Origin of the sequence: Escherichia sp. WS568 (assembly GCF_046486085.1) — a bacterium.
Taxonomy (GTDB): domain Bacteria; phylum Pseudomonadota; class Gammaproteobacteria; order Enterobacterales; family Enterobacteriaceae; genus Escherichia; species Escherichia coli.
Window position 1 is genome coordinate 1 of the sequence record NZ_JBJQMC010000011.1, and the last position, 57306, is coordinate 57306.

A 57306-nucleotide genomic window follows, 5' to 3' on the forward strand; every position below is an offset into this window, starting at 1 on the left:
GAATTACGTGTTCACTCTTGAGACTTGGTATTCATTTTTCGTCTTGCGACGTTAAGAATCCGTATCTTCGAGTGCCCACACAGATTGTCTGATAAATTGTTAAAGAGCAGTGCCGCTTCGCTTTTTCTCAGCGGCGCGGGGTGTGCATAATACGCTTTCCCGCTACAGAGTCAAGCATTTATTTTTGCTTTCTCTGTTGAGATTCTCAGGAGAACCCCGCTGACCCGGCGGCGTGTTTGCCGTTGTTCTGTGTCAGTGGTGGCGCATTATAGGGAGTTATTCCGGCCTGACAAGAGGAAAATATAAAAACTTTATCGTTCGCTCATTTTTCAGGCAAAACATCTTAAATATAGTCTTTCCCGTCTAACTTATAGACAAAAACGAGCCCCGAAGGGCTCGTTTTATCATTTACTGGACGGCGACAATCCGGTCTTCATTAACTTCCAGGCGAATCACTTTACCCGGAACCAATTCACCAGACAGTATTTGCTGTGCCAGCGGGTTTTCGATCTGCTGCTGAATTGCACGTTTCAGAGGACGTGCACCATAGACCGGATCGTAACCGTTCTCGCTCAGCAGTTTCAGCGCCTCGTCAGAAATGTGGATTTCATAACCACGTTCTTCCAGACGTTTATACAGACGTTTCAACTGAATCTGCGCAATCGACGCAATGTGCTGTTCACCCAGCGGATGGAAGACCACCACTTCATCGATACGGTTAATGAATTCCGGACGGAAGTTATGGCTTACCACACCGAGCACCAGCTCTTTCATGTGCGCATAATCCAGTTCACCGAAGCGTTCCTGAATCAAATCGGAACCGAGGTTAGAGGTCATAATGACAACCGTATTACGGAAGTCGACCGTTCTCCCCTGCCCGTCAGTCAGACGCCCATCATCCAGTACCTGCAACAGAATGTTGAAGACATCCGGATGCGCTTTTTCCACTTCATCCAGCAGGATGACGGAATACGGACGACGACGCACCGCTTCGGTCAGGTAGCCACCTTCTTCATAACCGACATATCCCGGAGGCGCACCAACCAGACGAGACACCGAGTGTTTCTCCATAAACTCGGACATATCGATACGGACCATCGCCTCGTCGCTATCAAACATAAAGTTCGCCAGCGCCTTACAAAGCTCAGTTTTCCCCACACCCGTTGGGCCGAGGAACAGGAATGAACCAATCGGGCGATTTGGATCCGCCAGCCCCGCACGGCTACGACGAATAGCGTTAGATACCGCATCAACCGCTTCGTTCTGACCAATAACGCGATGGTGCAGTTCTTGCTCCATACGCAGCAGTTTTTCGCGCTCGCTTTCCATCATGCGAGAAACCGGAATCCCCGTCCAACGCGCCAGCACTTCAGCAATTTCGGCATCGGTCACTTTATTACGCAACAGACGCATAGTTTTGCCTTCGAGCTGCGTTGCGGCTTCCAGTTGCTTTTCCAGTTCCGGGATTTTGCCGTATTGCAGTTCAGACATCCGCGCCAGGTCACCCACACGGCGAGCCTGTTCAATAGCGATTTTCGCCTGTTCCAGTTCCGCTTTAATGGTCTGCGTACCAGAAAGCGATGCTTTCTCTGCTTTCCACTCTTCTTCTAACTCGGAGTACTGACGTTCTTTGTCGCTCAGTTCTTCATTGAGCATATCCAGACGTTTTTTACTGGCTTCATCAGACTCTTTCATTAACGCCTGTTGTTCCAGTTTGAGCTGGATGATACGGCGATCGAGTCGGTCGAGTTCTTCTGGTTTTGAGTCAATCTGCATACGAATGCTGGATGCTGCCTCATCGATCAGGTCGATGGCTTTATCTGGCAGCTGACGGTCAGCAATGTAGCGATGAGACAACGTCGCCGCTGCAACAATTGCCGGGTCAGTAATTTGCACATGGTGGTGCAGCTCGTAACGTTCTTTCAGGCCACGCAGAATCGCAATCGTATCTTCAACAGAAGGCTCGGCAACAAACACTTTCTGGAAACGACGTTCCAGCGCAGCATCTTTTTCGATGTACTGGCGATATTCGTCAAGCGTCGTGGCACCTACGCAGTGCAATTCACCACGCGCCAGCGCCGGTTTCAGCATGTTTCCGGCGTCCATTGCGCCATCGGCTTTACCCGCGCCGACCATGGTATGTAATTCGTCGATAAACAGGATGACGTTGCCTTCCTGTTTGGCAAGATCGTTAAGTACGCCTTTTAAACGTTCTTCAAACTCACCGCGATATTTCGCCCCAGCCACCAGCGCGCCCATATCCAGCGCCAGTACGCGGCGGCCTTTCAACCCTTCGGGCACTTCGCCGTTGATAATACGCTGCGCCAGACCTTCAACGATGGCAGTCTTACCGACGCCTGGTTCACCAATCAGTACCGGGTTATTTTTAGTACGACGTTGCAGCACCTGAATGGTACGGCGAATTTCTTCATCACGACCAATCACCGGATCGAGTTTACCCTGTTCGGCTCGTTCGGTAAGGTCGATGGTATATTTTTTCAAAGCCTGACGTTGGTCTTCAGCACCTTGATCGTTCACGCTTTCACCTCCACGCATTTGTTCAATCGCTTGAGTAATGTTGGCGGTGGTCGCCCCTGCTGCTTTCAGGATGTCGGCCAGCGTGCCGCGAGACTCAAGTGCCGCCAGAACGAACAGTTCTGACGAGATAAAGTTATCACCACGTTTTTGCGCCAGCTTGTCGCAAAGATTAAGAACGCGCACCAGATCCTGTGATGGCTGGACATCACCACCAGTACCTTCAACCTGCGGTAAACGATTTAATGCCTGATTGATATCTGTGCGCAACTGGCCAGCATTTATGCCAGCGGATGTTAATAAAGGACTAACCGAACCCCCTTCCTGATTCAGCAGGGCGCTCATTAAATGAAGTGGTTCGATGAATTGGTTGTCGTGCCCGAGTGCAAGTGATTGGGCATCGGCAAGAGCAAGCTGGAATTTATTAGTAAGACGATCCAGACGCATAACTCCTCCCATAACGGATCAAAGTTGCTACTGGAGATTAAATGAGGTCATCCCTCAATTATTCAAGGTTATTGACCAGATTAATGTGAAAAGAAAATCACGCGTACCGGATCGTCTTGATTCTTTAGGTTATATCAGCCAAATGAAACTTGCCATACGACCGGTGGTCTTGTCGCGACGATAAGAGAAGAAAGTCTCATTTTCCGTATATGTACAACGGTCGCCGCCGAAAATTTGTTCAACACCAACGCTCGCCAGACGCTGCCGGGCAAGCTGATAAATGTCCGCCAGATACTTATCACCATGCTGAATGAAAGCTGTACTCGCTTCGGCGTCTACTGCCATAAACGCCTCGCGAACCTCCGCCCCCACTTCAAACGCGCGTGGACCAATTGCCGGCCCTAACCAGGCGAGAATATTTTCTGGATTATCAGCAAAACAGGAAACTGTCTCTTCCAGCACGCCTGCGCACAGTCCACGCCAGCCAGCATGAGCGGCGGCGACTTCCGTTCCCGCTCGATTGCAAAACAGCACAGGGAGGCAGTCGGCAGTCATCACTGCGCAAACCGTGCCGGGCGTATTGCTATAAGAGGCATCTGCTCGTTTTGAGGCATAAGGTTCGCCAGTAAGCTTAAGCACATCTTTGCCGTGTACCTGCTCAAGCCAGACCGGTTTAGAAGGCAAATTGCCCGCAGCAAAAAGTCGCTTGCGATTCTCCTCAACGTGATCCGGGTTATCGCCACAATGGGCACCGAGGTTGAGCGAGTCATACGGGGGCAAGCTCACGCCGCCGATACGAGTAGAGCTACAGGCCGCAACACCTTTTGGCAGCGGCCACTGCGGGACAATCAGCTTACTCATAACCAGTCCACTTCATCTTTATGCTCTTCGAAATCGGCGCGCATCACCTCAATCAGCTCCACCATATCTTGTGGAATAGGCGCATGCCATTCCATTTCGATACCGGAGATCGGGTGATAAAGACGCAGCATGGTTGCATGAAGCGCCTGGCGGTCAAATTTACGCAGCGTGGAGATAAACGCTTCCGAAGCACCTTTTGGCGGACGCGGACGGCCACCATAAACCGGATCGCCCACCAGCGGATGAGTGATATGGGCCATATGCACGCGGATCTGGTGCGTACGTCCAGTTTCCAGACGCAACCGCAGACGCGTGTGCACACGGAAGTGTTCCATGATGCGATAGTGAGTCACCGCTGGTTTGCCCATCGGATGCACCGCCATATGGGTACGTTTGGTCGGGTGGCGGCTGATTGGTTCATCTACTGTACCGCCAGCGGTCATATGACCAATTGCCACCGCTTCATACTCACGAGTAATTTCACGCCTTTGCAAAGATTCGACTAAACGCGTCTGAGCCGGAACGGTTTTTGCCACAACCATCAGGCCAGTGGTGTCTTTATCCAGACGATGGACGATGCCTGCACGCGGTACATCGGCAATGGGCGGATAATAATGAAGCAATGCATTCAGTACCGTGCCATCCGGGTTACCCGCGCCAGGATGTACCACCAGGTCGCGCGGTTTATTAATGACGATGATATCGTCATCTTCATAGACGATATCCAGCGGGATATCCTGCGGTTCAAAACGCGCTTCTTCTTCAATCTCAGCGTTGATGGCAACCTGCTCGCCACCCAATACTTTTTCTTTCGGCTTATCACAAACTTTGCCGTTAACCAGCACGCGCTGGTCGAGGATCCATTCTTTTATCCGCGAACGTGAATAATCCGGGAACATTTCGGCCAAAGCCTGATCTAAGCGTTGACCGAGTTGGTTTTCGGACACCGTTGCAGTGAGCTGTACTCGTTGTGCCATATATACTGCTTCTTCGTTTATCGTTGGGGTTTTACGGCTTTGCCGTTTAATATAGTGTGCTATTGTAGCTGGTCTTAACCGGGAGCAGGAACAGAGAATCTCCCGTATTACATTTTGAGGAAAGTCAAAACGTCATGACGCGCATGAAATATCTGGTGGCAGCCGCCACACTAAGCCTGTTTTTGGCGGGTTGCTCGGGGTCAAAGGAAGAAGTACCTGATAATCCGCCAAATGAAATTTACGCGACTGCACAACAAAAGCTGCAGGACGGTAACTGGAGACAGGCAATAACGCAACTGGAAGCGTTAGATAATCGCTATCCGTTTGGTCCGTATTCGCAGCAGGTGCAGCTGGATCTCATCTACGCCTACTATAAAAACGCCGATTTGCCGTTAGCACAGGCTGCCATCGATCGTTTTATTCGCCTTAACCCGACCCATCCGAATATCGATTATGTCATGTACATGCGTGGCCTGACCAATATGGCGCTGGATGACAGTGCGCTGCAAGGGTTCTTTGGCGTTGACCGTAGCGATCGCGATCCTCAACATGCACGAGCTGCGTTTAGTGACTTTTCCAAACTGGTGCGCGGCTATCCGAACAGTCAGTACACCACCGATGCCACCAAACGTCTGGTATTCCTGAAAGATCGTCTGGCGAAATATGAATACTCCGTTGCCGAGTACTATACAGAACGTGGTGCATGGGTTGCCGTCGTTAACCGCGTAGAAGGCATGTTGCGCGACTACCCGGATACCCAGGCTACGCGTGATGCGCTGCCGCTGATGGAAAATGCATACCGTCAGATGCAGATGAATGCGCAAGCTGAAAAAGTAGCGAAAATCATCGCTGCAAACAGCAGCAATACATAACAAAAACCTGAAACACAAAACGGCAGCCCTTGAGCTGCCGTTTTTTTATTCTGTTAGTTGTGAAACTGAAGCGATTTAGTCACTATCGATCTCATCAAATATGGCTCGCTTTGAGATATTCCTCAAGTAAAAAAACACCTCTTCCTGCGATTTCTCACAAAAAAGATTCGTTGACAAAAAGTGACAAGATTATGAGATTTCCATCACACATTTTGACATCAGGAACGGTATGCTGAATTCACCAAGACGGGAAGACAAGAGGTAAAATTTATGACAATGAACATTACCAGCAAACAAATGGAAATTACTCCGGCCATCCGCCAACATGTCGCAGACCGTCTCGCCAAACTGGAAAAATGGCAAACACATCTGATTAATCCACATATCATTCTGTCCAAAGAGCCACAAGGGTTTGTTGCTGACGCCACAATCAATACACCTAACGGCGTTCTGGTTGCCAGTGGTAAACATGAAGATATGTACACCGCAATTAACGAATTGATCAACAAGCTGGAACGGCAGCTCAATAAACTGCAGCACAAAGGCGAAGCACGTCGTGCCGCAACATCGGTGAAAGACGCCAACTTCGTCGAAGAAGTTGAAGAAGAGTAGTCCTTTATATTGAGTGTATCGCCAACGCGCCTTCGGGCGCGTTTTTTGTTGACAGCGTGAAAACAGTACGGGTACTGTACTAAAGTCACTTAAGGAAACAAACATGAAACACACACCGTTTTTCTTCGCATTCTTTTTTACCTTCCCCTGAATGGGAGGCGTTTCGTCGTGTGAAACAGAATGCGAAGACGAACAATAAGGCCTCCCAAATCGGGGGGCCTTTTTTATTGATAACAAAAAGGCAACACTATGACATCGGAAAACCCGTTACTGGCGCTGCGAGAGAAAATCAGCGCGCTGGATGAAAAATTATTAGCATTACTGGCAGAGCGACGCGAACTGGCCGTCGAGGTGGGAAAAGCCAAACTACTCTCGCATCGCCCGGTACGTGATATTGATCGTGAACGCGATTTGCTGGAAAGATTAATTACGCTCGGTAAAGCGCACCATCTGGACGCCCATTACATTACTCGCCTGTTCCAGCTCATCATTGAAGATTCCGTATTAACTCAGCAGGCTTTGCTCCAGCAACATCTCAATAAAATTAATCCGCACTCAGCACGCATCGCTTTTCTCGGCCCCAAAGGCTCCTATTCACATCTTGCCGCTCGTCAGTACGCTGCGCGTCACTTTGAGCAATTCATTGAAAGTGGCTGCGCCAAATTTGCCGATATTTTTAATCAGGTGGAAACCGGCCAGGCCGACTATGCCGTCGTACCGATTGAAAATACCAGCTCCGGTGCCATAAACGACGTTTACGATCTGCTGCAACATACCAGTTTGTCGATTGTTGGCGAGATGACGTTAACTATCGATCATTGTTTGTTGGTCTCCGGCACTACTGATTTATCCACCATTAATACGGTCTACAGCCATCCGCAGCCATTCCAGCAATGCAGCAAATTCCTTAATCGTTATCCGCACTGGAAGATTGAATATACCGAAAGTACGTCTGCGGCAATGGAAAAGGTTGCACAGGCAAAATCACCGCATGTTGCTGCGTTGGGAAGCGAAGCTGGCGGCACTTTGTACGGTTTGCAGGTACTGGAGCGTATTGAAGCGAATCAGCGACAAAACTTCACCCGATTTGTGGTGTTGGCACGTAAAGCCATTAACGTTTCTGACCAGGTTCCGGCGAAAACGACGTTGTTAATGGCGACCGGACAACAAGCTGGTGCACTGGTTGAAGCGTTGCTGGTACTGCGCAACCACAGTCTAATTATGACCCGTCTGGAATCACGTCCGATTCACGGTAATCCGTGGGAAGAGATGTTTTATCTGGATATTCAGGCCAATCTTGAATCAGCGGAAATGCAAAAAGCATTGAAAGAGTTAGGGGAAATCACCCGTTCGATGAAGGTATTGGGCTGTTACCCAAGTGAGAACGTAGTGCCTGTTGATCCAACCTGATGAAAAAGTGCCGGATGATGTGAATCATCCGGCACTGGATTATTACTGGCGATTGTCATTCGCCTGACGCAATAACACGCGGCTTTCACTCTGAAAACGCTGTGCGTAATCGCCGAACCAGTGCTCCACCTTGCGGAAACTGTCAATAAACGCCTGCTTATCGCCCTGCTCCAGCAACTCAATCGCCTCGCCGAAACGCTTATAGTAACGTTTGATTAACGCCAGATTACGCTCTGACGACATAATAATGTCGGCATACAGTTGCGGATCCTGGGCAAACAGTCGCCCAACCATCGCCAGCTCAAGGCGGTAAATCGGCGAAGAAAGCGCCAGAAGTTGCTCAAGCTGAACATTTTCTTCTGCCAGGTGCAGCCCATAAGCAAAAGTAGCAAAGTGGCGCAGAGCCTGAATAAACGCCATATTCTGATCGTGCTCGACAGCGCTAATACGATGCAGCCGAGCGCCCCAGACCTGAATTTGCTCCAGAAACCATTGGTATGCTTCCGGCTTACGTCCATCACACCAGACCACAACTTGCTTTGCCAGGCTACCGCTGTCCGGGCCGAACATCGGGTGTAACCCCAGCACCGGACCATCATGCGCCGCCAGCATGGCCTGTAATGGTCCATTTTTCACCGATGCCAGATCGACCAGAATACAATCTTTCGGTAAAGGCGGTAATTTGCCGATAACTTGCTCAGTAACGTGGATTGGCACACTAACAATCACCATTCCGGCATCGGCAACAATATCAGCCGCGCGATCCCAGTCATGTTGCTCCAGAATCCGCACCTGATAACCCGATAGTGTCAGCATCTTCTCGAACAGACGTCCCATCTGACCGCCACCGCCGACGATAACCACCGGACGCAGTGACGGACAAAGCGTTTTAAATCCTTTGTCGTTTTCACTGGAGTAAGATTCACGCATCACCCGACGCAAAACATCCTCAATCAGATCTGGCGGTACACCCAGAGCTTCCGCCTCTGCACGCCGCGAGGCCAGCATAGATGCCTCGCGCTCCGGAACATAAATAGGCAGTCCAAAGCGGCTTTTCACCTCGCCAACTTCAGCAACCAGTTCCAGACGCTTCGCTAATAAATTCAGCAGCGCTTTATCGACTTCATCAATTTGATCGCGTAATGCGGTCAATTCAGCAACCATAATAAACCTCTTAAGCCACGCGAGCCGTCAGCTGCCCGTTCAGATCCTGATGAATTTCACGCAGCAAGGCATCGGTCATTTCCCAACTAATGCAGGCATCGGTGACGGATACACCGTATTTCATTTCACTGCGCGGTTGCTCGGAAGACTGATTGCCCTCGTGGATATTACTTTCAATCATCAGACCAATAATTGAGCGATTGCCATCTTTGATTTGAGCAACCACGGATTCTGCCACCGCAGGCTGACGGCGATAATCTTTATTGGAATTACCGTGGCTGCAATCTACCATCAGAGACGGGCGCAGTCCCGCCTGTTCCATCTCTTTTTCACATTGCGCAACATCCGCAGGGCTATAGTTCGGCGCTTTACCACCGCGCAGGATCACATGCCCGTCCGGATTCCCCTGAGTTTGTAGCAACGCCACCTGCCCTGCCTGGTTAATGCCAACAAAACGGTGCGGCTGGGCGGCGGCACGCATAGCGTTAATAGCCGTTGCAAGGCTGCCGTCGGTGCCGTTTTTAAAACCAACCGGCATGGAAAGCCCGGAGGCCATTTCACGGTGTGTTTGCGATTCCGTTGTACGAGCACCAATTGCTGACCAGCTAAACAGATCGCCCAGGTATTGCGGGCTATTCGGATCTAACGCTTCCGTCGCCAGTGGCAGTCCCATATTCACCAGCTCAAGCAGCAATTTACGCGCGATCTGCAGCCCGGCTTCTACATCAAAAGAGCCATCCATATGGGGATCGTTAATCAACCCTTTCCAACCGACAGTGGTACGGGGTTTTTCAAAATAGACGCGCATTACCAGATAGAGGCTATCGCTGACCTCTGCGGCAAGGGCTTTAAATCGACGAGCATATTCCAGAGCAGTTTCCGGATCATGAATGGAACAAGGACCACATACTACCAACAGACGAGGATCGCGCCCGGCGATAATATCTGAAATGGTTTTACGCGAGTCAGCAATCTGGGCTTCCTGTTGCAGGCTTAATGGAAAAGCGGCCTTCAGTTGTTCCGGAGTCATTAAAACTTGTTCGTCGGTAATATGTACGTTATTCAGCGCGTCTTTTTGCATGATGGCGATCCTGTTTATGCTCGTTTGCGATAGTTGATCCTCAGCGAGGATGACGTAACGATAACACATAAAGTAAAGTTTTCAATCCATATTTCGTACATTTTTCTTTACACAAGCAATTTATTCGCGCTTTTAACCCTTGTTTATGTATAAATAAATTTACACCACCTTTGAAAACAATCCGCTATGCTTTGAAAAAGGAGAAAGAAATGATGAAAAAGTTTATCGCCCCCTTGTTGGCTTTACTGGTTAGCGGATGTCAGATTGATCCTTATACTCACGCGCCAACCTTGACCAGCACCGACTGGTATGATGTTGGTATGGAAGATGCGATATCGGGCAACGCCATAAAAGATGACGATGCATTTAGCGATTCACAGGCGGATCGCGGTCTATACCTTAAAGGATATGCCGAAGGACAAAAGAAAACTTGCCAGACCGATTTTACTTATGCCCGAGGACTTTCCGGTAAAAGCTTTCCTGCCAGCTGCAACAATGTTGAAAATGCCAGCCAACTGCATGAAGTATGGCAAAAAGGGGCTGATGAAAATGCCAGCACAATACGATTAAATTAATTAAACCCCCACAAATAAATTAAACATGAGATTCTACTCATTGTGTTTTATTTCTCACATTGATGACGACCGCATGAAAGAATGATATTTTAATGAGCATTCTGAAAAAATATCGATGCATTTCGAGCGAAGATGGTGAGGATCCCTGAATGCGTTTTTCTCACCGACTGTTCTTACTGCTGATTCTCCTGCTGACGGGAGCACCAATACTCGCTCAGGAACCTTCTGACGTTGCGAAAAACGTGCGTATGATGGTTTCCGGTATTGTCAGTTACACCCGCTGGCCTGCGCTATCAGGGCCACCAAAGTTATGTATCTTTTCATCTTCACATTTTAGTAACGCCCTACAAGAGAATGGCACGACATCTTTGCCTTATCTACCTGTCATCATTCACACTCAACAAGAGGCGATGATTTCAGGCTGCAATGGTTTTTATTTTGGCAACGAGTCACCGACATTCCAGATGGAATTAACCGAACAATATCCGTCAAAGGCGTTATTATTAATTGCCGAACAAAATACCGAGTGCATTATTGGTAGCGCCTTTTGTCTAATCATCCACAATAATGACGTCAGATTTGCCGTAAACCTGGATGCCTTATCGCGTAGCGGTGTAAAGGTCAACCCGGATGTCTTAATGCTCGCACGGAAGAAAAATGATGGATAACGATAATTCTCTTCATAAGCGCCCCACGTTTAAAAGAGCATTACGCAACATCAGTATGACCAGCATATTTATCACTATGATGCTGATCTGGTTGCTGCTTTCCGTGACCTCGGTGCTGACCCTGAAACAGTACGCGCAAAAAAACCTGGCACTGACAGCAGCAACAATGACTTACAGTCTGGAAGCAGCGGTCGTTTTTGCCGATGGCCCTGCAGCAACTGAAACACTGGCAGCGCTGGGGCAGCAAGGCCAATTTTCAACTGCAGAAGTGCGTGATAAGCAGCAAAATATTCTGGCATCCTGGCATTACACCCGTAAGGATCCAGGCGATACTTTCAGTAATTTCATAAGCCACTGGCTCTTCCCTGCCCCCATCATTCAGCCGATTCGTCACAATGGTGAAACCATTGGCGAAGTTCGCTTAACCGCTCGCGACAGTTCAATCAGCCATTTCATCTGGTTTTCGCTCGCTGTCCTGACCGCCTGCATTCTGCTAGCGTCAGGCATCGCAATTACCCTCACCCGCCATTTGCACAATGGTCTGGTTGAAGCGTTAAAAAACATCACCGATGTCGTACATGATGTGCGTTCCAACCGCAATTTTTCCCGACGAGTTTCGGAAGAACGTATCGCAGAGTTTCACCGCTTCGCTCTCGACTTCAACAGTCTGCTGGATGAAATGGAAGAGTGGCAGCTTCGTTTACAGGCCAAAAATGCGCAGCTTCTACGTACCGCACTACATGACCCATTAACCGGGCTGGCTAACCGCGCAGCGTTTCGTAGCGGTATCAACACGTTGATGAACAGTTCCGATGCCCGAAAAACGTCGGCGTTACTATTTCTTGATGGCGATAATTTCAAATATATCAATGATACCTGGGGTCATGCGACGGGCGATAGAGTCTTGATTGAAATAGCAAAACGGTTAACTGAATTTGGCGGGCTGCGACATAAAGCATACCGCCTGGGCGGCGATGAATTCGCTATGGTGCTCTATGATGTACAATCGGAATCTGAAGTGCAGCAGATATGCTCAGCACTGACACAAATTTTTAATCTCCCGTTTGATCTTCATAATGGCCATCAGACTACCATGACATTAAGCATTGGTTACGCGATGACCATTGAGCACGCCTCTGCGGAAAATTTACAAGAGCTTGCCGATCACAATATGTATCAGGCCAAACACCAGCGTGCCGAAAAGCTGGTGAGATAACAAGGATATATCGATATGATAAAGCACCTGGTAGCACCCCTGATTTTCACCTCGCTAATACTTACTGGCTGCCAGTCCCCTCAGGGAAAGTTTACTCCTGAGCAAGTCGCCGCTATGCAATCTTATGGATTTACTGAATCCGCCGGCGACTGGTCGCTGGGCTTATCAGATGCCATTCTGTTCGCAAAAAATGACTACAAATTGCTCCCGGAAAGCCAGCAACAAATCCAAACCATGGCAGCCAAATTGGCCTCGACAGGGCTAACACATGCCCGTATGGATGGACACACCGACAACTATGGTGAAGACAGTTACAACGAAGTCTTATCATTAAAACGGGCGAATGTCGTGGCCGATGCATGGGCTATGGGTGGACAAATTCCGCGCAGCAATCTCACCACACAGGGTTTAGGAAAAAAATATCCCATAGCCAGTAACAAGACCGCCCAGGGCCGCGCCGAGAACCGCCGCGTCGCTGTGGTGATTAGTGCACCGTAAACGCAATTTTGATAGATAAAAAAAGGGCCAGCCAATTGGCCAGCCCTTCTTAACAGGATGTCGCTTAAGCGAAATCTTAGTTAAGACGCTCTTTGATACGAGCAGCCTTACCAGTACGCTCACGCAGGTAGTACAGTTTAGCTTTACGAACAGCACCACGACGTTTGACAGAAATGCTGTCAACTACCGGAGAGTGAGTCTGGAAGACACGCTCAACGCCTTCGCCGTTGGAAATTTTACGAACAGTGAATGCAGAGTGCAGACCGCGGTTACGAATAGCGATAACCACGCCCTCGAATGCCTGCAGACGTTTTTTGGAACCTTCAACAACCCATACTTTCACTTCCACGGTATCACCCGGACGGAAGGAAGGTACGTCCTGCTTCATCTGCTCTTGTTCAAGTTGCTTAATAATGTTGCTCATAATTTAATCTCTTATCCTGGGTAAACTGATATCTCGGGGGCTTACGCCATCCCATCATGTTTATGTTGCTGTTGTGCGTGTTCCGTTTTGAACTCCGCCAGCAACCTTGCTTGCTCTTCAGTCAGAGCCAGGTTTTCCAGAAGTTCAGGTCTTCTAAGCCAGGTACGGCCCAGCGACTGTTTCAAACGCCAGCGACGTATCTCGGCATGGTTGCCCGACAGTAACACTGGCGGAACTTCCATCCCTTCTAACACCTCAGGCCGCGTATAGTGCGGGCAATCCAGCAATCCTTCAGCAAAGGAATCTTCCGTTGCCGAGGCCTCATGTCCCAGTACTCCCGGAATAAACCGGGAAACGGAGTCAATCAGCGTCATTGCTGGTAACTCACCACCACTGAGAACGTAATCGCCGATTGACCATTCTTCATCAATTTCGGTTTGGATCACGCGCTCATCTATACCTTCGTAGCGACCGCACACCAGAATCAATTTTTGATTCGTTGCCAGCTCGCTGACGCCCGCTTGATCAAGCTTGCGTCCCTGTGGTGACAGATAAATCACCTTTGCGCCTTCACCCGCCGCGGCTTTTGCTGCATGAATGGCGTCCCGCAAGGGTTGCACCATCATTAACATCCCCGGTCCGCCGCCGTAAGGACGATCGTCCACGGTACGGTGCCGGTCATGCGTGAAGTCGCGAGGACTCCAGCTCTGGATGCTCAGCAGGCCATTTTTAACTGCCCGGCCAGTTACCCCGTAATCGGTAATTGCGCGGAACATTTCAGGAAACAGGCTAATTATGCCAATCCACATAGCGCCGTCTTTTACCGTTTATCCGGTGGTTTAAAAACCAGGATCCCAATCTACTTCGATTGAACGAGTAGTGAGATCGACTTTCTTGATAACCTGCCCATCGAGGAACGGTACGAGACGTTCCTTGATACCAAACGCATCTTTCAGGTTTGCCTTAATGACGAGAACGTCATTAGATCCGGTTTCCATCATATCGACGACTTTACCGAGATCGTAGCCTTCAGTGGTTACTACCTGGCAGCCCATCAGGTCTTTCCAGTAGTAGTCACCCTCTTCAAGCTGAGGCAACTGCGATGAATCCACGACAATTTCACAATTCGTCAGCAGGTTCGCCGCATCACGATCGTCAACGCCTTTCAGCTTGATGATCATGTCCTGATTGTGGTGCTTCCAGCTTTCCAGCTGGACTTGCTGCCACTGACCCGCCTTCTGGATAAACCAGGGCTGATAGTCAAAAATGCTTTCGGCGTCTTCGGTGGAAGAAAACACTCTGAGCCACCCACGAATACCGTAAGACGAACCCATTTTTCCCAAAACGATGGGATCAACAGGTGCTTGCGCGGTGAGTTGTTTGCTCATCATGACCACCGTGACAGATTAAGCTGCTTTGTTTACTTCTTTGATCAGCGCAGCAACGCGATCAGAAATAGTTGCGCCCTGGCCAACCCAGTGAGCGATGCGATCCAGATCCAGGCGAGTGCCTTCTTCTTTTTCGCTAGCGATTGGGTTGAAGAAACCAACGCGCTCGATGAAGCGACCGTTGCGTGCATTACGGCTGTCAGCGACAACAACCTGGTAGAACGGACGCTTTTTAGCGCCGTGACGTGCTAAACGAATAGTTACCATAACATCCTCTTGTGTGAATAAAACAACCGGACCCCATCGAGGAACGGAGTCCGGTGTCATATTAAAAGCCCGAAAATTTTACTGATTTCTGGAGAAAATGCAATCAGCAGTTAATAACTCTGTCGCATAAGGTCATTTAGCGACCAGGAAATCCCGGCGGCATCATCCCTTTCATGCTTCTCATCATCTTTGCCATTCCGCCCTTCTTCATTTTCTTCATCATGCGCTGCATGTCGTCGAACTGTTTCAGAAGACGGTTAACGTCCTGCACCTGCATACCGCAACCGGCAGCGATACGGCGTTTACGCGAACCTTTGATGATTTCTGGCTTAGCGCGCTCTTTCATCGTCATCGAGTTGATGATGGCTTCCATACGCACCAGCACTTTATCGTCCATCTGCGACTTGACGTTATCCGGGATCTGCCCCATGCCCGGCAGTTTGCCCATCAGGCTGGCCATGCCGCCCATATTTTTCATCTGGCGCAGTTGCTCAAGAAAATCGTTGAGATCGAAGCCGTCGCCTTTTTTCAGCTTGCTGGCTAATTTCTCTGCCTGCGCGCGGTCAACTTTGCTTTCAATATCTTCGATCAGTGACAGTACGTCGCCCATGCCGAGAATGCGCGACGCGATGCGGTCCGGATGGAACGGCTCCAGCGCCTCAGTTTTCTCGCCAACACCGAGGAACTTGATCGGTTTGCCAGTGATGTGACGAATAGACAGCGCCGCACCGCCGCGGGCATCGCCGTCCACTTTGGTCAACACTACGCCGGTAAGCGATAACGCTTCATTAAATGCTTTTGCCGTATTGGCCGCATCCTGACCGGTCATGGCGTCAACCACAAACAGGGTTTCAACCGGATTAATCGACGCATGGACTTGTTTGATCTCGTCCATCATCGCTTCGTCAACGTGCAGACGACCGGCGGTATCCACCAGCAGCACGTCGTAGAATTTCAGTTTGGCTTCTTTCAGCGCCGCGTTAACGATATCTACCGGCTTCTGACCAACATCAGAAGGGAAGAAATCAACGCCCACCTGCTCTGCCAGCGTCTCCAGCTGTTTGATTGCCGCCGGACGATAAACGTCGGCAGAAACCACCAACACTTTTTTCTTGTGCTTCTCGCGCAGGAACTTACCGAGCTTGCCCACGCTGGTTGTTTTACCGGCACCTTGCAGGCCCGCCATCAGTACCACCGCTGGCGGTTGCGCAGCCAGATTCAGGGTCTGGTTCTCTTCGCCCATCGCCGCAACCAGTTCGTTACGGACGATTTTGACGAACTCCTGCCCCGGCGTCAGGCTCTTATTAACTTCATGACCAACCGCTTTCTCTTTTACGCGATTGATAAACTCACGCACTACCGGCAGAGCGACGTCCGCCTCCAGCAGCGCCATGCGCACTTCGCGCAGCGTATCTTTTACGTTGTCTTCAGTGAGGCGTCCACGGCCACTGATATTGCGCAGCGTGCGCGACAAACGATCGGTTAAATTATCAAACATTGTCTCTCGCCTGGGGTGGAAACGGTTGGCCGCAATCGCGACACATCATCAGTATTTTGCCGCAGTATAACATGAAGGCGTCTTTGTTGTTATGCAACGGTTGGAGCAGCGTTCACCTGACGCTATACTGCTTCTCTTTCTTATTGCTCAAACTGTCGACATTACTATGCCCGTTTTTGCTCTGCTCGCGCTTGTCGCCTACTCCGTCAGTCTTGCGCTGATTGTTCCCGGTCTGCTGCAAAAAAACGGCGGCTGGCGGCGCATGGCTATTATTTCTGCGGTCATTGCGCTGGTCTGCCACGCAATCGCTCTGGAAGCCCGCATCCTGCCCGACGGTGATAGCGGACAAAACCTCAGCCTGCTGAACGTTGGTTCATTGGTCAGTTTGATGATCTGTACGGTAATGACCATTGTGGCTTCTCGCAATCGTGGCTGGTTGCTGCTACCCATTGTCTATGCCTTTGCGCTTATCAACCTGGCGCTGGCGACCTTCATGCCCAATGAATACATCACCCATCTGGAAGCAACGCCTGGGATGCTGGTGCACATTGGCTTATCGCTCTTTTCCTATGCCACGCTGATTATCGCCGCCCTGTACGCGCTGCAACTGGCGTGGATTGATTACCAACTGAAGAACAAGAAGCTGGCGTTTAACCAGGAAATGCCGCCATTGATGAGTATCGAGCGTAAAATGTTCCACATCACGCAGATTGGCGTGGTGCTGCTAACGCTCACGCTTTGCACTGGCCTGTTCTACATGCACAACTTATTTAGCATGGAAAATATCGACAAGGCCGTGCTCTCTATCGTGGCGTGGTTTGTCTATATTGTGCTGCTGTGGGGACATTATCATGAAGGATGGCGTGGACGCCGCGTCGTCTGGTTTAACGTTGCGGGTGCAGTCATTCTGACACTGGCCTACTTCGGCAGCCGAATTGTCCAGCAGTTAATCAGCTAAACCCAGAAAAGGAGTTTCCCCTGGAACACATTTCTACTACTACGTTGATCATTATTCTGATCATCATGGTGGTCATTTCAGCCTATTTTTCCGGGTCCGAAACCGGAATGATGACCCTCAACCGCTATCGTCTGCGACATATGGCGAAACAGGGTAATCGCTCGGCCAAACGCGTCGAAAAATTGCTGCGTAAGCCAGACCGCCTGATTAGCCTGGTGTTAATCGGCAATAACCTGGTCAATATTCTTGCCTCCGCGCTAGGCACTATTGTTGGGATGCGTTTGTACGGCGATGCGGGCGTGGCAATTGCGACTGGTGTGCTGACTTTTGTCGTGCTGGTTTTTGCTGAGGTATTGCCGAAAACCATTGCCGCGCTGTACCCGGAAAAAGTCGCTTATCCGAGTAGTTTTCTGCTGGCTCCGCTGCAAATTTTGATGATGCCGCTGGTCTGGTTGCTGAATGCTATCACCCGTATGCTGATGCGCATGATGGGTATCAAAACCGATATCGTGGTTAGCGGCTCTTTGAGCAAAGAAGAGTTGCGCACTATCGTGCACGAATCGCGCTCACAAATTTCCCGTCGCAATCAGGATATGCTGCTGTCGGTGCTCGATCTGGAAAAAATGACCGTTGATGACATCATGGTGCCGCGCAGTGAAATTATCGGTATTGATATCAACGATGACTGGAAATCGATTCTGCGCCAACTCTCCCACTCACCTCACGGGCGCATCGTGCTCTACCGTGATTCGCTGGACGACGCCATCAGTATGCTGCGTGTGCGTGAAGCCTGGCGACTCATGTCGGAGAAAAAAGAGTTCACCAAAGAAACCATGCTACGCGCCGCGGACGAGATCTATTTTGTCCCGGAAGGTACGCCGCTCAGCACGCAGTTGGTGAAGTTTCAGCGCAACAAAAAGAAAGTCGGCCTGGTCGTCAACGAGTATGGAGACATTCAGGGGCTGGTGACGGTTGAAGATATTCTGGAAGAGATTGTCGGCGATTTCACCACGTCGATGTCGCCAACACTTGCCGAAGAAGTTACGCCACAAAACGACGGTTCGGTGATTATTGATGGCACTGCCAACGTGCGAGAAATTAACAAAGCCTTTAACTGGCATCTACCGGAAGATGATGCTCGTACTGTTAACGGCGTCATTCTGGAAGCGCTGGAGGAGATCCCGGTAGCAGGCACCCGCGTGCGTATTGGCGAGTACGATATTGATATTCTCGACGTTCAGGACAATATGATTAAGCAGGTAAAAGTTTTTCCTGTGAAACCGCTACGCGAGAGCGTGGCGGAGTAACGCAATGGCGAACTCCGGTTCGCCTTTTTTTTTATCGCCGTCTTTTAGGATTCCATCAATTCCTGTCATTTACTTAGCAATGTAATAATGTCTTTTCAAACATTCGGAAAGGATATTGATGTTATGTCAGAAGATTATTTAATTGAATGGGATAAGGATTTTGCAGACGATCTCAACGTCGTCGCCAGCGTTTTTTTACAGCACACCCCAACCTTATGGCCCACTATTTTCTCTCAACTTTCGACGCAACCTGAAATCTTTGAAGACGAAGATGAAGACGAATATGGATTACAAGACGTTCTCGATTGCAGTGGAGGCGATCTCGGAAATCATGACCTGGCGCAGGCATTTTTACAGGTTCTGCGCGGTGAAGGACTAATTCAACTCGTTGACTGGAAAGGTGAAGATGAAGAAGGTGAGCTGGCTAATTTTGCTGCAGATCGCTTTTATGAGCTCACAAAAAACCTGACAGCTTCTGAGGAATTAAGGAGTCTTCTTGTCGAAATAACCCAAGAGGATGAAATCTCCGATGTCTGTGAAGCCGGAGACCGTTACCTTGACGAAATCTTTGAACGCATCCAAACCGAACTCAATAAAAGGGGCTTTCAGATTTTTGATCTGAATGAAGGATCTGACACCTATAACGTGGTCGTTCTGCCAATGAACGAATATAAAAAAATAGATGATTTCAACACGCCGTGGCTGGAAGTACAGGATTTTTTAAGCTAAAAAAATGGCCGACTTCGCGTCGGCCATCAGATATTTACTTCGCCTTCGCTACAGTAACCATCGCCGCACGAATCGTACGACCGTTCAGCGTATAACCCTTCTGCATAATGCCCAGTACGTTACCCGGCGCTACGTCGTCAGATTCCACCATTGCGATGGCCTGATGCACATTCGGGTCCAGCGGCACGTTGGTTTCAGAGATAACTTCAACGCCAAATTTACGCACCACATCCAGCATCGACTTCAGCGTCAACTCAATGCCTTCAACCATCGCGGACATATCCGGGTTAGCTTTATCAGCCACTTCCAGCGCGCGATCCAGACTATCGATTACCGGCAGCAATTCGTTGATGAATTTCTCCAGCGCGAATTTGTGAGCTTTTTCAATATCCAGTTCAGTACGACGACGCAGGTTTTCCATTTCGGCTTTTACGCGCAAAATGCCGTCACGTTCACGGGTCTGGGCTTCAGCCAGCTGAGCTTCGAGATTCGCAATTTTTTCATCGCGCGGATCCACCTGCTCAGCAGAAGCTTCTGGCTCAACTGCCTCAATCTCTTCGTGCTGATCCATGATAATTTCTTCCGGGGCTTGCCCCTCAGGCGTTTTCTGTTCTTTACTACTCATGAATTTCTCCGCGTTTTTTTCGCATTCATCTCGCTAACTTCGCTTATTATGGGGATCAGTTTCAGGGTTTCAAGGGAAGCACTCACATTGTCATCAATCTTCGCAACAAGGACCTCGGAAAAATGAATAATCATTTCAAGTGTATTGGCATTGTGGGACACCCACGGCACCCCACTGCACTGACAACACATGAAATGCTCTACCGCTGGCTGTGCGCAAAAGGTTACGAGGTCATCGTTGAGCAACAAATCGCTCACGAACTGCAACTGAAGAATGTGAAAACTGGCACGCTCGCGGAGATTGGGCAACTGGCAGATCTCGCGGTAGTTGTTGGTGGCGACGGTAATATGCTGGGCGCGGCGCGCACACTCGCCCGTTACGATATTAAAGTTATTGGAATCAACCGTGGCAACCTGGGTTTCCTGACTGACCTTGACCCCGATAACGCCCAGCAACAATTAGCCGATGTGCTGGAAGGCCACTACATCAGCGAGAAACGTTTTTTGCTGGAAGCGCAAGTTTGTCAGCAAGATTGCCAGAAACGCATCAGCACCGCGATTAACGAAGTGGTACTTCATCCTGGCAAAGTGGCGCATATGATTGAGTTCGAAGTGTATATCGACGAGATCTTTGCGTTTTCTCAGCGTTCCGATGGACTGATTATTTCGACGCCAACAGGCTCCACCGCCTATTCCCTCTCTGCGGGCGGTCCTATTCTCACACCCTCTCTGGATGCGATTACCCTGGTGCCCATGTTCCCGCATACGTTGTCAGCACGACCACTGGTCATAAACAGCAGCAGCACGATCCGTCTGCGTTTTTCGCATCGCCGTAACGACCTGGAAATCAGTTGCGACAGCCAGATAGCACTGCCGATTCAGGAAGGTGAAGATGTCCTGATTCGTCGCTGTGATTACCATCTGAATCTGATTCATCCGAAAGATTACAGTTATTTCAATACATTAAGCACCAAGCTCGGCTGGTCAAAAAAATTATTCTAATTTCACGCCAGCCTCTTTACTGTATATAAAACCAGTTTATACTGTACACAATAACAGTAATGGTTTTTCATACAGGAAAACAACTATGTTGGCACAACTGACCATCAGCAACTTTGCTATCGTTCGTGAGCTTGAGATTGATTTTCATAGCGGCATGACCGTAATAACTGGCGAGACCGGCGCGGGTAAATCTATTGCAATAGATGCCCTCGGTCTTTGTCTCGGTGGTCGCGCTGAAGCCGACATGGTGCGTACCGGCGCTGCTCGCGCTGACCTGTGCGCCCGTTTTTCTCTGAAAGATACGCCAGCGGCCCTGCGCTGGCTGGAAGAAAACCAGCTTGAAGACGGGCATGAATGTTTGCTTCGTCGCGTAATCAGCAGCGATGGTCGCTCCCGTGGTTTTATCAACGGTACAGCGGTTCCTCTTTCACAACTGCGCGAACTGGGTCAGTTGCTGATTCAGATCCATGGTCAGCACGCTCATCAGTTACTCACCAAACCCGAGCACCAAAAATTCCTGCTTGATGGCTATGCCAATGAAACCTCTCTACTCCAGGAAATGACCGCACGTTATCAGTTGTGGCATCAAAGCTGCCGTGACCTCGCGCATCATCAACAGTTAAGTCAGGAACGCGCCGCCCGTGCAGAACTGCTGCAATACCAATTAAAAGAACTTAACGAATTTAATCCGCAGCCCGGAGAGTTTGAGCAAATCGACGAAGAGTACAAACGTCTGGCGAACAGCGGTCAATTGCTGACCACCAGCCAGAATGCATTGGCATTAATGGCCGACGGTGAAGACGCAAACCTGCAAAGTCAGCTTTACACGGCTAAACAACTGGTGAGCGAATTGATTGGCATGGACAGCAAACTGTCCGGCGTACTTGATATGCTGGAAGAAGCTACCATCCAGATTGCTGAAGCCAGCGATGAACTGCGCCACTACTGCGATCGTCTGGACCTCGATCCTAACCGACTGTTTGAACTTGAACAGCGCATCTCAAAACAGATTTCGCTGGCACGTAAACATCACGTCAGCCCTGAGGCATTGCCACAGTATTACCAGTCGCTACTGGAAGAACAGCAGCAACTGGACGATCAGGCCGACTCACAAGAAACGCTCGCGCTGGCGGTAACGAAACATCATCAGCAGGCACTGGAAACCGCGAACGCATTACACCAGCAACGCCAGCACTATGCAGAAGAACTTGCACAGCTGATCACCGACAGTATGCATGCACTCTCTATGCCGCATGGGCAGTTTACGATTGATGTTAAATTTGACGAGCATCACCTGGGCGCTGACGGCGCTGATCGTATTGAATTTCGGGTAACCACCAACCCAGGTCAGCCAATGCAGCCTATTGCCAAAGTCGCATCCGGTGGTGAATTGTCACGCATCGCATTGGCAATTCAGGTCATCACGGCGCGTAAAATGGAAACCCCGGCACTGATTTTTGATGAAGTGGATGTAGGGATTAGCGGCCCAACAGCGGCAGTTGTTGGCAAACTGCTGCGTCAACTCGGCGAATCAACTCAGGTGATGTGTGTTACCCACCTGCCACAAGTCGCGGGATGTGGTCATCAACACTATTTTGTCAGCAAAGAAACCGATGGTGCGATGACAGAAACGCATATGGAGTCGCTGGACAAAAAAGCGCGGTTACAAGAGCTGGCGCGCCTGCTTGGTGGCAGTGAAGTCACACGTAACACACTGGCGAATGCGAAAGAACTGCTTGCGGCGTAAACTTTTTTCCTGCTTCACGGTCAGAGTAAACAGCAAAACGCCGTAGGACCGGAAAGCAAAAGGTTTTAAAGTGATGAAAGGTCTATTATCATCGGCATATTACAGATGAGCCACGTACTGCTCGGGCCCGAAAAGGAATCAAATCACTATGCGCTGTAAAACGCTGACTGCTGCAGCAGCAGTACTATTGATGTTGACCGCAGGCTGTTCCACTCTGGAGCGAGTGGTTTACCGTCCTGACATCAACCAGGGGAATTATCTGACCGCTAACGACGTATCCAAAATACGTGTTGGCATGACGCAACAACAAGTTGCGTACGCATTGGGTACACCGCTGATGTCCGATCCATTTGGTACGAATACCTGGTTCTATGTCTTCCGCCAGCAACCTGGTCATGAAGGTGTAACGCAGCAAACGCTGACGCTGACCTTTAACAGTAGCGGTGTGTTGGCCAACATTGATAACAAACCTGCGCTGAGTGGTAACTAATAATAAAGTTGCTCTCAAAGAGGTTAAAAAAGGTGCTCAATGAGCACCTTTTTTCTGTCTGTTATTTATTCGCTGATTTTTCTGCTCGTTGCCTGCGAAGCTCTTTCGGATCGGCAATGAGAGGACGATAAATCTCCACCCGATCGCCATCATGCACCGTATCGCTCAGTTTGGCCGGACGGCTGTAAATGCCGACTTTGTTTTTAGTTAAATCGATATCGGTACGCAATTCCAGCAAGCCACTGGCGCGAATAGCTTCTTCAACCGTCGCACCCTCCTGCAGCGTCACACGCTGCAGGTACTGCTTCTCAGGTAGCGCATAAGCCACCTCAACGGCAATTTTACCTGGCACTGTAAACCTCTTTCGCACGAACCGTAAAAGCCTGGACCATATTAGCCGCCAGCTCTTTAAACACGCGACCAAAGGCGAGTTCAATCAACTTATTGGTAAACTCAAAGTCGAGATGAAACTCGATACGACACGCCTCCTGGCTCAGCGGCGTAAACTTCCATCCACCGATCAATTTCTTGAACGGCCCATCCACCAGATTCATAAGAATACTTTGGTTACTGGTCAACTGGTTGCGGGTAGTAAACGTTTTGCTGATCCCAGCCTTAGAGACATTTACCGCCGCAGTCATCTGCCCAGGAGTGGACTCCAGAATCCGACTTCCGGTACAACCCGGCAAAAACTGAGGATAAGACTGAACGTCATTCACTAACTGATACATTTGCTCCGCGCTGTAGGGTACCAGTGCGGTCCGGCTAATCTGAGGCATAACAATTTCCATCAACAAAAATCCAACAAATAATATCATTTATCCTGCTGTAAAAAAAACGCTATCCCGGCGCTGGGTAACATCGGGTTCATGCTAAGATAGAGCCTTGTCCCCCGCAGGATTGATATGGGGTGTTTTCGATTTCAGATTACCGATGATTCACGACGCTTATGACGAAGAAAAAAGCACATAAACCTGGTTCAGCGACCATCGCGCTTAACAAGCGCGCCCGTCACGAATACTTTATCGAAGAAGAGTTCGAGGCGGGACTTGCCCTGCAAGGCTGGGAGGTTAAATCCCTGCGCGCAGGAAAAGCCAATATCAGCGACAGCTACGTCCTTCTGCGTGACGGAGAGGCATTTCTGTTTGGCGCTAACATCACGCCAATGGCTGTGGCCTCCACGCATGTGGTGTGCGATCCTACCCGTACCCGCAAGTTACTTCTCAACCAGCGCGAACTGGACTCATTGTACGGTCGCGTCAATCGAGAAGGCTATACCGTAGTGGCGCTCTCCCTGTACTGGAAAAATGCCTGGTGCAAAGTAAAAATCGGCGTCGCCAAAGGTAAGAAACAGCATGATAAACGTTCAGATATCAAAGAACGCGAATGGCAGGTGGATAAAGCGCGTATCATGAAAAACGCCCACCGTTAAACCTGCACTGCAATTATTGACCAGTTCCTCACCGCGCCTCCCTCTCCGGCGGCGCGAATGAACATCTTATTGGCTATCACTTCCGACACAAATGTTGCCATCCCATTGCTTAATCGAATAAAAATCAGGCTACATGGGTGCTAAATCTTTAATGATAACGCCATTGAGGCTGGTCATGGCACTCATGAATCTGGTATACTTACCGTCACACATTGGGGCTGATTCTGGATTCGACGGGATTTGCGAAACCCAAGGTGCATGCCGAGGGGCGGTTGGCCTCGTAAAAAGCCGCAAAAAATAGTCGCAAACGACGAAAACTACGCTTTAGCAGCTTAATAACCTGCTTAGAGCCCTCTCTCCCTAGCCTCCGCTCTTAGGACGGGGATCAAGAGAGGTCAAACCCAAAAGAGATCGCGTGGAAGCCCTGCCTGGGGTTGAAGCGTTAAAACTTAATCAGGCTAGTTTGTTAGTGGCGTGTCCGTCCGCAGCTGGCAAGCGAATGTAAAGACTGACTAAGCATGTAGTACCGAGGATGTAGGAATTTCGGACGCGGGTTCAACTCCCGCCAGCTCCACCAATCATGATTGGACGGTGTAAGGACAACACCAATAAAAACAGGAAGTTAGCAGTCTCAGCAGGACACCGACCAGACGGTGAGGAGACAAAAAAGGATACGCAAAGGAGCCGCGGCTCCTGGTGATATGAAAGCCCACAGATGTGGGCTTTTTCGTTGATGGTCAGAACGACCAGTTCACACCAGCCACTGCGTTCCACGGGGATTCCACACCGGCACCATGGCTATACCCCACCCCGAGATTCCCGCTTAACGAACTGCTGAATGAGGCTTTAATACCTGCCTGGTATATTCCACGTCTGCCCGACAAATCATTGACAAAATTACCGTCATTATTCACTTTCACCCGGTTATCATCGACAAATTCTTTGCGCACAGCCGCCTTCAGCCACGGCTCAACTTCCATGCCGTTCCCCAGACGCATGTTGTAACTCAGCGTTGCGCCCAGTTCACGATATATACTGCGGGTATCGACTGATTTCGATTCCATGCCATTGGATAAATGATATTCGGGGTTATCAGCGGTGAACCCCGTTAACGATGCATACGGCGTCAGGTTCCAGTTACCATCGGTAAATCGCATCCCGGTTTCAATGTGACCGCCCAGCCCGTTGCTGCGATAACTGCCGTTGGCGGCTCCACCGCTGCTCATTTTACCGGCTACGTTACTTTCAAAGCGGTTCAGCTTCACGATACCGTCCAGATAGAAACCACTTTCATGTTCCCAGCTGGCATAGCCCCCCAGAGAATAACTGCCCACACTGCCATGTCCTCCACGATCAAAACCGATATGTGAATGGGAATAACCCATAAAAGCGCCCAGCGTCGCAATCCCCTCAGGAATATCATTACGGCTATCGATCCCCACCGTCATTCCGGTCAGCGTCTGCTCAAACCCGGCACCCGCATCGGTGGTGACATTATTACGGGTGTTATACGTCGTCCCCCAGACATTATTGTTGTGTGGACTCGCTTTCATTATGTTCAACCGCTCGCGAATACTGTTTAGCTCAGCATCAAAGACCAACGGTAATGTTGCTGCCATATTGAGTACGGCTGCCGTAGAAGGCGTGATGCGTTTCTCCGGGACGGGTGTCGGCGTTGGATCGGGAGTCGGGTCTGGTTTCGGATCCGGTTTTGGGTCTGGTTTTGGATCCGGCTTCGGATTTGGGTTGGGGTCCGGGTTGGGTTTGACATCATTGGTCAGGTTCCAGTTGCTGTTGCCGTCGCTTTTCAGGACATACTCATAGGTCCCAAGATCAACGAAACCGCCGGTATTACCCAGCGTAAACGAAGCATCCCCTCCCCCTGTTTTCACCAGCGTCATCGCGTCGTCAGACTGAGGGCTGACGCCGGTATCCTGAACAAAGATTTTAAAATTACCAGTGGCGTTGTTGTTGACGACCAGTTGATCGCCCCGGGAGCCTGCAACGTTGGTATGCAGGTAGAAATTACCGCTGCCGGAAAGTTCACTGGTTGTCAGCGTATTGTAGATACCGTTAGTTGTGGCAGGCGCTGCTGTTTGTGCTGATAAATAAACATCACCGTCGTTGAGGAGCAAACTGTTTACTCTATATTCGCAGTTGCTGGTACCTGCACAGGAATTATTGCTGTTAAGCCAGACACTGCCCCGGCTGGCAGCCGTCAGGTCGGTAAGCGTCGTATCGACGCCATTTCCGATAGTTAATGTCGCGCTATCGGTAATCCGGATCGCCCCTTCGAGTTTAACTGGCGTAACATTATCCCGTGGCGTCATTAACGACAGGCTTCCTGTCGCGCCACTGACCGATGCATCCGCCAGCGTACCTGCATAGACGATTGCCGTCCCGCCAGCGACCTGGAGATCTTCTGCCCGGGCCAGAGCCTGAAACTCATCTTTTGACCGCCCAAGGGTATATTGCCCGCCAGAGTTAACCTTTGTGGCGGAGTCCTGACCCAGGTTTTGCATTGCACCACCCTTGCCAACCGTGGAGTCACGGGCTTCGGTACCTGCTAATACCAATAAATTACCGCCATTTTCCAGCAACGCATTGGTCGCTAAATTTCCGGCAATGGAAAAGGTGCCGTACTGGTGAGTACCGCTGATTTCAATACCGTTAGCCGTGCTCGTCTGGAGAGCGGCACCGCTGTTCTGGATGATATCTGTCGCTTTGCCATTATCGTTGACTGTCAGCGTACCGCCTTCATTAATCGTTGTTTTTACTGCCTCACCGTTAGCCGAAACTGTTTGTATTCCGCCGTCGTTAATCGTTGTCTCATTCGCCACACCCTCGACGATTTGTTCGCCGCCGGTGAGCGTCGTGCCTGTCGCAGTGGCTTTTGTTTTGACGATCTCCCGCCCGCCCGCATTGACCTGTGTTTTGGCGGAAGAGGTGTCTGACTCCACGGTTAACACGCCGCCATTTGTCAGCAGGATATTGTTCGCCGCACCCTGCTCGATGCTGAACGCGACGCCATCAGCGCGTGTCCCTGTGACCCGCGTCGCTCTGGTGGTTGCCACCAACGCGCCCTGGCTACTCTGCTGTATCCCCGTAGCGCTGCCTTTCTCCCGCACATCGAGTGTGCCGCCGTCATTAAGTACCGAGTTTTCAGCCAGACCGCCCTCATTAACTACCTGTGAACCGCCATTAATAATGGAACCTTCCGCTGTCCCGTTTGCCATAATTTGTTGTAGGCCAGAGACGATATCGGTATTGATCGCCTTACCATAATTCTGAACGGTTTGCGTGCCGCCTTTGATGTGCGTTTTATCTGTTGACCCACCATCAACAATTTGTTCACCACTTTCGATATTTGCCTCAGTGGCTAAACCATATACCGTTTGCTTGCCACCTTTGATATTTGCTTTTTCAGAAGTGGCACTGGCATATATTGTTTGGGTACCCGCACTATTAAGTACAGTACCAACATCTTTTCCATAAACATCCATTTTGCCGTTGGCATTAATAATCGTGTCAACTGCCCGGGAACCAGTGACGACTGTTAATGAGCCAGCGTTTTCCAGCACTACATTTTTAGCTTCTGAATTCCTGATGTAGAAAGCATCACCATAACTGTTGGTTCCTTCGATAAGTGTTCCGGAGGTCGTGGAAGCAATTAATGCGCCGCCGGATTGTTGCTCAACATGCTTAGCCTCACCACCGTCCTGAACCTCCAGAACGCCGCCATTATTAAGTCTGGTGCTATCTGTTTTAGCCTCCTTCTGGACAATCAGCTTACCGCCAGCATCAATGGTAGTATTTTTCGCCGAGGTTTTAGCCACTACCGTCAGTTCGCCGGTATTTTCCAGCACAACATAATTAGCCTCTCCTCCGATAATAGTGAAGCGAGAGAGCTTGTTGTATCCTTCGATATCAGTCCCTGCGCCCGTGTTGGCAACTAAAGCACTGCCCGTCTCCTGGTTAACCCCATGTGCAATACCGCCGGTATAGACAATCAGCGAGCCTCCAGCGCTAATATTGCTGCCAGTTGCCGTACCATCTTTCTCAACAATCTGCCGGCTCCCGGAGGATATATTTGTCGTGTCAGCTTTCCCGCCGCTCTTGATATTTTGCGTTCCACTGTTGATATTGGTGCCAGTGGCAATACCATGATTATTAATATTCTGTGTACCACCATTGATTATGGTATTGGTCGCGTTTCCGGCGACATCCATAACCCCGCCATTATCTATTCGGGTCGCATCAGCTTTAGCATTCGTTAAAACTGACATTGTTCCTTTATCTTTAATTATCGTCCTGGTTGCCGAACCATATACGTCTAAATGACCACCGTTTTCCAGCAACACATTGTCTGCCACGTTATTGTGGATGGAGAATGCCCCTTCACTATTCGTACCGCTCACCGTCAAATCGTAAGTCGTTACTTTTAAAGCGGCTCCATCGTGCTGAGTAACATTTGTTGCCATACCACCTCTAACATCAAGCACGCCACCGGAATAAATTTCAATAACATCCGAGGTGCTGGTGTAATCAACAATTTGCGTACCACCAGAATAGATCTGCGTATTTTTTGCCGTTGAATTACTATTCAGAGACTGAGTTCCGCCTTCAATCGTAGTGTCCAGCGCACGGCTCTCATATACTCTTTGCTCACCGCCATTTTTGATGGTGGTTGTTTCTACTGTGCTCTGTTCAACATACTGTCGACCACCATTTATGGTTGTGTTCGTTGCCAGACTTCCTTGTACTACGTCCTGAGAGCCAGACTTATTTATCGTTGTACTGTCGACATGCCCCTGAGTTGTTACTCGTTGGCTGCCACCATCAATGATTGTTCCATTCGCAGTCCCCCCACTTATGTGTGAATTACCCCCCTTAATTGTCGTTCCATTGCTGATACCACCTGTATAAACGTCCTGATTGCCACTCTCGATTATTGTACCTGTGGAAATACCCCCGTCATGAATTGTCTGTCTGCCCCCGTTAATGGTTGTATTATTAGCCTGCCCCACATAATTGTTATGACGTCCTATATCTTGATATCCACCAGATTCAATAAGACTTTCATTAGATATCCCACCATAAACATTCTGCTGGCCATGGTTGATAATATGAGTGTTATTTGTTGTACCTCGTTCATCTACTTTTTGGCTGCCATCTACAGTCTCATCGTTTACCACACCAATAACATCAGGAGTGAAGGCCGCCATCCCGGGCGGGGCATATATCAAGGCAGATATCCATAAGGAAAGTACTGAGCGGCGACAATAATGGAGACTGGTCCTGTTCATAAATTTCATCCTCTGAAAAGTGAATACTGAGTAGCGTTTAAGCGACCTTAGCTTTGCTGCAACATCAGCCCACAGGCACCAGACCAGGGGATTCATCCTGAAGAGACAGCGCAAGTGTATTGTGTTCACCGCTCATCAAAGACATCATGATGAAATGATGATATTCCGCATAAGAATGAGGCATTTTTTAAACGCAGTGCGCTGAAGTGTGGTTGGATAAAAAAGTCAATCTATTCAGGAAACACGGGCGTATTCTTTTCTTTCGACAATCAGGCAGTCGGCAAAATAAAATGATTTACATAATCGTTTCTGATGAATATCTTCTGCTCACATAAAAATCACACAATAACTCTGAGATCGCAGATTGTTTTACTTTTACAGCTTCCGTCCCCCCATTGTTGGGCAAATATAGATTGGGCCAGAGCACGAAAGTTAATACCACGTTCGCACAGCTCCTCCAACAGCACGACAAGATGCCACATACTGCGCCCCAGTCGGTTCAGTTTACAGACTAGCAGTGCGTCCCCTACCGATAATGTCCTGAGCCGTTTGTTCTGTCCGGGCCTGCTGCCACGGTTATGCGCTGCAGTGGTAACTCTAAGCACGCAGTTATTCAGTCAGGCGTGGTGCACCGTAACGCTGGTATTGCTGGGTAAGATCAAAAAACTTTCAAGCAGCTAAGGAAAGTTGAACCAGACATTAGATGAAATATTTCAACCAATTACAGCACCAGTTCAGACACCGCCAACTTATCAAATAAATCAAGGGATTACGTGAAATCGCAGCCCCTTTTACTTTGGTAGTGACAGCAAAATGGATGCAGTGTGAAGAATAATCCCGTTTACTCAATCAATAATACATATTATTTCAATCTACGTTATTATCTCTTTGTAAAAATCGCCATTTATTTATCATTGAAAACTGCTTTTAGAACTTTATACAAGGGGACTATTCTCCACGGGATCATCCTTAGTGGAAGGATCATCAAAGTCATCATCCATAAATAAAATATCATCGAATGGTGCCACGCCCGTGATGAGTTTTATTTTTTTATTACGATCAGACAAGACTCCACTTAAACCGTTTTCGCTGACGCGTTCTAATGATTTTTCATTACTCTTGTTGTAAGCAGGCGCATTAAAAATACATGGAGTATCAAGATCAAACAATGACGTCCCCCAGTTCACATATTGAATATCATAGTTACTGAAGTTCTGTCCAGAAAAGAAGCATCCCTTAAAATCCAACCCACCTAAATTATATAAACCACCCTCTCCTTTTTGTAGAGCAATGTTAATTCTGGCTATCTCCCGGACAAAACTTCCTTTTTTGTATTTGAATACCGTTTCAAGATTTTCCCCAGGCAGTTTGACTTCTGGGAATAATTTGAAATTAAACCCTACATCATTATTATTCAAAGTAGATGAACGAAAGATGGAAAAAGCTTGCAGTGCTGAATTATAGCTTTCGATTTTATCTTGAGGCTGCGCTCTTGGTAAAAATATATAGCAGCACTCATAAAAATTGAATAAACGCTCTGAAGAATTTCCATTTTTATCAAATAATATCCCACGGAACTCCTTCACAAAGGCATCCGTTATTTTTTGAATATCTATGGTGTGTTCCTTTGACTCTGACAAAGATGGAGCCTGTTGAAGTGCATTGCTTATCTGGTTAAGGAACATCTGCATTTCTTTCAATTTATCTCCATAGTGGCCTTTAACTTGCTGAGAGTTTTTAGTTACAGGTGAAACTTTATATATTTGGTTGTCATATAAATTATGTGGTTCCACACAGACATTTGTTGGCGTTTCTAAAATAACACTACGCCTTCTACCTGGCTGAAGTGAACCAACATGAAAATCACTTTTTCTTATATTATCGAAAATGTTCTATTCATTTCTTTTATGGTATTCAAAAAACTGATCAACATTATTTTTATTCGATGACAGGTCAGTTTCAGAAACCGCATTTTCTTTGTTCTCCAGCTTTAGTTTAATGAGAAGATCTTCCCACTCCTACTTGCTTAAACATACTACGTCAGGCTCACCATCAGTAACTAACTCTTCATTATTATCAAAGTGTACGTTGAATACTTTTAAGTTATTTTCATCAACATCATATTTAATACGTTTTAATTGTTCTCCAGCTCCCATAATGACAAAGGCGTTGCCTTCTTGATATATACATTCAGACATTATTTTTTGTAAAGTTTCAAGAACACCGCGATACATCCCTGAGGCAGCTTCCTTACAAATTAAATTTATAATACTATAAGCTAGTAGCTCCATGGGGTTGGAAGAATTGTTTTCATTACAACTTCCACTACCCAAAACTGTATTAACGTTATGACCATTACTTTTACTAACTAACATTGTCTATTCCTCAGTTAATGTCTACATGGCTATGTTTAACGTTATTACTGTTTGTCACTATAAAAAACCGCTCATTTGAGACAATTGCTGACATTAACTGTTTCACTTGCTACGCATGGACTTTTTAATTAAATTAGCACAAGAATGTTAAATTTAATAAACAAAAAGTTATTTCGCTGTATGATAAAAACCAACCGTTATGATTTATTAGTGGAATTCGTTTTTCGAGTGTTAGAAATTTATATCTAAATAGCGTTAATTAATGAGCAAAGCCAGACTCCTGTAACGCTCATAAGACTCATCTGCCTGCGACGGGTGGTCTGGTCAGTAGTAGATGTTTAAGGCGTGGCAGAGACATTTCATCCTTACTCTACGGCATTGGTCCACATACAAATCGTGGTTGTGACACTTCACTTATCATCAGTGAGCGAACAGAGAATAGTTCAGTGATTTGAGTAATTAACCTGATTAAATGAAAAGGCATGATAAATGATAATACTCTGGCTTTATCGTTAATTACTTAATTCCACATGTAAGCAATTTGCCCGCTTGGCATAGCGGGCATTTTTTCCAGGTACTTTTGAATAAGTACTGATGGATAAATACATTGCAGTGGCGTGCCACGTACCAAAACACCAGCCCTCATTCGAAACCACCTACCGCACTGCTTCTTTAAAATGGCGTTAGTCGTGAAATATTGACCGCCATCGAGTCCCCCTTGTAACCTTAACTCTTCCTGATACATGAATGATGATTTGGTGGCCCCTGCTGGACTTGAACCAGCGACCAGGCGATTATGAGTCGCCTGCTCTAACCACTGAGCTAAAGGGCCTTGAGTATGCAATAACAATACTTATAAACCAAGCAATAAACATGATGATTATATGATGTAAATAAGAGATTTTATGCGTTCTCATCCATCCTGGGTCGTAATTACACGCGACATAAATCCCGACACCGCTTCCATTCGCAAAGTCGATACTCGCAGTCAACAAGCATGTTAATAATAAGCACTATCTATAGTTATCATCGATTCAATGATAGTTTGTAATGATTTTGTATCTAATAATATAACTTTATTACATTAGCTGAAGAGTTTTCGCATCATGATGATATCTGTTACTTTTCACTCCATAAAAATAAACTTCATATAGCAATATATTCTTTTATAGAACTTATTCTGCTAATCATTAGTTTCGTATGAGCGATTTTTGACAGTTGCCTCTCCAGACCACATCGATAATTAAAAAAACAGATTTAAGCATTATCCTTTTCCATATGAATATTGGATAAAAGTAGGACATCTGTTTGCAATTACTTTCACAACAATTAAACATTTTTATGTTTCCGTATACACCTTATTACTCTACCATTAGAGGAACTTTATTATGTTTTCTATAAAACCAGGACCAAGAAATTTACCTATCGACAACCCCACATTGTTATCATGGAACATTACTGACGGGGATCTAAATTCCAAATTAAATACATTAGAATATCTAAACTGTATAACAAATATTATTAATGCTTGTGGAGTTTATCCTCAGGATTTAAAAGACAGAGAAATTATATCAACTTTTCACGCAGAAAAAGTCATTAATGATCTGTTAAAAAACGATTATAAAATTTCCCTTTCTCCAGATACAACTTACCGAGAGCTGAATAAAGCTGCACAGCGTAGCATTACAGCGCCAGACAGGATAGGAGAAGGGAAAACATGGGTTTATCAACGAGATACAATGGTTGAAAGAGGTGATAACAGCAGCGTTCATCAGTATGGTCCAGCTGAACATTTCACTCACATTATATCTGACAAACCATCCCCAAAAGATAAGTATGTTGCATATGCTATTAACATTCCTGACTATGAGCTGGCAGCCGATGTATATAATATTAACGTGACGTCACCTTCCGGACAGCAAGAAACATTTAAAATACTAATCAATCCAGAACATCTACGGCAAACACTTGAGCGTAAATCTCTTACTGCTGTTCAGAAATCACAATGTGAAATCATCACCCCCAAAAAACCTGGCGAAGCGATTCTTCATGCTTTTAATGCCACCTACCAGCAAATCAGGGAAAATATGTCTGAGTTTGCACGTTCCCATTATGGGTATATACAAATTCCTCCAGTGACAACTTTCCGCGCCGACGGACCAGAAACTCCCGAAGAAGAAAAAGGTTACTGGTTTCACGCTTATCAACCCGAAGATCTTTGTACCATCCATAATCCAATGGGAGATTTGCAGGATTTTATCGCATTGGTTAAAGATGCTAAAAAATTTGGTATCGATATCATTCCTGATTATACCTTTAACTTTATGGGAATTGGGGGTAGTGGTAAAAATGACCTGGATTATCCCTCTGCTGATATACGAGCGAAGATCAGTAAAGATATAGAAAGTGGTATCCCTGGCTATTGGCAAGGTCAGGTTTTGATTCCATTTACTATAGATCCAGTAACAAAAGAACGTAAACAAATCCATCCAGAAGATATACATCTCACTGCAAAAGACTTTGAAACAAGTAAAGATAACATCTCTAAGGATGAATGGGAAAACCTCCATGCATTAAAAGAAAAGCGTTTAAATGGAATGCCTAAAACAACCCCCAAAAGTGACCAGGTTATTATGTTGCAAAATCAATACGTTCGTGAAATGCGAAAATATGGCGTACGAGGTTTACGTTACGATGCAGCAAAACACTCAAAACATGAACAAATAGAAAGATCAATAACTCCACCGCTTACAATTTATAATGAGCGATTACACAATACTAACTTATTTAAGCCAATATATCATGAAAAAGCCGTTATGAATTACATGGAATACCTGGTAACTTGTCAGTTGGATGAAGAACAAATGTCATCGCTGCTTTATGAAAGAGATGATTTAAGCGCCATTGATTTTTCATTGCTCATGAAGACGATAAAAGCCTTTTCATTTGGTGGCGATCTCCAAACCCTTGCATCAAAACCGGGTTCAACAATCTCAAGCATCCCGTCAAAAAGACGGATATTGATTAACATTAACCACGATTTTCCTAACAATGGCAATCTTTTCAATGACTTTCTATTTAACCATCAACAAGATGAACAATTAGCAATGGCATATATGGCCGCTCTCCCGTTCAGCAGGCCTTTAGTTTACTGGGATGGCCAAGTATTAAAATCAACGACTGAAATTAAAAATTATGATGGGTCGACGCGTGTCGGCGGTGAGGCGTGGCTTAATAAAGGTTGCTCTACCTATCAGCAGCTCTACAATGAATTCCACGCATTATATATAGATAAAGCAGGAATATGGAGCGCATTTGAGGGTGTATTTGCAACTAAAAACGTTCTGGCCTTTAGTCGTGGGGATTCTGTGAACATTAATCACTCTCCTCATGATGGACTAGTTATAATAAATAAAGGAAACGAAGAAGTTGAAGGTACCTGGCCTAACAAATTGCAACCTGGAATATATAAAAACATGGGGAGTAATAGCGTTAACATTATTATTAATAATACCCGAAAAATTATCCCCCCTGGTAAAGCATTTATGCTTAGAGGCGGAACTCTAAATATCAATATTCCTGGGCGTAGCGCTCTTCTTTTAGGGAAAACTGGAGAACCGCCGAACTATCTCTATTTGTAATTTAATGTTATATCTGCCCCGCTAAAACGGGGCAGATAATATGTTTAGTTTACTAACGGTCATTTTGCAGTGAAGCCATTTACCGTTTTTTATCGACCAGAAAATCTGTTCTCTGATGGTAATCCACCCCTAACCTGTTGCTTTAGTTATTCATTTCCTGTCTCACTTTGCCTTAATACCCTACGTTAAATGTTACCAATTTGTTGCTTTTGATCACAATAAGAAAACAATATGGCGCATTTGTGCGCATTTTTCAGAAATGTAGATATTTTTAGATTATGGCTACGAAATGAGCATCGCCATGTCACCCTACATCTCATAAGAGGATCGCTTCTGATGAATGCACTGACCGCCGTACAAAATAACGCTGTCGATTCAGGCCAGGACTATAGCGGATTCACTCTCATCCCGTCGGCGCAATCCCCGCGTCTGCTGGAACTCACCTTCACCGAACAGACGACCAAACAGTTTCTCGAACAGGTTGCCGAATGGCCCGTGCAGGCGCTGGAGTACAAATCTTTTCTGCGTTTTCGGGTAGGCAAAATTCTTGACGATCTGTGTGCGAACCAGCTGCAACCATTGCTGTTGAAGACCCTGCTAAACCGTGCTGAAGGTGCGCTGTTGATCAATGCGGTGGGTGTCGATGATGTGAAGCAAGCGGATGAGATGGTGAAGCTGGCAACGGCGGTAGCGCATCTGATTGGCCGTTCCAATTTCGATGCGATGAGCGGTCAGTATTACGCGCGTTTTGTAGTGAAAAATGTCGATAACTCAGACAGCTATCTGCGTCAGCCGCACCGCGTAATGGAGCTGCACAACGACGGCACCTACGTCGAAGAGATCACCGACTATGTGCTGATGATGAAAATCGACGAGCAGAACATGCAGGGTGGAAATTCGTTGCTGCTGCATCTCGATGACTGGGAACATCTGGACCACTATTTCCGCCACCCGCTGGCGCGTCGCCCGATGCGCTTTGCCGCGCCGCCGAGCAAAAACGTCAGCAAAGATGTTTTCCATCCAGTGTTCGACGTTGATCAACAGGGTCGCCCGGTGATGCGTTATATCGACCAGTTCGTCCAGCCAAAAGACTTCGAAGAAGGCGTGTGGCTGAGTGAGCTTTCCGATGCCATTGAAACCAGCAAAGGCATTCTTTCTGTGCCCGTTCCCGTTGGCAAATTCCTGTTGATTAACAATCTATTCTGGCTGCACGGTCGCGACCGCTTTACTCCGCACCCGGATCTGCGCCGTGAACTGATGCGTCAGCGTGGCTATTTCGCTTACGCCACTAACCACTACCAGACGCATCAGTAAGCGCAAAGGAATTGAGCGGATGTATGATTTTGTGATTATTGGCGGCGGCATCATCGGCATGTCGACCGCCATGCAACTGATTGATGTTTATCCGGATGCCCGCATTGCGTTGCTGGAAAAAGAGTCCGGCCCGGCCTTTCATCAGACGGGCCACAACAGCGGCGTGATCCATGCCGGGGTCTATTACACGCCCGGTAGCCTGAAGGCACAGTTTTGCCTGGCGGGAAACCGCGCCACCAAAGCCTTTTGCGATCAAAACGGCATTCGCTATGACAACTGCGGCAAGATGCTGGTCGCCACCTCTGAACTCGAAATGGAACGGATGCGCGCGTTGTGGGAACGCACGGCGGCGAACGGTATCGAGCGCGAGTGGTTAAACGCCGAGGAACTGCGCGAGCGCGAACCGAATATCACCGGGCTCGGCGGCATTTTTGTGCCGTCCAGCGGCATTGTCAGCTATCGCGAAGTGACGGCGGCGATGGCAAAAATCTTCCAGGCCAGAGGCGGCGAGATTATTTATAACGCCGAAGTCAGCGCCCTCAGTGAGCATAAAAACGGCGTGGTGATACGTACCCGTCAGGGCGGTGAATATGAAGCATCGACGCTGATTAGCTGTTCCGGGCTGATGGCTGACCGGCTGGTGAAAATGCTCGGCCTCGAACCGGGCTTTATTATCTGCCCGTTCCGTGGCGAGTATTTCCGCCTTGCGCCGGAGCATAACCAGATTGTTAACCACCTGATTTACCCCATTCCCGACCCCGCGATGCCATTTTTGGGCGTGCATCTCACCCGCATGATCGATGGCAGCGTGACCGTCGGGCCAAACGCGGTGCTGGCTTTTAAACGCGAAGGCTATCGCAAGCGCGATTTCTCGTTTAGTGACACGCTGGAGATTTTAGGCTCGTCGGGGATTCGCCGGGTGCTGCAAAACCATCTACGCTCAGGATTGGGCGAGATGAAAAACTCGCTGTGCAAAAGCGGCTATCTGCGGCTGGTGCAAAAGTATTGTCCCCGGCTTTCGTTAAGCGATCTCCAGCCCTGGCCCGCAGGTGTGCGGGCGCAGGCGGTATCGCCGGACGGCAAGCTGATTGACGATTTTCTGTTTGTCACCACCCCGCGCACGATCCACACCTGCAATGCGCCCTCCCCGGCAGCGACATCAGCAATTCCTATTGGTGCGCATATTGTCAGCAAGGTACAAACGCTGTTGGCAAGCCAGAGTAACCCCGGACGCACGCTGCGAGCGGCACGTAGTGTGGATGCCTTACACGCCGCATTTAATCAATAACCTTTGAAAACAGGACGTAACAATGAAACTTAACGACAGTAACTTATTCCGCCAGCAGGCGTTGATTAACGGGGAATGGCTGGACGCCAACAATGGCGAGGTCATCGACGTCACCAATCCGGCGAACGGCGACAAGCTGGGTAGCGTACCCAAAATGGGCGCTGATGAAACCCGCGCCGCTATCGACGCCGCCAACCGCGCTCTGCCCGCCTGGCGTGCGCTCACCGCCAAAGAACGCGCCAACATTCTGCGCAACTGGTTCAATTTGATGATGGAGCATCAGGACGATTTAGCGCGCCTGATGACCCTCGAACAGGGCAAACCACTGGCCGAAGCGAAAGGCGAAATCAGCTACGCCGCCTCATTTATTGAGTGGTTTGCTGAAGAAGGCAAACGTATTTATGGCGACACCATTCCCGGTCATCAGGCCGATAAACGCCTGATTGTTATCAAGCAGCCGATTGGCGTCACCGCGGCTATCACGCCGTGGAACTTCCCGGCGGCGATGATTACCCGTAAAGCAGGTCCGGCGCTGGCGGCAGGCTGCACGATGGTGCTGAAGCCCGCCAGTCAGACGCCGTTCTCTGCGCTGGCGCTGGCAGAACTGGCGATTCGCGCGGGCGTTCCGGCTGGCGTGTTTAACGTGGTCACCGGTTCGGCGGGCGCGGTCGGTAACGAACTGACCAGCAACCCGCTGGTGCGCAAGCTGTCGTTTACCGGCTCGACCGAAATTGGCCGCCAGTTAATGGAACAGTGCGCGAAAGACATCAAGAAAGTGTCGCTGGAGCTGGGCGGCAACGCGCCGTTTATCGTCTTTGACGATGCCGACCTCGACAAAGCCGTGGAAGGCGCACTGGCCTCGAAATTCCGCAACGCCGGGCAAACCTGCGTCTGCGCCAACCGTTTATACGTGCAGAACGGCGTGTATGACCGCTTTGCCGAAAAATTGCAGCAGGCGGTGAGCAAACTGCACATCGGCAACGGGCTGGAGAAAGGCGTCACCATCGGGCCGCTGATCGATGAAAAAGCGGTAGCAAAAGTGGAAGAGCATATTGCCGATGCGCTGGAGAAAGGCGCGCGCGTGGTTTGCGGCGGTAAAGCACATGAACGCGGCGGTAACTTCTTCCAGCCGACCATTCTGGTGGACGTTCCGGCTAACGCCAAAGTGTCGAAAGAAGAGACGTTCGGCCCCCTTGCCCCGCTATTCCGCTTTAAAGATGAAGCCGATGTGATTGCGCAGGCCAATGACACCGAGTTTGGCCTTGCCGCCTATTTCTACGCCCGTGATTTAAGCCGCGTCTTCCGCGTGGGCGAAGCGCTGGAGTACGGCATCGTCGGCATCAATACCGGCATTATTTCCAATGAAGTGGCCCCGTTCGGCGGCATTAAAGCCTCGGGTCTGGGTCGTGAAGGTTCGAAGTATGGCATCGAAGATTACTTAGAAATCAAATATATGTGCATCGGTCTTTAACTGGAGAACGCGAATGAGCAGCAATAAAGAGTTAATGCAGCGCCGCAGTCAGGCGATTCCCCGTGGCGTTGGGCAAATTCACCCGATTTTCGCTGACCGCGCGGAAAACTGCCGGGTGTGGGACGTTGAAGGCCGTGAGTATCTTGATTTCGCGGGCGGGATTGCGGTGCTCAATACCGGGCACCTGCATCCGAAGGTGGTGGCCGCGGTGGAAGCGCAGTTGAAAAAACTGTCGCACACCTGCTTCCAGGTGCTGGCTTACGAGCCGTATCTGGAGCTGTGCGAGATTATGAATCAGAAGGTGCCGGGCGATTTCGCCAAGAAAACGCTGCTGGTTACGACCGGTTCCGAAGCGGTGGAAAACGCGGTGAAAATCGCCCGCGCCGCCACCAAACGTAGCGGCACCATCGCTTTTAGCGGCGCGTATCACGGGCGCACGCATTACACGCTGGCGCTGACCGGCAAGGTGAATCCGTACTCTGCGGGCATGGGGCTGATGCCGGGTCATGTTTATCGCGCGCTTTATCCTTGCCCGCTGCACGGCATAAGCGAGGATGACGCTATCGCCAGCATCCACCGGATCTTCAAAAATGATGCCGCGCCGGAAGATATCGCCGCCATCGTGATTGAGCCCGTTCAGGGCGAAGGCGGTTTCTACGCCGCGACGCCAGCCTTTATGCAGCGTTTACGCGCGCTGTGTGACGAGCACGGGATCATGCTGATTGCCGATGAAGTGCAGAGCGGCGCAGGGCGTACCGGCACGCTGTTTGCGATGGAGCAAATGGGCGTGGCACCAGATCTCACCACCTTTGCGAAATCGATCGCAGGCGGTTTCCCGCTGGCGGGCGTCACCGGGCGCGCGGAAGTGATGGACGCCGTCGCACCGGGCGGACTGGGTGGCACCTATGCCGGTAACCCGATTGCCTGCGTAGCGGCGCTGGAAGTGTTGAAGGTGTTCGAGCAGGAAAATCTGCTGCAAAAAGCCAACGTTCTGGGGCAGAAGCTGAAAGACGGATTGCTGGCGATCGCCGAAAAACACCCGGAGATCGGCGACGTACGCGGGCTGGGGGCGATGATCGCCATCGAGCTGTTTGAAGATGGCGATCCCAGCAAACCGGACGCAAAACTCACCGCCGAGATCGTGGCACGCGCCCGCGATAAGGGTCTGATTCTTCTCTCCTGCGGCCCGTATTACAACGTGCTGCGCATCCTTGTACCGCTCACCATTGAAGACGCTCAGATCCGTCAGGGTCTGGAGATCATCAGCCAGTGTTTTGCTGAGGCGAAGCTGTAGCACCGCACCATGCCGGAGGCGACGCTTTGCGGCTTGTCCGGCCTACGAGAATCCAGGTCGGATAAGGCGTTTACGCCGCATCCGACAATCTGTACGTGAACAGGAATAAATCTATGTCGGCCGGATAAGGCGGAGCCGCTCTCCGGCAAAAAGAACCAATAACAATTAAACGCGTGACCCGACGCGGGAAATGTCGGGGCGCTCTCCCAAGTGACACACTTTCGAGAGGATTCAGGATGGGGCAATCATCGCAACCACATGAGTTAGGCGGCGGGCTGAAGTCACGCCACGTCACCATGTTGTCTATTGCCGGTGTTATCGGCGCAAGTCTGTTTGTCGGTTCCAGCGTCGCCATCGCCGAAGCGGGCCCGGCGGTATTACTGGCCTATCTGTTCGCCGGATTACTGGTGGTTATGATTATGCGGATGTTGGCGGAAATGGCGGTTGCCACGCCCGATACCGGTTCGTTTTCCACCTATGCCGATAAAGCCATTGGCCGTTGGGCGGGCTATACCATCGGCTGGTTGTACTGGTGGTTTTGGGTACTGGTTATCCCACTGGAAGCCAACATCGCCGCCATGATCCTGCACTCGTGGGTTCCAGGCATTCCCATCTGGTTATTTTCCCTGGTCATTACCCTCGCCTTGACTGGCAGTAATTTATTAAGCGTTAAAAACTACGGCGAATTTGAGTTCTGGCTGGCGCTGTGCAAAGTCATCGCTATCCTGGCCTTTATTTTCCTTGGTGCAGTCGCAATTAGCGGTTTTTACCCTTATGCCGAAGTGAGCGGGATCTCAAGATTGTGGGATAGCGGCGGCTTTATGCCCAACGGCTTCGGTGCGGTATTAAGCGCGATGTTGATCACCATGTTCTCGTTTATGGGCGCAGAAATTGTCACTATTGCCGCCGCGGAATCTGACACGCCGGAAAAACATATTGTCCGCGCCACCAACTCGGTTATCTGGCGTATTTCTATCTTCTATTTGTGCTCTATTTTTGTCGTCGTGGCATTAATACCGTGGAATATGCCGGGGCTGAAAGCCGTTGGATCTTATCGCTCGGTTCTGGAGTTGCTCAATATTCCCCATGCGAAATTAATCATGGACTGCGTGATATTACTTTCCGTAACCAGTTGCCTGAACTCGGCGCTGTATACCGCTTCCAGAATGCTCTACTCCTTAAGCCGTCGCGGTGATGCGCCCGCGGTAATGGGTAAAATCAACCGCAGTAAAACCCCGTATGTGGCGGTATTACTCTCCACCGGCGCGGCATTTTTAACGGTGGTGGTGAATTATTACGCGCCTGCGAAAGTGTTTAAATTTCTGATCGACAGCTCCGGTGCTATCGCCCTGCTGGTTTATTTAGTCATCGCCGTTTCACAATTGCGGATGCGCAAAATTCTGCGAGCAGAAGGAAGCGAAATTCGCCTGCGGATGTGGCTTTATCCGTGGCTCACCTGGCTGGTCATCGGCTTTATTACCTTTGTGTTGGTAGTGATGCTATTCCGCCCGGCGCAACAGTTAGAAGTGATCTCCACCGGCTTATTAGCGATAGGGATTATCTGTACCGTGCCAATTATGGCTCGCTGGAAAAAGCTGGTATTGTGGCAAAAAACACCCGTTCATAATACGCGCTGATAATGATCAGGAGTCACACCATGACCATTACGTCTCTGGATGGCTATCGCTGGCTGAAGAACGATATTATTCGCGGTAATTTTCAACCGGATGAAAAATTACGGATGAGTTTGCTGACATCGCGTTATGCACTTGGCGTTGGGCCGTTACGGGAAGCTCTTTCGCAACTGGTGGCGGAACGGCTGGTCACGGTGGTGAATCAAAAAGGGTATCGGGTGGCGTCTATGTCAGAGCAGGAGCTGCTCGATATTTTCGACGCCCGCGCCAATATGGAAGCGATGCTGGTCAGTCTGGCGATTGCCCGCGGTGGCGATGAATGGGAGGCAGACGTTCTCGCAAAAGCGCATCTGCTCAGTAAGCTGGAGGCCTGTGACGCCAGTGAGAAAATGCTTGATGAGTGGGATCTTCGTCATCAGGCGTTTCATACTGCAATTGTGGCGGGCTGTGGTTCTCACTATTTGCTGCAAATGCGTGAACGGTTGTTTGATCTGGCGGCGCGCTATCGATTTATCTGGCTGCGGCGAACAGTGCTTTCGGTGGAGATGCTGGAGGATAAACACGATCAGCACCAGACCCTGACTGCGGCGGTACTGGCGCGAGATACCGCGCGCGCCAGTGAGTTAATGCGCCAGCATTTACTGACGCCAATTCCCATTATCCAGCAGGCGATGGCTGGCAATTAACTACTCTTCAGGAATACGCAACACTTGCCCCGGGTAAATTTTATCCGGGCTTTTTAGCATCGGTTTATTCGCTTCGAAGATTTTATTGTACAGATTGGCGTTACCGTAGACCTGTTTGGAAATGGCACTCAGAGTGTCGCCAGACTTAACGGTATAAAACTGGCTGGCAGCGGCTGGTGTCGCCGTTTTCACCTGATCATCGACACTGGCAATACCGGAAATATTCCCCACCGCAACAAGGATTTTCTCCTTCGCCTCCTGACTCAGGCCATCACCCGTGACCGTCGCTTTGCCGTCGGCGATTTGAATGTTCACTTTATCGGCATCAGGTATACCGGTTTTGTTCAGATGCTCCTGCACCTTCTTCGCCTGATCGTCTTTATCGTGCTGACCTGTAACCGCGTCCCAGAGTTTTTCTCCGGCATCTTTCACAAAATTGAACAGACCCATAGCTACCTCATTCGTTAACGGAAACACTCAGAAAGTGTAGCAGAGGAACGCGGCGCGTTAACGCCGCGGGGGTGAGGACAGGTTTAATCGCGGGTTTGCACCCAGAAAGCGTGAATCAAACCGGGGATATACCCAAGCAGTGTCAGCAGAATATTAATAATGAACGCCCAACCGAACCCTTTACCGAGCAGCACGCCGAGCGGCGGCAGAATGATGGTGATGACGATTCTCCAGAAACCCATATGTACTCCCTATAAGAAAATTACTCATTGTTTAAAAAGAGATTTTATCTCTTAAGCGTAGTAATTTTAGCGGAGCCTGCCAGTTTCAGCTTACGCTTTTACTCTCATTTACGCTGCTGATGCTGGCATATGTTATATTTTTAGTTTAGAGTTTTCTTAATTTAGAAAATACTTAAATAACTATGACTGAACTCGCGCAATTGCAGGCCAGTGCCGAACAGGCAGCGGCCTTATTGAAAGCAATGAGCCACCCTAAACGGTTGCTGATTCTGTGCATGCTTAGCGGTTCCCCCGGCACCAGTGCGGGAGAGCTGACGCGCATTACCGGACTGAGTGCCTCTGCGACATCACAGCATCTCGCTCGTATGCGGGACGAAGGGCTTATCGACAGACAACGGGATGCCCAACGCATTCTATATTCCATTAAAAATGAGGCGGTAAATGCCATTATCGCCACCCTGAAAAATGTCTATTGTCCGTAAGGAGTCACTATGGCTTTGACAACCATTTCGCCGCATGATGCACAAGAATTAATCGCACGCGGCGCAAAGTTAATCGATATTCGTGACGCTGATGAATATCTTCGTGAACATATTCCTGAAGCAGATCTGGCTCCATTATCCGTGCTGGAACAGTCAGGTCTTCCGGCTAAATTACGTCGCGAGCAAATTATATTCCACTGCCAGGCAGGTAAACGCACCAGTAATAACGCCGATAAATTAGCAGCGATTGCCGCCCCCGCAGAAATCTTTTTACTCGAAGATGGGATTGATGGCTGGAAAAAAGCAGGATTACTAGTAGCGGTAAATAAATCTCAACCCTTGCCGTTAATGCGCCAGGTGCAGATCGCTGCGGGTGGTTTAATATTAATCGGCGTTATACTGGGTTATACCGTAAATAGCGGTTTCTTCTTATTAAGCGGCTTTGTTGGTGCCGGGTTACTGTTTGCAGGAATTAGCGGTTTTTGTGGGATGGCAAGGTTGTTAGATAAGATGCCGTGGAACCAACGAGCTTGAGAAGCGACGCCGGACGCGCCATAGCGGCGGCATCCGGCCTCAGTAATTAGATCAGGAAATCGTCGAGAGATTTACCTTCTGCCAGCGCCTGAGCGATTGGCTTCGGTGTACGGCCCTGACCGGTCCAGGTTTTAGTTTCACCGTTAACATCGGTGAATTTATATTTCGCCGGACGCGGCTGGCGTTTTTTACCAGCGCGTGGGGCGGCCGCGGAGCTATTACCCAATAACTCTTCCGGGTTAATTCCGTCAGCTTTCATCAGCTCCAGCCAGGTGCTAATTTTTTCCTGGCGCTCTGCCAGTTCACGCTGCTGCTGTTCTTCTTCTTCACGTCTTTCTTTAGTGACAACCCTGAATTTTTCGAGCATTTCTTCAAGAACGTCAATGGAGAATTCGCGAGCCATCGCACGGAGGGTGCGAATGTTATTTAAACTTTGTAACATTACGGACATAATAAAGAAAACCTTTTAACGCCAAAACAAAAAAGTATTTCGTCGCGTAGTGTAAGCGATCACTTATTATATTTCCACAAAATTTAATCTATTTACAGTCCTGCGCGAGATTATTTCAGCTGTTATTTTCTGAAACTCTCAGAATAATTTCAAGATTATATATTAGCCATTTTGATGAGTAATTTCGGTTATTTGTGAGCAGAGCGGCGCTCTCTGCTCGCTAATTCCGCAAGCCTGACAAAACAAAAATGAATAAAAATGCAATTTAACCGAATAAATGGAAACACCCCTCACTGGTGCTTTCTGCTGTCAATGTACATTTTCTGGCATAAAAAATGCTGAAAATGACCCGGTCACGACATACACCGAATTCTCTACGCTTATAGCGTTACCTCACCCCCAAACCTTCATGAGTGATAATAAAGGTAAACACATATCCAATTGATTTAATTAAAAATAAATCATATCGGCATGTAAAAATCCACAATGTACAAAAAACGCGCTGTTACGGAATATTTTATCTACAAAAACAGATTAAATAAAAATTTTTCACTAATTGATTAGTCATAGCCAGCGATATACGCTATGCGAAAATGCAGATGGCAATGAGATCCACTGCTTTCATCTCCATTAACATCCCATTACGCTTTTATTAAGGAGCATTAGCATGTTCTCACCGCAGTCACGCTTGCGTCATGCAGTTGCAGATACGTTCGCGATGGTTGTTTACTGTTCTGTCGTGAACATGTGTATTGAAGTTTTCCTCTCCGGAATGAGCTTCGAACAGTCTTTTTATTCCAGATTGGTAGCGATTCCGGTGAACATCTTAATTGCATGGCCATACGGTATGTACCGCGATCTGTTTATGCGCGCGGCACGCAAAGTTAGCCCGTCGGGCTGGATAAAAAATCTGGCGGATATCCTGGCTTATGTGACGTTCCAGTCACCGGTGTATGTGGCGATCTTGTTAGTGGTGGGCGCAGACTGGCATCAGATTATGGCGGCAGTCAGTTCAAACATCGTTGTTTCGATGTTGATGGGGGCGGTTTATGGCTACTTCCTCGATTATTGCCGCCGACTGTTTAAAGTCAGCCGTTACCAGCAGGTAAAAGCCTGACCCTTCTTTTCGCGACTGGCATCGCCAGTCGCGTCTTTAACTGGCTTCGCCAAATAAACCATTCAAATAACGTTCAAGCGCAACACGCGAACTAAAGCCATGCGGGATACCGTAATGCTCATGACGTTCACCCGCTAAATAGAGCGGAAATTGCTGGTAATGATCGCAAGTTTTAATATCGGAAGCGGGTTCAGCCAGTGTTGAACTACGTTCTTTTAATGTTGGATGAATCACCAGGGCGGTACGTCCCATTCGCGCTTCGCGATTAACATAGACATAATTTTCCCCACGGCGGTAACCATACGCTTTCTGGGTTACCACATCGACAGTAAAACCGACTTTTTCAAGTACGCGCGCCACCTCGTCTGGTCGTAAATACATATTTGATCCTCGTTATTATCAACCGCGGGCCTACCTTACCTGATTGCGCATTCACAACGCTTTCAGAAAAGTCCATAAAGCCGCGATGAACCTCAGTTAAGAAAATTATGGTCTACACTGAAAATTACATCGAATTCTAATGGGGGATCATATGTTTAACCGACCGAACCGCAACGACGTTGATGATGGCGTGCAAGATATCCAGAATGATGTCAATCAATTAGCTGACAGTCTCGAATCTGTATTGAAGTCCTGGTGCAGCGACGCCAAAGGGGAAGCCGAAGCCGCTCGTAGTAAAGCGCAGGCTCTACTGAAAGAAACCAGGGCGCGGATGCATGGTCGTACTCGCGTCCAGCAAGCCGCGCGCGATGCCGTTGGCTGCGCGGATTCTTTTGTTCGTGAAAGACCCTGGTGTAGTGTGGGTACAGCGGCAGCGGTGGGTATTTTTATCGGCGCACTGTTAAGCATGCGCAAATCGTAATGCAAAAATGATAATAAATACGCGTCTTTGACCCCGAAGCCTGGCTTCGGGGTTTTTTAGCTTAAGGCTTTACGTAATTGTTGTGCTACCTGTCGCGCCATACCTTCGTTAACGATATTAGTAAACGAAAGCAGTAATCCACCTTCCCCACTTGAACGGATACGCCAGTCGCTAAGTGCCTGCACCGCAAGGCCTGCAGCATTGGCTTTACGCGCATGGGCAATATCATCGCCTATCATTCTGATCACCATCTGGATACCACCTTTCTGCGGCACAACCTGAAATCCTTGCTGCGTCAACGCTTGCTCAATCCATTGCCGACGTTGAGCATAATGCTGACGCATTTTCTTCAGATGCCGCCAGAAATGCCCCTCGCGAAGAAAGTCTGCCAGTGTGTTCTGCCATAGAACAGGTACCGCACATGGAGCCAGTGACGCCTGGTGGCGGAATTGTGCAATTTGCTTCACCGGCACCACCAGCCACGCACAGCGCAATGCAGGAAATAGCGCTTTGCTGAATGTTCCGGCATAAATTACCCGCTGCGGTGCGTCGAGACTTTTCAACGCCGGTAACGGCTTACCGTGATAGCGAAACTCACTGTCATAATCATCTTCAATAATCCATGCCTGACTACGATCTGCCCATTCCAGTATCTGATGCCTGCGCGCTAAAGAGAGCGCCACACCCAGCGGACTTTGGTGTGCTGGTGTTATCAGGGCAAAACGCGCATCAGGATAATTTTGTATTCCGCTTGTGATATCCAGTCCATTGTCATCAACCGGCACAGGCAAAATTTCCACATCATGGCGAGTGACAATCGGGCGAATCAGTGGAAAGCCGGGATCTTCTATCCACATCCCGTTTCCCGGTTTCGCCAGCGCGTGCAGAATTAAAGCTATTGAGGCCGCATAACCGTGAGTGATAAAGACCTGCTCTGGCTGACAATCAATCCCACGTGAAACGCGTAAGTAATCAACTATTGCCTCGCGCAACGCCGCCTCACCGCAGACATCGCCTAACGCCAAATCAAAGCGCGTCTGGGTACGAAGGCGACGCCCCATCACCCGCGCCCACAGCTCTCGCGGAAAGAGATCGAGTGCGGGTAATCCCATTTGAAATGGCAACGGTTGCTGACTTTCACCGGCAAAAGCTACAACTTGTACAGTAGATTGTTGCGGATATATCCGCTCACTGACAAATGTGCCAGCCTGTCCCCGCCTGATCAGCCATCCTTGCGCCACCAGCTCAGCATACGCATTTTCGACAGTGGATCGAGACACCCCCAGCTCCTGCGACCAGGTACGACTTGAAGGCAGCCTTGCGCCGGGTTTCAGTTCCCCTTGCTCAATAGCCGTTTTTAACTGACGGGCGATATCCTGATAGCGCGGCATATGGTCTGCTTTTTTAGGTAATTTATGGCTCTCTTTAGCAGTCCATTATAGTGCTACATTGCGGGCGTTAATAAGAGGAGAAACTGTATGACTACATTACGTCAGCCTTACTACGAACTTAGCCCGGCAGTGTATAACGCACTAGTGCAGGCCAAAACGGCACTGGAAAATAGCACACTGGATACCACGTTGATGGAGTTAGTTTATTTGCGCGTCTCGCAAATCAACGGCTGCGCATTTTGTCTGGAGATGCACAGCAAAGCATTGCGCAAATCCGGCGTGCCACAGCACAAACTGGACGCCCTGGCAGGTTGGCGCGTAAGCCATCATTTTGATGAACGCGAGCGGGCGGCGCTGGCATGGGCGGAATCGGTAACCGAAATTGCCAGAACCCATGCGGAAGACGAGGTTTATCAGCCTTTGCTTGAGCATTTCAGCGCAGCAGAGATCAGCGACTTAACGTTTGCCATCGGGCTGATGAATTGTTTTAACCGTCTGGCCGTTTCCATGCGGATGTAACTTCTTGATGCCGGGTATTCGCCCGGCAAAAAAACACAAAATCCCCTACCCCGTTGAGCCATTCATCGGTGGCGTAATCAATCTAAAATTCCCATATCTTGTGTGGTTGAATCTTTTTTCAACTACATCTAGTATCTCTGTATCAACAGAGAGACAACCCGACGCGTATCATCGCGCCGTATCTTCATTTTAAACGGAAATACGAATCATGCGCATTACTATTTACACTCGTAACGATTGCGTTCAGTGCCACGCCACCAAACGGGCGATGGAAAACCGGGGCTTTGATTTTGAAATGATTAATGTCGATCGCGTTCCTGAAGCGGCAGAAGCGCTGCGTGCTCAGGGCTTTCGTCAGTTGCCGGTTGTGATTGCAGGCGATCTTAGCTGGTCTGGTTTCCGCCCGGACATGATCAATCGTCTGCATCCAGCGCCACACGCGGCCAGTGCATGAGCCAGCTCGTCTACTTTTCCAGCAGCTCCGAAAATACGCAGCGTTTTATCGAACGTTTAGGGCTGCCCGCGGTGCGCATCCCGCTCAATGAGCGGGAACGGATTCAGGTAGACGAGCCTTACATCCTGATCGTGCCCTCTTACGGCGGCGGCGGTACGGCTGGCGCGGTGCCACGACAGGTCATTCGCTTTTTAAACGACGAGCATAACCGGGCGTTGCTGCGCGGCGTTATTGCTTCGGGTAATCGCAACTTTGGTGAGGCATATGGCCGCGCCGGAGATGTGATTGCCCGGAAATGCGGCGTGCCGTGGCTGTACCGCTTTGAACTCATGGGTACGCAAAGCGATATCGAAAACGTTCGTAAAGGAGTAACCGAATTTTGGCAACGACAACCGCAGAACGCCTGACGCAGGAAACGATGGATTATCACGCTCTGAATGCGATGCTTAACCTTTACGATAGCGCAGGTCGCATTCAGTTCGATAAAGATCGCCAGGCAGTAGACGCCTTTATGACAACGCATGTGCGTCCGAACAGTGTGGCCTTCAGTAGCCAGCAGCAGCGCCTGAACTGGCTGGTTAACGAAGGTTACTATGATGAAAGCGTCCTTAATCGCTACTCTCGCGATTTTGTCATTACGCTGTTTGCCCACGCGCACGCCAGCGGTTTTCGTTTCCAGACATTCCTCGGAGCATGGAAGTTTTACACCAGCTATACGTTGAAGACATTCGACGGTAAGCGTTATCTGGAAGATTTTGCCGATCGCGTCACGATGGTGGCGCTGACGCTGGCACAAGGCGATGAAACACTAGCGACGCAGCTCACTGATGAGATGCTGTCAGGACGCTTTCAGCCAGCCACGCCAACATTCCTCAACTGCGGTAAGCAGCAGCGCGGCGAACTGGTTTCCTGTTTTCTGCTGCGTATTGAAGACAATATGGAGTCGATTGGCCGGGCAGTAAATTCCGCACTACAACTGTCGAAACGCGGCGGCGGCGTAGCATTTTTGCTGTCGAATCTGCGGGAAGCGGGCGCGCCAATTAAACGTATTGAAAATCAATCTTCTGGCGTGATTCCGGTGATGAAAATGCTGGAAGACGCATTTTCCTATGCCAACCAACTCGGCGCGCGTCAGGGGGCTGGGGCAGTCTATTTACATGCTCATCATCCCGATATTCTGCGTTTTCTCGATACAAAACGGGAAAATGCCGACGAAAAAATCCGCATTAAAACACTGTCGCTGGGCGTGGTGATCCCGGATATCACTTTCCATCTGGCGAAAGAGAATGCGCAGATGGCGCTGTTTTCGCCCTATGACGTTGAGCGGGTTTATGGCAAGCCGTTTGCCGATGTCGCCATCAGTGAACACTATGACGAACTGGTTGCCGATGAACGCATTCGCAAAAAATACCTCAACGCCCGTGATTTCTTCCAGCGACTGGCAGAGATCCAGTTTGAGTCTGGCTATCCGTACATCATGTATGAAGACACGGTTAACCGTGCTAACCCTATCGCCGGGCGCATAAATATGAGCAATCTCTGCTCAGAAATTTTGCAGGTTAACAGCGCCTCAGATTATGACGAGAATCTCGACTATGCCCGTACAGGCCATGATATTTCCTGCAATTTAGGTTCGTTGAATATTGCCCACACCATGGATTCCCCCGACTTTGCCCGCACGGTAGAGACTGCCGTACGCGGTTTAACGGCGGTGTCAGATATGAGTCATATCCGCAGTGTGCCGTCCATCGAAGCCGGAAATGCCGCCTCACACGCCATCGGTCTGGGGCAGATGAATTTACACGGTTATCTGGCGCGAGAAGGCATCGCTTATGGTTCGCCGGAAGCACTGGATTTCACCAATCTCTATTTCTATACCATCACCTGGCACGCACTGCGTACCTCGATGTTGCTGGCGCGCGAACGCGGTGAAACCTTCGCCGGGTTCAAACAGTCACGCTATGCCAGTGGTGAATATTTCAGCCAATATCTGCAAAGTAACTGGCAGCCGAAAACGGCGAAAGTTGGCGAACTGTTTGCCCGTAGTGGTGTTACGTTACCTACCCGTGAGATGTGGGCGCAGCTGCGCGACGACGTGATGTGCTATGGCATATACAACCAGAATCTCCAGGCGGTGCCCCCAACCGGTTCTATCTCTTATATCAACCATGCCACGTCGAGTATTCATCCGATTGTGGCGAAAGTAGAGATACGCAAAGAGGGCAAAACAGGACGCGTTTACTACCCTGCCCCGTTTATGACTAACGAAAATCTGGCGCTGTATCAGGACGCTTACGAAATCGGCGCAGAAAAGATCATCGACACCTACGCGGAAGCGACTCGCCATGTCGATCAGGGGCTGTCGCTGACGCTGTTTTTCCCCGATACCGCCACCACTCGCGATATCAACAAAGCGCAGATTTACGCCTGGCGCAAGGGTATCAAAACGCTCTATTACATTCGCCTGCGTCAGATGGCGCTGGAAGGCACTGAAATTGAAGGCTGCGTCTCCTGTGCACTTTAAGGAATATCTATGAAACTCTCTCGTATCAGCGCCATCAACTGGAACAAGATATCTGACGATAAAGATCTGGAGGTGTGGAATCGCCTGACCAGCAATTTCTGGCTACCAGAAAAGGTGCCACTGTCGAACGATATACCTGCATGGCAGACATTAAGTGTCGTAGAACAACAACTAACAATGCGCGTTTTTACTGGCCTGACGCTACTCGACACGCTACAAAATGTTATCGGCGCGCCCTCGCTGATGCCCGATGCACTCACCCCCCATGAAGAGGCGGTATTATCAAATATCAGCTTTATGGAAGCGGTTCATGCCCGCTCTTACAGTTCAATTTTCTCGACGCTGTGCCAGACCAAAGATGTCGATGCCGCCTACGCCTGGAGTGAAGAAAACGCGCCGTTGCAGCGAAAAGCACAGATTATTCAGCAACATTATCGCGGTGATGATCCGCTGAAAAAGAAAATCGCCAGTGTGTTTCTTGAATCTTTTTTGTTCTATTCCGGTTTCTGGCTGCCGATGTATTTTTCCAGCCGCGGAAAGCTAACCAATACCGCAGACCTGATCCGTCTGATTATCCGGGATGAAGCAGTCCACGGTTACTACATCGGCTATAAATATCAGAAAAAACTGGAAAAAATCTCCCTGGCACAACGTGAAGAGTTGAAGAGTTTCGCCTTCGATTTGTTGCTGGAACTCTATGACAACGAGTTGCAATATACCGATGAGCTGTACGCCGAAACCCCGTGGTCTGACGATGTAAAAGCGTTTCTCTGTTACAACGCCAATAAAGCGTTGATGAATCTGGGCTACGAACCGCTATTTCCCGCAGAAATGGCGGAAGTGAATCCGGCAATCCTCGCCGCGCTTTCGCCGAATGCCGATGAAAATCACGATTTCTTTTCCGGTTCAGGCTCTTCATATGTGATGGGAAAAGCGGTCGAAACAGAAGATGAAGACTGGAATTTCTGAGGGGGTTATTTTCAAAAATATCACTACCCGCTGCAGGGAAATAATTCCCGCCAAATAGCTTTATATCACGCAAATAATTTGTGGTGATCTACACTGATACTCTGTTGCATTATTCGCCTGAAACCACAATATTCAGGCGTTTTTTTGCTATCTTTGATAAAAAATATCAACTTTTCTCGATTTGCTCTCAGCCCTTATATCATGGGAAATTCCGGCGATTTGCTCACATCAATATTCATGCCACATTTGCCATCAGGGGTTGCCTCAGATTCTCAGTATGTTAGGGTAGAAAAAAGTGACTATTTCCATTGGGTAATGTATCGACATAAACAAATAACAGGAATCTTTCTATTGCATGGCAATTAAATTAGAAATTAAAAATCTTTATAAAATATTTGGTGAGCATCCACAGCGAGCTTTCAAATATATCGAACAAGGACTTTCAAAAGAACAAATTCTTGAAAAAACTGGGCTATCGCTTGGCGTAAAAGACGCCAGTCTGGCCATTGAAGAAGGCGAGATATTTGTCATCATGGGATTATCCGGTTCGGGTAAATCCACAATGGTACGCCTTCTCAATCGCCTGATTGAACCCACCCGCGGGCAAGTGCTGATTGATGGTGTGGATATTGCCAAAATATCCGACGCCGAACTCCGTGAGGTGCGCAGAAAAAAGATTGCGATGGTATTCCAGTCCTTTGCCTTAATGCCGCATATGACCGTGCTGGACAATACTGCGTTCGGTATGGAACTGGCCGGAATTAATGCCGAAGGACGCCGGGAAAAAGCCCTTGATGCACTGCGTCAGGTCGGGCTGGAAAATTATGCCCACAGCTACCCGGATGAACTCTCTGGCGGGATGCGTCAACGTGTGGGATTAGCCCGCGCGTTAGCGATTAATCCGGATATATTATTAATGGACGAAGCCTTCTCGGCGCTCGATCCATTAATTCGCACCGAGATGCAGGATGAGCTGGTAAAATTACAGGCGAAACATCAGCGCACCATTGTCTTTATTTCCCACGATCTCGATGAAGCTATGCGTATTGGTGACCGAATTGCCATTATGCAAAATGGTGAAGTGGTGCAGGTTGGTACACCGGATGAAATTCTTAATAATCCGGCGAATGATTATGTCCGTACCTTCTTCCGTGGCGTCGATATTAGTCAGGTATTCAGTGCGAAAGATATTGCTCGCCGGACACCGAACGGCTTAATTCGTAAAACCCCCGGCTTCGGCCCGCGTTCGGCACTGAAATTATTGCAGGATGAAGATCGCGAATATGGCTACGTCATCGAACGTGGTAATAAGTTTGTCGGCGCAGTGTCTATCGATTCGCTTAAAACCGCGTTAACGCAGCAGCAAGGTCTTGATGCGGCGCTGATTGATGCGCCGTTAGCGGTCGATGCACAAACGCCTCTTAGCGAGTTGCTCTCTCATGTCGGACAGGCACCCTGTGCGGTGCCCGTGGTCGACGAGGACCAACAGTATGTCGGCATTATTTCGAAAGGAATGCTGCTGCGCGCTTTAGATCGTGAGGGGGTAAATAATGGCTGATCAAAATAATCCGTGGGATACCACGCCAGCGGCGGACAGTGCTGCACAATCCGCAGACGCCTGGGGTACACCGGCGACTGCACCGACTGACGGCGGTGGCGCTGACTGGCTGACCAGTACGCCTGCGCCAAACGTCGAGCATTTTAATATTCTCGATCCGTTCCATAAAACGCTAATCCCGCTCGACAGTTGGGTCACTGAAGGGATCGACTGGGTCGTTACCCATTTTCGTCCCGTCTTTCAGGGCGTGCGCCTTCCGGTTGATTACATCCTCAACGGTTTCCAGCAATTGCTGCTGGGTATGCCCGCGCCGGTGGCGATTATCGTTTTCGCTCTCATCGCCTGGCAGATTTCCGGGGTCGGAATGGGCGTGGCGACGCTGGTTTCGCTGATTGCCATCGGCGCAATCGGTGCCTGGTCGCAGGCCATGGTTACCCTGGCGCTGGTGTTAACCGCCCTGCTGTTCTGTATCGTCATAGGTTTGCCGTTGGGGATCTGGCTGGCGAGAAGTCCGCGAGCGGCGAAAATTATTCGTCCACTGCTTGATGCCATGCAGACCACGCCCGCGTTTGTTTATCTGGTGCCAATCGTCATGCTGTTTGGTATCGGTAACGTGCCGGGCGTGGTGGTGACAATCATCTTTGCGCTGCCGCCGATTATCCGTCTGACGATTCTGGGAATTAACCAGGTTCCGGCGGATCTGATTGAAGCCTCGCGCTCATTCGGTGCCAGCCCGCGCCAGATGCTGTTCAAAGTTCAGTTACCACTGGCGATGCCAACCATTATGGCGGGCGTTAACCAGACGCTGATGCTGGCCCTTTCTATGGTGGTCATCGCCTCGATGATTGCCGTCGGCGGGCTGGGTCAGATGGTACTTCGCGGTATCGGTCGTCTGGATATGGGGCTTGCCACCGTTGGCGGCGTCGGGATTGTGATCCTCGCCATTATCCTCGACCGCCTGACGCAGGCCGTTGGGCGCGACTCACGCAGTCGCGGCAACCGTCGCTGGTACACCACTGGCCCTGTCGGTCTGCTGACCCGCCCATTCATTAAGTAACTCTGCACTTGCCCGGTGACGCCGGGCATTATCACCCTGCCAAAAAAAGGAATAACAATGCGACATAGCGTACTTTTTGCGACAGCGTTTGCCACGCTTATCTCTACACAAACTTTTGCTGCCGATCTGCCGGGCAAAGGCATTACTGTTAATCCAGTTCAGAGTACCATCACTGAAGAAACCTTCCAGACGCTGCTGGTCAGTCGTGCACTGGAGAAATTAGGTTATACCGTCAATAAACCCAGCGAAGTGGATTACAACGTTGGCTACACCTCACTTGCTTCCGGCGATGCAACCTTCACCGCCGTGAACTGGACGCCGCTGCATGACAACATGTATGAAGCTGCCGGTGGCGATAAGAAATTTTATCGTGAAGGAGTATTTGTTAACGGCGCGGCACAGGGTTACCTGATCGATAAGAAAACCGCCGACCAGTATAAAATTACCAACATCGCGCAACTTAAAGATCCGAAGATCGCCAAACTGTTCGATACCAACGGCGACGGTAAAGCGGATTTAACCGGCTGTAACCCAGGCTGGGGCTGCGAAGGTGCGATCAACCACCAGCTTGCCGCGTATGGACTGACCAATACCGTGACGCATAATCAGGGGAACTACGCAGCGATGATGGCTGACACCATCAGTCGTTACAAAGAGGGTAAGCCGGTGTTTTACTACACCTGGACGCCGTACTGGGTGAGTAACGAACTGAAACCGGGGAAAGATGTGGTCTGGTTGCAGGTGCCGTTCTCCGCACTGCCGGGCGATAAAAATGCCGATACCAAACTGCCGAATGGCGCGAATTACGGCTTCCCGGTCAGTACCATGCATATCGTTGCCAACAAAGCCTGGGCTGAGAAAAACCCGGCAGCAGCGAAACTGTTTGCCATTATGCAGTTACCAGT

Annotated in this window: 54 protein-coding genes, 1 tRNA gene, 1 other RNA gene, 2 pseudogenes and 1 other annotated feature (1 of these 59 only partly in view); of the genes and pseudogenes, 35 read left to right on the top strand and 23 right to left on the bottom strand. The window is 49.1% G+C overall.

Annotated features, from left to right (window positions below; all coding sequences use genetic code 11):
- Positions 1-408: 408 nt before the first annotated feature.
- The 3 genes from clpB to rluD all read right to left on the bottom strand — a co-directional run bounded on the left by clpB (position 409) and on the right by rluD (position 4820).
- Positions 409-2982 carry an ATP-dependent chaperone ClpB gene (gene clpB / locus ACJHWR_RS13630; protein WP_001235102.1) on the bottom strand — a complete coding sequence of 858 codons (2574 nt, stop codon included), beginning with the start codon at positions 2980-2982 and terminating at the stop codon, positions 409-411.
- 129 nt (positions 2983-3111) lie between these two features.
- Positions 3112-3843 carry a purine nucleoside phosphorylase YfiH gene (gene yfiH, locus ACJHWR_RS13635; RefSeq protein ID WP_000040130.1) on the bottom strand — a complete coding sequence of 244 codons (732 nt, stop codon included), beginning with the start codon at positions 3841-3843 and terminating at the stop codon, positions 3112-3114.
- Positions 3840-4820 carry a 23S rRNA pseudouridine(1911/1915/1917) synthase RluD gene (gene rluD, locus ACJHWR_RS13640; RefSeq protein WP_000079097.1) on the bottom strand — a complete coding sequence of 327 codons (981 nt, stop codon included), beginning with the start codon at positions 4818-4820 and terminating at the stop codon, positions 3840-3842. The genes yfiH and rluD overlap by 4 nt, the downstream gene beginning before the upstream one ends.
- A 134-nt stretch (positions 4821-4954) precedes the next feature.
- Here rluD and bamD point away from each other — a divergent pair, with 134 nt between their 5' ends.
- The 4 genes from bamD to pheA all read left to right on the top strand — a co-directional run bounded on the left by bamD (position 4955) and on the right by pheA (position 7714).
- Complete coding sequence (gene bamD, locus ACJHWR_RS13645; RefSeq protein WP_000197686.1) at positions 4955-5692, top strand: outer membrane protein assembly factor BamD; 738 nt, start codon at positions 4955-4957, stop codon at positions 5690-5692.
- Between the two features lie 270 nt (positions 5693-5962).
- Entirely contained in the window at positions 5963-6304 is a 342-nt protein-coding gene (gene raiA / locus ACJHWR_RS13650; protein ID WP_000178456.1) for a ribosome-associated translation inhibitor RaiA, read from the top strand.
- A 102-nt stretch (positions 6305-6406) separates the two neighbouring features.
- Positions 6407-6532 (top strand) — a sequence feature (Phe leader region).
- Positions 6408-6455, top strand: coding sequence for a pheA operon leader peptide PheL (gene pheL / locus ACJHWR_RS13655; protein ID WP_001386991.1), 48 nt, complete (start codon positions 6408-6410; stop codon positions 6453-6455). It overlaps the preceding feature by 48 nt.
- 21 nt (positions 6533-6553) lie before the next feature.
- Positions 6554-7714: a bifunctional chorismate mutase/prephenate dehydratase gene (pheA, locus tag ACJHWR_RS13660; protein ID WP_000200124.1), complete on the top strand. Its 1161-nt coding sequence runs from the start codon at positions 6554-6556 to the stop codon at positions 7712-7714.
- A gap of 42 nt (positions 7715-7756) precedes the next feature.
- Here the strand turns inward: pheA and tyrA are convergent, their stop codons facing one another.
- Complete coding sequence (gene tyrA, locus ACJHWR_RS13665; protein ID WP_000225221.1) at positions 7757-8878, bottom strand: bifunctional chorismate mutase/prephenate dehydrogenase; 1122 nt, start codon at positions 8876-8878, stop codon at positions 7757-7759.
- A gap of 10 nt (positions 8879-8888) precedes the next feature.
- On the bottom strand, positions 8889-9959 hold the full coding sequence (gene aroF, locus ACJHWR_RS13670) for a 3-deoxy-7-phosphoheptulonate synthase AroF (RefSeq protein ID WP_001168045.1): 1071 nt from the start codon (positions 9957-9959) through the stop codon (positions 8889-8891).
- A gap of 209 nt (positions 9960-10168) precedes the next feature.
- Here aroF and ACJHWR_RS13675 point away from each other — a divergent pair, with 209 nt between their 5' ends.
- The 4 genes from ACJHWR_RS13675 (at position 10169) to ACJHWR_RS13690 (ending at position 12916) form a co-directional block, all read left to right on the top strand.
- Positions 10169-10534, top strand: a complete 366-nt coding sequence (locus ACJHWR_RS13675) for a DUF2799 domain-containing protein (RefSeq protein WP_001353010.1) — start codon at positions 10169-10171, stop codon at positions 10532-10534.
- Positions 10535-10683: 149 nt separating this feature from the next.
- Positions 10684-11202, top strand: a complete 519-nt coding sequence (locus tag ACJHWR_RS13680; RefSeq protein WP_001212386.1) for a YfiR family protein — start codon at positions 10684-10686, stop codon at positions 11200-11202.
- Entirely contained in the window at positions 11192-12418 is a 1227-nt protein-coding gene (dgcN, locus tag ACJHWR_RS13685) for a diguanylate cyclase DgcN (RefSeq protein ID WP_000969002.1), read from the top strand. Before ACJHWR_RS13680 ends, dgcN begins: the two co-directional genes overlap by 11 nt.
- A 15-nt stretch (positions 12419-12433) precedes the next feature.
- Complete coding sequence (locus ACJHWR_RS13690) at positions 12434-12916, top strand: OmpA family protein (protein WP_000589833.1); 483 nt, start codon at positions 12434-12436, stop codon at positions 12914-12916.
- 76 nt (positions 12917-12992) lie between these two features.
- Here ACJHWR_RS13690 and rplS read toward each other — a convergent pair whose 3' ends face one another.
- The 5 genes from rplS to ffh form a co-directional block, all read right to left on the bottom strand.
- Complete coding sequence (gene rplS, locus ACJHWR_RS13695) at positions 12993-13340, bottom strand: 50S ribosomal protein L19 (protein WP_000065253.1); 348 nt, start codon at positions 13338-13340, stop codon at positions 12993-12995.
- A gap of 41 nt (positions 13341-13381) precedes the next feature.
- Entirely contained in the window at positions 13382-14149 is a 768-nt protein-coding gene (trmD, locus tag ACJHWR_RS13700; RefSeq protein ID WP_000264777.1) for a tRNA (guanosine(37)-N1)-methyltransferase TrmD, read from the bottom strand.
- A 30-nt stretch (positions 14150-14179) separates the two neighbouring features.
- Complete coding sequence (gene rimM / locus ACJHWR_RS13705) at positions 14180-14728, bottom strand: ribosome maturation factor RimM (RefSeq protein ID WP_000043335.1); 549 nt, start codon at positions 14726-14728, stop codon at positions 14180-14182.
- A gap of 18 nt (positions 14729-14746) precedes the next feature.
- A complete protein-coding gene (gene rpsP, locus ACJHWR_RS13710; RefSeq protein ID WP_000256450.1) occupies positions 14747-14995 on the bottom strand; it encodes a 30S ribosomal protein S16 in 249 nt (82 codons plus the stop codon).
- A gap of 136 nt (positions 14996-15131) precedes the next feature.
- The gene (gene ffh, locus ACJHWR_RS13715) at positions 15132-16493 is read right to left on the bottom strand and encodes a signal recognition particle protein (protein WP_000460039.1); all 1362 of its coding nucleotides are present in this window, start codon (positions 16491-16493) and stop codon (positions 15132-15134) included.
- Between the two features lie 166 nt (positions 16494-16659).
- Between ffh and ACJHWR_RS13720 the strand changes: the two genes are divergently transcribed.
- The 3 genes from ACJHWR_RS13720 (at position 16660) to ACJHWR_RS13730 (ending at position 19487) form a co-directional block, all read left to right on the top strand.
- On the top strand, positions 16660-17451 hold the full coding sequence (locus ACJHWR_RS13720) for an inner membrane protein YpjD (RefSeq protein ID WP_001338897.1): 792 nt from the start codon (positions 16660-16662) through the stop codon (positions 17449-17451).
- Positions 17452-17471: 20 nt separating this feature from the next.
- The gene (locus ACJHWR_RS13725) at positions 17472-18758 is read left to right on the top strand and encodes an HlyC/CorC family transporter (protein ID WP_010723175.1); all 1287 of its coding nucleotides are present in this window, start codon (positions 17472-17474) and stop codon (positions 18756-18758) included.
- Positions 18759-18881: 123 nt separating this feature from the next.
- Positions 18882-19487, top strand: coding sequence for a hypothetical protein (locus tag ACJHWR_RS13730; RefSeq protein ID WP_001287889.1), 606 nt, complete (start codon positions 18882-18884; stop codon positions 19485-19487).
- Between the two features lie 34 nt (positions 19488-19521).
- Here the strand turns inward: ACJHWR_RS13730 and grpE are convergent, their stop codons facing one another.
- Positions 19522-20112: a nucleotide exchange factor GrpE gene (gene grpE / locus ACJHWR_RS13735; protein ID WP_012311718.1), complete on the bottom strand. Its 591-nt coding sequence runs from the start codon at positions 20110-20112 to the stop codon at positions 19522-19524.
- A gap of 122 nt (positions 20113-20234) precedes the next feature.
- Here grpE and nadK point away from each other — a divergent pair, with 122 nt between their 5' ends.
- From nadK to bamE, 3 genes are all read left to right on the top strand, one after another.
- On the top strand, positions 20235-21113 hold the full coding sequence (gene nadK / locus ACJHWR_RS13740) for an NAD(+) kinase (RefSeq protein ID WP_001059146.1): 879 nt from the start codon (positions 20235-20237) through the stop codon (positions 21111-21113).
- Positions 21114-21198: 85 nt separating this feature from the next.
- Complete coding sequence (gene recN / locus ACJHWR_RS13745) at positions 21199-22860, top strand: DNA repair protein RecN (RefSeq protein ID WP_000880914.1); 1662 nt, start codon at positions 21199-21201, stop codon at positions 22858-22860.
- A gap of 148 nt (positions 22861-23008) precedes the next feature.
- The gene (bamE, locus tag ACJHWR_RS13750; protein ID WP_001203436.1) at positions 23009-23350 is read left to right on the top strand and encodes an outer membrane protein assembly factor BamE; all 342 of its coding nucleotides are present in this window, start codon (positions 23009-23011) and stop codon (positions 23348-23350) included.
- Positions 23351-23411: 61 nt separating this feature from the next.
- Here the strand turns inward: bamE and ACJHWR_RS13755 are convergent, their stop codons facing one another.
- Complete coding sequence (locus ACJHWR_RS13755; RefSeq protein WP_001117840.1) at positions 23412-23702, bottom strand: RnfH family protein; 291 nt, start codon at positions 23700-23702, stop codon at positions 23412-23414.
- The gene (gene ratA, locus ACJHWR_RS13760) at positions 23692-24129 is read right to left on the bottom strand and encodes a type II toxin-antitoxin system toxin RatA (protein ID WP_024175760.1); all 438 of its coding nucleotides are present in this window, start codon (positions 24127-24129) and stop codon (positions 23692-23694) included. Before ratA ends, ACJHWR_RS13755 begins: the two co-directional genes overlap by 11 nt.
- A gap of 170 nt (positions 24130-24299) precedes the next feature.
- Between ratA and smpB the strand changes: the two genes are divergently transcribed.
- Both smpB and ssrA read left to right on the top strand, forming a co-directional pair.
- Complete coding sequence (smpB, locus tag ACJHWR_RS13765; protein WP_000162574.1) at positions 24300-24782, top strand: SsrA-binding protein SmpB; 483 nt, start codon at positions 24300-24302, stop codon at positions 24780-24782.
- A 214-nt stretch (positions 24783-24996) separates the two neighbouring features.
- Positions 24997-25359, top strand: a transfer-messenger RNA (tmRNA) gene (gene ssrA / locus ACJHWR_RS13770).
- Positions 25360-25519: 160 nt separating this feature from the next.
- On the opposite strand, the gene ypjA is transcribed toward ssrA, so the two are convergent.
- From ypjA to ACJHWR_RS13795, 5 genes and pseudogenes are all read right to left on the bottom strand, one after another.
- Positions 25520-30088 carry an adhesin-like autotransporter YpjA/EhaD gene (gene ypjA / locus ACJHWR_RS13775; protein ID WP_024210541.1) on the bottom strand — a complete coding sequence of 1523 codons (4569 nt, stop codon included), beginning with the start codon at positions 30086-30088 and terminating at the stop codon, positions 25520-25522.
- Positions 30089-30152: 64 nt separating this feature from the next.
- Complete coding sequence (locus ACJHWR_RS13780) at positions 30153-30272, bottom strand: hypothetical protein (RefSeq protein WP_001120794.1); 120 nt, start codon at positions 30270-30272, stop codon at positions 30153-30155.
- A gap of 223 nt (positions 30273-30495) precedes the next feature.
- A pseudogene (locus ACJHWR_RS13785) lies at positions 30496-30663 on the bottom strand (recombinase family protein); the annotation flags it as partial.
- Between the two features lie 360 nt (positions 30664-31023).
- Positions 31024-32463, bottom strand: a pseudogene (locus ACJHWR_RS13790) (DUF5507 domain-containing protein).
- A 756-nt stretch (positions 32464-33219) separates the two neighbouring features.
- Positions 33220-33295: transfer RNA gene (locus ACJHWR_RS13795), tRNA-Ile, on the bottom strand.
- Positions 33296-33851: 556 nt separating this feature from the next.
- On the opposite strand from ACJHWR_RS13795, the gene ACJHWR_RS13800 reads away from it, so the two are divergent.
- From ACJHWR_RS13800 to csiR, 7 genes are all read left to right on the top strand, one after another.
- Complete coding sequence (locus ACJHWR_RS13800; RefSeq protein ID WP_000491427.1) at positions 33852-36104, top strand: alpha-amylase family glycosyl hydrolase; 2253 nt, start codon at positions 33852-33854, stop codon at positions 36102-36104.
- A gap of 336 nt (positions 36105-36440) precedes the next feature.
- Positions 36441-37418: a glutarate dioxygenase GlaH gene (gene glaH, locus ACJHWR_RS13805; RefSeq protein ID WP_000993114.1), complete on the top strand. Its 978-nt coding sequence runs from the start codon at positions 36441-36443 to the stop codon at positions 37416-37418.
- 19 nt (positions 37419-37437) lie between these two features.
- Positions 37438-38706 carry an L-2-hydroxyglutarate oxidase gene (gene lhgO / locus ACJHWR_RS13810; RefSeq protein WP_000272000.1) on the top strand — a complete coding sequence of 423 codons (1269 nt, stop codon included), beginning with the start codon at positions 37438-37440 and terminating at the stop codon, positions 38704-38706.
- A 22-nt stretch (positions 38707-38728) separates the two neighbouring features.
- The gene (gene gabD / locus ACJHWR_RS13815; RefSeq protein ID WP_000772867.1) at positions 38729-40177 is read left to right on the top strand and encodes an NADP-dependent succinate-semialdehyde dehydrogenase; all 1449 of its coding nucleotides are present in this window, start codon (positions 38729-38731) and stop codon (positions 40175-40177) included.
- A 13-nt stretch (positions 40178-40190) separates the two neighbouring features.
- Positions 40191-41471 carry a 4-aminobutyrate--2-oxoglutarate transaminase gene (gabT, locus tag ACJHWR_RS13820; RefSeq protein ID WP_000097656.1) on the top strand — a complete coding sequence of 427 codons (1281 nt, stop codon included), beginning with the start codon at positions 40191-40193 and terminating at the stop codon, positions 41469-41471.
- 236 nt (positions 41472-41707) lie between these two features.
- On the top strand, positions 41708-43108 hold the full coding sequence (gabP, locus tag ACJHWR_RS13825) for a GABA permease (protein ID WP_001295173.1): 1401 nt from the start codon (positions 41708-41710) through the stop codon (positions 43106-43108).
- A gap of 20 nt (positions 43109-43128) precedes the next feature.
- Positions 43129-43791, top strand: a complete 663-nt coding sequence (gene csiR, locus ACJHWR_RS13830; RefSeq protein WP_000156811.1) for a DNA-binding transcriptional regulator CsiR — start codon at positions 43129-43131, stop codon at positions 43789-43791.
- Here the strand turns inward: csiR and kbp are convergent, their stop codons facing one another.
- Positions 43792-44241 (bottom strand): potassium binding protein Kbp, encoded by a 450-nt coding sequence (gene kbp, locus ACJHWR_RS13835; protein WP_000522413.1) that lies wholly within the window; start codon positions 44239-44241, stop codon positions 43792-43794.
- Between the two features lie 83 nt (positions 44242-44324).
- Positions 44325-44483: a YqaE/Pmp3 family membrane protein gene (locus ACJHWR_RS13840; protein WP_000508177.1), complete on the bottom strand. Its 159-nt coding sequence runs from the start codon at positions 44481-44483 to the stop codon at positions 44325-44327.
- A 182-nt stretch (positions 44484-44665) separates the two neighbouring features.
- Between ACJHWR_RS13840 and ACJHWR_RS13845 the strand changes: the two genes are divergently transcribed.
- Together ACJHWR_RS13845 and ygaP are read left to right on the top strand one after the other, a co-directional pair.
- Positions 44666-44965 (top strand): ArsR/SmtB family transcription factor, encoded by a 300-nt coding sequence (locus ACJHWR_RS13845; protein WP_000137279.1) that lies wholly within the window; start codon positions 44666-44668, stop codon positions 44963-44965.
- 9 nt (positions 44966-44974) lie between these two features.
- The gene (ygaP, locus tag ACJHWR_RS13850; protein ID WP_001229447.1) at positions 44975-45499 is read left to right on the top strand and encodes a thiosulfate sulfurtransferase YgaP; all 525 of its coding nucleotides are present in this window, start codon (positions 44975-44977) and stop codon (positions 45497-45499) included.
- 46 nt (positions 45500-45545) lie between these two features.
- On the opposite strand, the gene stpA is transcribed toward ygaP, so the two are convergent.
- Positions 45546-45950: a DNA-binding protein StpA gene (stpA, locus tag ACJHWR_RS13855; RefSeq protein WP_000115383.1), complete on the bottom strand. Its 405-nt coding sequence runs from the start codon at positions 45948-45950 to the stop codon at positions 45546-45548.
- A gap of 667 nt (positions 45951-46617) precedes the next feature.
- Here stpA and alaE point away from each other — a divergent pair.
- The gene (gene alaE, locus ACJHWR_RS13860; protein ID WP_000492656.1) at positions 46618-47067 is read left to right on the top strand and encodes an L-alanine exporter AlaE; all 450 of its coding nucleotides are present in this window, start codon (positions 46618-46620) and stop codon (positions 47065-47067) included.
- A 36-nt stretch (positions 47068-47103) separates the two neighbouring features.
- Here alaE and ACJHWR_RS13865 read toward each other — a convergent pair whose 3' ends face one another.
- Positions 47104-47448 (bottom strand): DUF2002 family protein, encoded by a 345-nt coding sequence (locus tag ACJHWR_RS13865; RefSeq protein ID WP_000281320.1) that lies wholly within the window; start codon positions 47446-47448, stop codon positions 47104-47106.
- Positions 47449-47599: 151 nt separating this feature from the next.
- On the opposite strand from ACJHWR_RS13865, the gene ACJHWR_RS13870 reads away from it, so the two are divergent.
- Positions 47600-47929, top strand: coding sequence for a DUF883 domain-containing protein (locus ACJHWR_RS13870; RefSeq protein WP_001544040.1), 330 nt, complete (start codon positions 47600-47602; stop codon positions 47927-47929).
- A 56-nt stretch (positions 47930-47985) separates the two neighbouring features.
- On the opposite strand, the gene ACJHWR_RS13875 is transcribed toward ACJHWR_RS13870, so the two are convergent.
- Positions 47986-49320, bottom strand: coding sequence for a PLP-dependent aminotransferase family protein (locus ACJHWR_RS13875; RefSeq protein WP_001138429.1), 1335 nt, complete (start codon positions 49318-49320; stop codon positions 47986-47988).
- Between the two features lie 87 nt (positions 49321-49407).
- Here ACJHWR_RS13875 and ACJHWR_RS13880 point away from each other — a divergent pair, with 87 nt between their 5' ends.
- The 8 genes from ACJHWR_RS13880 to proX form a co-directional block, all read left to right on the top strand.
- The gene (locus ACJHWR_RS13880; RefSeq protein ID WP_000209797.1) at positions 49408-49839 is read left to right on the top strand and encodes a carboxymuconolactone decarboxylase family protein; all 432 of its coding nucleotides are present in this window, start codon (positions 49408-49410) and stop codon (positions 49837-49839) included.
- A 208-nt stretch (positions 49840-50047) separates the two neighbouring features.
- Positions 50048-50293 carry a glutaredoxin-like protein NrdH gene (gene nrdH / locus ACJHWR_RS13885; RefSeq protein ID WP_001223227.1) on the top strand — a complete coding sequence of 82 codons (246 nt, stop codon included), beginning with the start codon at positions 50048-50050 and terminating at the stop codon, positions 50291-50293.
- On the top strand, positions 50290-50700 hold the full coding sequence (gene nrdI / locus ACJHWR_RS13890) for a class Ib ribonucleoside-diphosphate reductase assembly flavoprotein NrdI (protein WP_000080947.1): 411 nt from the start codon (positions 50290-50292) through the stop codon (positions 50698-50700). The genes nrdH and nrdI overlap by 4 nt, the downstream gene beginning before the upstream one ends.
- Positions 50673-52817: a class 1b ribonucleoside-diphosphate reductase subunit alpha gene (nrdE, locus tag ACJHWR_RS13895; RefSeq protein ID WP_000246578.1), complete on the top strand. Its 2145-nt coding sequence runs from the start codon at positions 50673-50675 to the stop codon at positions 52815-52817. Before nrdI ends, nrdE begins: the two co-directional genes overlap by 28 nt.
- 9 nt (positions 52818-52826) lie before the next feature.
- Positions 52827-53786 carry a class 1b ribonucleoside-diphosphate reductase subunit beta gene (gene nrdF / locus ACJHWR_RS13900; protein ID WP_000777932.1) on the top strand — a complete coding sequence of 320 codons (960 nt, stop codon included), beginning with the start codon at positions 52827-52829 and terminating at the stop codon, positions 53784-53786.
- Between the two features lie 355 nt (positions 53787-54141).
- Positions 54142-55344 (top strand): glycine betaine/L-proline ABC transporter ATP-binding protein ProV, encoded by a 1203-nt coding sequence (gene proV, locus ACJHWR_RS13905; RefSeq protein WP_000985504.1) that lies wholly within the window; start codon positions 54142-54144, stop codon positions 55342-55344.
- Positions 55337-56401: a glycine betaine/L-proline ABC transporter permease ProW gene (gene proW, locus ACJHWR_RS13910; protein ID WP_000774972.1), complete on the top strand. Its 1065-nt coding sequence runs from the start codon at positions 55337-55339 to the stop codon at positions 56399-56401. The genes proV and proW overlap by 8 nt, the downstream gene beginning before the upstream one ends.
- A 57-nt stretch (positions 56402-56458) precedes the next feature.
- Positions 56459-57306: the 5' portion of a glycine betaine/L-proline ABC transporter substrate-binding protein ProX gene (gene proX / locus ACJHWR_RS13915; RefSeq protein ID WP_001216531.1), read on the top strand. The gene runs 145 nt beyond the window's last position; the window shows 848 of its 993 coding nt (coding positions 1-848); its start codon is at positions 56459-56461; its stop codon lies off the right edge, out of view.

What these genes read in the sequence shown, in the direction of transcription:
- csiR (WP_000156811.1), top strand. Translation starts at nt 43,129, where the DNA reads ATGACCATTACGTCTCTGGATGGCTATCGCTGGCTGAAGAACGATATT.
- raiA (WP_000178456.1), top strand. Translation starts at nt 5,963, where the DNA reads ATGACAATGAACATTACCAGCAAACAAATGGAAATTACTCCGGCCATC.
- ACJHWR_RS13680 (WP_001212386.1), top strand. Translation starts at nt 10,684, where the DNA reads ATGCGTTTTTCTCACCGACTGTTCTTACTGCTGATTCTCCTGCTGACG.
- pheA (WP_000200124.1), top strand. Translation starts at nt 6,554, where the DNA reads ATGACATCGGAAAACCCGTTACTGGCGCTGCGAGAGAAAATCAGCGCG.
- clpB (WP_001235102.1), bottom strand. Translation starts at nt 2,982, where the DNA reads ATGCGTCTGGATCGTCTTACTAATAAATTCCAGCTTGCTCTTGCCGAT.
- stpA (WP_000115383.1), bottom strand. Translation starts at nt 45,950, where the DNA reads ATGTCCGTAATGTTACAAAGTTTAAATAACATTCGCACCCTCCGTGCG.
- recN (WP_000880914.1), top strand. Translation starts at nt 21,199, where the DNA reads ATGTTGGCACAACTGACCATCAGCAACTTTGCTATCGTTCGTGAGCTT.
- glaH (WP_000993114.1), top strand. Translation starts at nt 36,441, where the DNA reads ATGAATGCACTGACCGCCGTACAAAATAACGCTGTCGATTCAGGCCAG.
- ACJHWR_RS13870 (WP_001544040.1), top strand. Translation starts at nt 47,600, where the DNA reads ATGTTTAACCGACCGAACCGCAACGACGTTGATGATGGCGTGCAAGAT.
- ACJHWR_RS13675 (WP_001353010.1), top strand. Translation starts at nt 10,169, where the DNA reads ATGATGAAAAAGTTTATCGCCCCCTTGTTGGCTTTACTGGTTAGCGGA.
- ACJHWR_RS13865 (WP_000281320.1), bottom strand. Translation starts at nt 47,448, where the DNA reads ATGTATTTACGACCAGACGAGGTGGCGCGCGTACTTGAAAAAGTCGGT.
- aroF (WP_001168045.1), bottom strand. Translation starts at nt 9,959, where the DNA reads ATGCAAAAAGACGCGCTGAATAACGTACATATTACCGACGAACAAGTT.
- nrdH (WP_001223227.1), top strand. Translation starts at nt 50,048, where the DNA reads ATGCGCATTACTATTTACACTCGTAACGATTGCGTTCAGTGCCACGCC.
- nrdF (WP_000777932.1), top strand. Translation starts at nt 52,827, where the DNA reads ATGAAACTCTCTCGTATCAGCGCCATCAACTGGAACAAGATATCTGAC.
- bamE (WP_001203436.1), top strand. Translation starts at nt 23,009, where the DNA reads ATGCGCTGTAAAACGCTGACTGCTGCAGCAGCAGTACTATTGATGTTG.
- ACJHWR_RS13720 (WP_001338897.1), top strand. Translation starts at nt 16,660, where the DNA reads ATGCCCGTTTTTGCTCTGCTCGCGCTTGTCGCCTACTCCGTCAGTCTT.
- gabD (WP_000772867.1), top strand. Translation starts at nt 38,729, where the DNA reads ATGAAACTTAACGACAGTAACTTATTCCGCCAGCAGGCGTTGATTAAC.
- rluD (WP_000079097.1), bottom strand. Translation starts at nt 4,820, where the DNA reads ATGGCACAACGAGTACAGCTCACTGCAACGGTGTCCGAAAACCAACTC.
- gabT (WP_000097656.1), top strand. Translation starts at nt 40,191, where the DNA reads ATGAGCAGCAATAAAGAGTTAATGCAGCGCCGCAGTCAGGCGATTCCC.
- ACJHWR_RS13880 (WP_000209797.1), top strand. Translation starts at nt 49,408, where the DNA reads ATGACTACATTACGTCAGCCTTACTACGAACTTAGCCCGGCAGTGTAT.
- bamD (WP_000197686.1), top strand. Translation starts at nt 4,955, where the DNA reads ATGACGCGCATGAAATATCTGGTGGCAGCCGCCACACTAAGCCTGTTT.
- proV (WP_000985504.1), top strand. Translation starts at nt 54,142, where the DNA reads ATGGCAATTAAATTAGAAATTAAAAATCTTTATAAAATATTTGGTGAG.
- yfiH (WP_000040130.1), bottom strand. Translation starts at nt 3,843, where the DNA reads ATGAGTAAGCTGATTGTCCCGCAGTGGCCGCTGCCAAAAGGTGTTGCG.
- nadK (WP_001059146.1), top strand. Translation starts at nt 20,235, where the DNA reads ATGAATAATCATTTCAAGTGTATTGGCATTGTGGGACACCCACGGCAC.
- trmD (WP_000264777.1), bottom strand. Translation starts at nt 14,149, where the DNA reads ATGTGGATTGGCATAATTAGCCTGTTTCCTGAAATGTTCCGCGCAATT.
- lhgO (WP_000272000.1), top strand. Translation starts at nt 37,438, where the DNA reads ATGTATGATTTTGTGATTATTGGCGGCGGCATCATCGGCATGTCGACC.
- alaE (WP_000492656.1), top strand. Translation starts at nt 46,618, where the DNA reads ATGTTCTCACCGCAGTCACGCTTGCGTCATGCAGTTGCAGATACGTTC.
- ACJHWR_RS13845 (WP_000137279.1), top strand. Translation starts at nt 44,666, where the DNA reads ATGACTGAACTCGCGCAATTGCAGGCCAGTGCCGAACAGGCAGCGGCC.
- nrdI (WP_000080947.1), top strand. Translation starts at nt 50,290, where the DNA reads ATGAGCCAGCTCGTCTACTTTTCCAGCAGCTCCGAAAATACGCAGCGT.
- gabP (WP_001295173.1), top strand. Translation starts at nt 41,708, where the DNA reads ATGGGGCAATCATCGCAACCACATGAGTTAGGCGGCGGGCTGAAGTCA.
- ACJHWR_RS13875 (WP_001138429.1), bottom strand. Translation starts at nt 49,320, where the DNA reads ATGCCGCGCTATCAGGATATCGCCCGTCAGTTAAAAACGGCTATTGAG.
- kbp (WP_000522413.1), bottom strand. Translation starts at nt 44,241, where the DNA reads ATGGGTCTGTTCAATTTTGTGAAAGATGCCGGAGAAAAACTCTGGGAC.
- ACJHWR_RS13840 (WP_000508177.1), bottom strand. Translation starts at nt 44,483, where the DNA reads ATGGGTTTCTGGAGAATCGTCATCACCATCATTCTGCCGCCGCTCGGC.
- ratA (WP_024175760.1), bottom strand. Translation starts at nt 24,129, where the DNA reads ATGCCTCAGATTAGCCGGACCGCACTGGTACCCTACAGCGCGGAGCAA.
- ygaP (WP_001229447.1), top strand. Translation starts at nt 44,975, where the DNA reads ATGGCTTTGACAACCATTTCGCCGCATGATGCACAAGAATTAATCGCA.
- rpsP (WP_000256450.1), bottom strand. Translation starts at nt 14,995, where the DNA reads ATGGTAACTATTCGTTTAGCACGTCACGGCGCTAAAAAGCGTCCGTTC.
- ACJHWR_RS13690 (WP_000589833.1), top strand. Translation starts at nt 12,434, where the DNA reads ATGATAAAGCACCTGGTAGCACCCCTGATTTTCACCTCGCTAATACTT.
- ACJHWR_RS13800 (WP_000491427.1), top strand. Translation starts at nt 33,852, where the DNA reads ATGTTTTCTATAAAACCAGGACCAAGAAATTTACCTATCGACAACCCC.
- dgcN (WP_000969002.1), top strand. Translation starts at nt 11,192, where the DNA reads ATGATGGATAACGATAATTCTCTTCATAAGCGCCCCACGTTTAAAAGA.
- ypjA (WP_024210541.1), bottom strand. Translation starts at nt 30,088, where the DNA reads ATGAACAGGACCAGTCTCCATTATTGTCGCCGCTCAGTACTTTCCTTA.
- grpE (WP_012311718.1), bottom strand. Translation starts at nt 20,112, where the DNA reads ATGAGTAGTAAAGAACAGAAAACGCCTGAGGGGCAAGCCCCGGAAGAA.
- ACJHWR_RS13730 (WP_001287889.1), top strand. Translation starts at nt 18,882, where the DNA reads ATGTCAGAAGATTATTTAATTGAATGGGATAAGGATTTTGCAGACGAT.
- rplS (WP_000065253.1), bottom strand. Translation starts at nt 13,340, where the DNA reads ATGAGCAACATTATTAAGCAACTTGAACAAGAGCAGATGAAGCAGGAC.
- rimM (WP_000043335.1), bottom strand. Translation starts at nt 14,728, where the DNA reads ATGAGCAAACAACTCACCGCGCAAGCACCTGTTGATCCCATCGTTTTG.
- smpB (WP_000162574.1), top strand. Translation starts at nt 24,300, where the DNA reads ATGACGAAGAAAAAAGCACATAAACCTGGTTCAGCGACCATCGCGCTT.
- proW (WP_000774972.1), top strand. Translation starts at nt 55,337, where the DNA reads ATGGCTGATCAAAATAATCCGTGGGATACCACGCCAGCGGCGGACAGT.
- ACJHWR_RS13780 (WP_001120794.1), bottom strand. Translation starts at nt 30,272, where the DNA reads ATGCCTCATTCTTATGCGGAATATCATCATTTCATCATGATGTCTTTG.
- ffh (WP_000460039.1), bottom strand. Translation starts at nt 16,493, where the DNA reads ATGTTTGATAATTTAACCGATCGTTTGTCGCGCACGCTGCGCAATATC.
- tyrA (WP_000225221.1), bottom strand. Translation starts at nt 8,878, where the DNA reads ATGGTTGCTGAATTGACCGCATTACGCGATCAAATTGATGAAGTCGAT.